We start from the raw sequence: 54,278 nt of genomic DNA on the forward strand, positions 1-54,278 counted from the left end.
CTGACGTAACCGGTTCGATCGAGCTGCCGGCTGGCACCGAAATGGTTATGCCGGGCGATAACGTTCAGATGACCGCAACTCTCATTGCACCGATCGCAATGGACGAAGGTCTGCGTTTCGCAATCCGTGAAGGCGGTCGTACCGTCGGCGCGGGCGTTGTTGCCAAGATCATCGAATAATTTTTTCTCTTGATCTTTGTGGAGCGGGCGGCTATGTAAGCCGCCCGCAACACTTTTGCGGCAATCGTCAACTCCAGTTGAGGGGCCGGTGTCCTTTTGAGGGCTCCGGTACATAATTACATGGATAGTCAGAACATTCGCATTCGCCTCAAGGCGTTTGACCATCGCGTGCTGGATCAGTCCACGCGTGAGATCGTCAATACGGCGAAGCGCACTGGCGCAGAGGTCCGCGGCCCGATTCCGCTGCCGACCCGCATCGAAAAGTACACTGTTCTGCGGTCTCCGCACGTGAACAAAAAGTCACGCGAACAGCTTGAAATCCGTACGCACAAGCGTCTTCTCGACATTGTCGACCCGACCCCGCAAACCGTCGATGCTCTTATGAAGCTCGACCTTGCGTCCGGTGTCGATGTCGAGATCAAACTTTAATCGGGAGTAAGCCGCAATGCGTAGTGGACTTATTACCCAGAAGGTCGGTATGACCCGCGTCTTCAACGACGACGGTTCCCACCTTCCTGTAACCGTTCTGAAGGTCGAAGATCTTCAGGTTGTCGCCAACCGTACCAACGACACCGACGGCTACGTCGCTGTTCAGCTTGGTTATGGCAAAGCGAAAGTGAAAAACGTATCCAAGCCGATGCGTGGCCACTTCGCCAAAGCCAAGGTTGAGCCGAAAGCCAAACTTGCTGAATTCCGCGTGAGCGAAGATGGCCTGATCGAAGTTGGTGCAGAACTTGCTGCAACCCATTTCGTCGAAGGCCAGTACGTTGACGTAATCGGCACGTCCATCGGTAAAGGTTTTGCCGGTGCGATGAAGCGTCACAACTTCGGTGGTCTGCGTGCGTCGCACGGTGTGTCTGTATCGCACCGTTCGCATGGTTCCACCGGTCAGTGCCAGGACCCGGGCCGCGTCTTCAAAGGTAAGAAGATGGCTGGTCACCTCGGTGCCGCACGTGTAACCGTTCAGTCCCTTAAAGTCGTGTCTTCGGACGCCGACAAAGGCCTGATCCTGGTGCATGGTGCCGTTCCGGGTCACAAGGGTGCCTATGTCCTTGTCAAGGATGCCGTGAAGCGTGCTGCACCGGAAGGTCTGCCGTTCCCGGCCGCGCTCAAGGGTGCTGCCCCGGCCGCTGAAGAAGCTGTCGCCGAGGATAAGGAATAAGCATCATGAAGCTCGACATTCTCAAACTTGACGCTTCCAAGTCCGGTAAGATTGATCTTGCAGAAGACATCTTTGGTCTGGAAGTACGTCGTGACGTCCTGCACCGCATGGTGAACTGGCAGCTGGCAAAACGCCGTGCCGGTACCCACAAGGTAAAGGAAAAGTCCGAAGTTTCCGCAACCACGAAAAAATTCGTGCGTCAGAAGGGTAGTGGCGGTGCACGTCACGGTTCCCGTAAAGCCGCACAGTTCCGTGGTGGTGGTACCGTGCACGGTCCGCGCGTTCGCGACCACGCACACGATCTGACCAAGAAGTTCCGTAAACTCGCGCTGAAAACCGCTCTGTCGGCTAAGGCAAAAGACGGTAAGCTTATCGTTCTTGATAATGCGGAATTCTCGGACGCCAAAACCAAGAATCTGGTCGCAGTTTTCAATAAACTCGGCTGGAAGTCTGCACTGATCATCGACGGTGCGCAGGTCAACGAAGGTTTTGCACGCGCAGCGCGCAACATCCCGCAGGTTGATGTGCTCCCGCAGATTGGTGCTAACGTCTATGACATCCTGCGCCGTGACACCCTGGTGCTGACCAAGGGTGCGGTCGAAGCGTTGGAGGCACGTCTCAAATGACGATCATCAGCAAAGAGCGGATGTACGAAGTCATCCGCGCCCCGCATATCACTGAAAAGTCGACGCTGATTTCTGAACACAACGCAGTTGCGTTCAAAGTTGCGATCGACGCCACCAAGCCGGAGATCAAGGCTGCTGTGGAAGGTCTGTTCGGGGTGAAGGTCAAGGCGGTCAATACCTCTGTGGTAAAAGGAAAGACCAAGCGTTTTCGCGGTATTTCCGGTCGTCGGAGCGATTTCAAGAAAGCGATGGTGACCCTCGAAGAGGGCCAGTCCATCGATGTGACTACGGGAATCTAAGACAATGGCTTTGAAGAAGTTTAAACCAACCTCTCCTGGTCGCCGTCAGCTGGTTCTCGTGGATCGTTCTGATCTCCACAAGGGCAAGCCGATCAAAGCGTTGACCGAAGGTCTTCGCAAGAAAGGTGGCCGTAACAACACTGGTCGTATCACCGCCCGCCGTATTGGTGGTGGTCACAAACGTCGTTACCGTCTCATCGACTTCAAACGTACCAAGTTTGACGTCGTCGGTACCGTCGAGCGTTTGGAATATGATCCGAACCGTACCGCGTTTATCGCACTGGTTCGCTATTCCGACGACGAGCTGGCCTACATCCTCGCACCGCAGCGTCTCGCTGTCGGCGACAACGTTGTTGCCGCTGAACGCGTAGACATTAAGCCGGGTAACGCCGCACCGCTGAAGAACATTCCGGTCGGTACCATTGTCCATAACGTCGAACTGAAAGCCGGTAAAGGTGGTCAGGTCGCACGTTCAGCAGGCTCGTATGTACAGCTTGTTGGTAAGGACCAGGGTTACGCCCAGCTTAAGCTGTCCTCCGGTGAGGTACGTTTGGTTCGTGGTGAATGCATGGCTACCATCGGTGCCGTGTCCAACCCGGACCATCAGAACTCGAACCTTGGTAAAGCCGGCCGTAATCGCTGGCTTGGCAAGCGTCCTTCGGTTCGTGGCGTTGCCATGAACCCGATCGATCACCCGCATGGTGGTGGTGAAGGTCGTACGTCGGGTGGTCGTCACCCGGTTACGCCGTGGGGCAAGCCTACCAAGGGCAAACGTACCCGCTCGAACAAAAAGACCGACGCGCTCATCATGCGCCGTCGTCACAAGAGCTAACGGAGGAGGCTAGACTATGGCGCGTTCCGTTTGGAAGGGTCCGTTTGTTGACGGATACCTTCTTAAGAAAGCCGATACTGTCCGTGCCTCAGGCCGGAATGAGGTAATTAAGACCTGGTCGCGGCGTTCGACGATTCTGCCGCAATTCGTAGGCCTCACCTTTGGGGTTTACAATGGCCAGAAATTCCTGCCGGTGCTCGTGACCGAAGATATGATTGGTCACAAGTTCGGTGAATTCTCGCCGACCCGTACCTACTATGGTCACGCGGCCGACAAAAAGGCGAAGAGGAAGTAACGATGGGTAAGAAAGCTGACATCCGTCGGCTGGCGGATAACGAGGCCGCGGCTTCGCTCCGGGCAGTACGCATTTCCCCGCGTAAGCTCAACCTCGTCGCCGAGTCGATTCGTGGTATGAAGGCAGAAGCTGCTTTGGCAGAACTGACCTTCTCCAATAAACGCATTTCGCAGGACGTCAAAAAGCTGCTGGAATCGGCAATTGCTAATGCCGAAAACAACCATCAGCTCGATGTTGACCGTCTCTATATTAAAGAGGCATCTGTTGGTAAGGCCTTCGTAATGAAGCGCTGGCGCGCCCGTGCACGCGGTCGTGTTGGCAAAATCATTAAGCCGTTCTCCAACATGCGCATCGTCGTTTGCGAACGTGAGGAGGCCGAGTAATGGGTCAGAAAATTAATCCGATCGGTCTGCGCGTTGGCATTAACCGTACCTGGGATTCCCGCTGGTACGCCAACAAGGCCGATTTCGCTGGTCTTCTTCACGAAGATCTCGCGATCCGCAATTTCATCTTCGACCGTCTGAAACAGGCGGGTGTATCGAAGGTGATTATCGAACGTCCGGCGAAGAAAGCCCGCATTTCGATCCACACCGCTCGTCCGGGCGTTGTGATCGGGAAAAAAGGCCAGGACATCGAGAAGCTCAAGAACGATCTGCAGAAACTGGCAAATGCCGAAGTGCAGGTTAACATCATCGAGATCCGCAAGCCGGAACTCGATGCCAAGCTGGTCGCTGACAACATCGCCCAGCAGCTTGAGCGCCGTGTTTCGTTCCGTCGCGCTATGAAGCGCTCGGTTCAGAACGCAATGCGTCTCGGTGCCGGTGGCATTCGTATTAATGCTGCTGGTCGTCTTGGTGGCGCTGAAATCGCCCGTACCGAATGGTACCGTGAAGGTCGCGTTCCGCTGCATACCCTGCGTGCGGACGTTGATTATGGCACTTCGGAAGCACACACCACCTACGGTGTTTGCGGTCTGAAGGTCTGGATCTTCAAGGGCGAAATCATGGCACATGATCCGTTGGCTTCTGAGCGTCGCGCTCTCGAGTCGGCTGGTTCCGGTCGTAAGTAAGGAGATCCCGATATGCTTTCTCCGAAACGTACAAAGTTCCGTAAAGCCCACAAAGGCCGCCTCAAAGGTGAAGCCAAGGGTGGTACCGAACTTAATTTCGGCGCTTATGGCTTGAAAGCCATGGAGCCGGAGCGTATAACGGCGCGTCAGATCGAAGCGGCTCGCCGCGCGATCACCCGCCACATGCGCCGTCAAGGCCGTGTGTGGATTCGCGTTTTCCCGGATCTCCCGGTCTCGCAGAAGCCTGCCGAAGTCCGTCAGGGTAAAGGTAAAGGCTCGCCTGAATATTGGGCGGCACGCGTTAAACCGGGTCGGATCATGTTTGAACTCGACGGTGTTCCGTTGGATCTTGCACGCCGAGCTTTCGAGCTGGCAGCGGCAAAATTGCCGATCAAGACCAAGTTTGTCACCCGTCTTGGTGAAGGGGAGTAATTAGTGATGAAAATTGCTGATCTCCGCGCTAAAAGCGCTGACGAACTGAAGCAGCTGCTTCTGGACCTGCGTAAGGAATCGTTCAATATGCGTTTCCAGCAGGCTTCGGGGCAGTTCGAGAACACTGCGCGGGTCCGCCAGGTCCGTCGTGATATTGCCCGCATTAAAACCCTTCTCGGTAACGAGAAGGGTGCAACCGCGGCCTAACTGGACACGCAGAGGAGTAGACACACATGCCGAGGCGTGTATTGCAGGGGACAGTCGTTTCGACCAAAAACGACAAGACCGTGGTGGTCCGAGTGGAGCGCCAGGTCATGCACCCGCTGTATAAAAAGTACGTGCGTAAGTCGAAGAAATTCCACGCGCACGATGAAGAGAACCGCTTCAAAACGGGTGACGTTGTTCGCATTCGCGAATGCAAACCGATCTCGAAGTTGAAGTCTTGGGAAGTAGTGGTCGAGGAGTGAGTCCTCAGCCCAATCATAGTCAAGGGGTAAACCCATGATCCAGATGCAGTCCAATCTGGACGTCGCCGACAACAGCGGCGCTCGCCGCGTCCAGTGCATCAAGGTGCTGGGCGGCTCGAAGCGCAAAACCGCCAACGTTGGTGATGTTATCGTGGTTTCCGTCAAGGAAGCCATTCCGCGCGGTCGCGTAAAGAAGGGTGCAGTTCACAAAGCTGTCATCGTTCGCACCGCAAAGGAAATTCGTCGTGCCGATGGCTCGGCGATCCGCTTTGACCGCAACGCTGCCGTTCTCATTAATGCGAACGGCGAGCCGATCGGCACGCGTATTTTTGGCCCGGTAACCCGTGAACTTCGTTCTAAAGGTTACATGAAGATCATTTCGCTCGCTCCGGAGGTGCTGTAATGGCTGCCAAGATTAAAAAGGGCGATCGCGTCGTTGTTCTGACGGGTAAAGACAAAGGGAAAACCGGCGAAGTTCTCGCCGCTTTCCCGACCGAGAACAAAGTTCTGGTTTCGGGCATTAACCTGGTGAAACGTCACCAGCGCCCGACCGGTGCTGATGCTGGTGGCATCGTCGAAAAGGAAGCAAAAATTGCTGTTTCCAACGTCGCGATTGTTGACCCGAAAGAAAACAAGCCGACCCGCGTCGGTTTCAAGACCCTCGATGATGGTCGCAAGGTTCGCGTAGCGAAGCTCAGCGGCGAAGTCATCGACAACTGAGGGACGGAAAAATGACGCGCCTGCGCGAACATTACAAAGAAGTGGTGCGTGACGCACTCCAGAAGGAGTTCTCCTACGAGAACACCATGGAGATTCCGCGCCTCGAGAAAATCGTGATCAACATGGGTGTCGGCGACGCCACCCAGGATCGTAAGAAGCTGGAAGGTGCTGCTGCGGATCTCGCTGCTATCACCGGTCAGAAGCCTGTCTTCACCAAGGCGAAAAAGTCCGTTGCGGCTTTCAAGCTGCGTGAAGGTATGAACATCGGTTGTAAAGTGACCTTGCGTCGCGACCGTATGTTTGAGTTCTTGGACCGCCTGGTCACCATCGCGCTGCCGCGCGTTCGTGACTTCCGCGGCCTGAACAAAAAATCTTTCGATGGTCGTGGCAACTTTGCCATGGGCTTGAAAGAACAGTTCGTCTTTCCTGAGGTAGAGTACGACAAAGTCGACTCTGTTCGCGGGATGGATATCATCATTTGTACCACGGCTAAGTCCGACGATGAAGCTCTCGCCCTTCTTAAGGGCTTTGATCTTCCGTTCGGAAACTAACGGAGGTTGGCCCATGGCCAAGAAAAGCGCTGTAGAGCGTGAACTCAAACGTGAACGCCTGGCAAAAAAATATGCTGCCAAGCGTGCCGCCCTTAAAGCGGTTATCGCAAATCGCGAGACGACCCCTGAGGATCGTATCGTTGCTGTGATGAAACTCGCCCAGCTGCCGCGTAACTCGGCTCGTATCCGTCAGCGTATTCGCTGCCAGATCACCGGTCGTCCACGTGGTGTCTATCGCAAATTCCGCCTGTCCCGTATCGCGCTTCGTGAACTTGCTTCACGTGGTCAGATCCCGGGCATGGTGAAGTCGAGCTGGTAAGGAGGACATCACATGTCGATGACTGATCCAGTCGGTGATATGCTCACGCGTATCCGTAACGGCCAGCGCGTTGGTAAATCCAGCGTCGTTTCGCCGGCTTCGAAACTGCGTACCGGTGTGCTGGATGTTCTCCAGCGCGAAGGTTATATCCGCGGTTACAATGTTAATGAAATTCGCAAGGGCGTCAGCGAAATCACCATCGAACTCAAATATTTTGAGGGTGATGGCGTGATTAAGCAGATCGACCGCGTCTCGACCCCGGGTCGTCGTGTATATTCGAAGATCAAAGATCTTCCGAAGGTATATAACGGTCTGGGCATCGCAGTCCTGTCCACTCCGCGAGGGGTTCTATCGGATCAGGAGGCTCGCGAGCAGAATGTCGGCGGCGAAATCCTCTGCAAGGTATTCTAAGGAGGGCCAACGATGTCGCGAGTAGGAAAAAACCCGGTGGTCGTGCCTAACGGCGTTACCATCACCTTGACCGAAGAGCAGATCAGCGCAAAAGGCAAGCTCGGTGAGCTTAACCTGGCTTTGACCTCGGACGTATCCGTCACTCAGGAAGATAACCAGATCTTCGTGAAACCTAAAAACGATAGCAAGCGCGCTCGTGCCCTTTGGGGTACCACCCGTGCCAATATCGCGAACCTCGTTACCGGGGTTTCGGAAGGGTTCACCAAGAAACTGGAAATCACCGGTGTTGGTTACCGTGCGCAGGTTCAGGGCAAAAACCTGGTTCTGCAGCTTGGCTTCTCACATGACGTAGAAATGGAGATCCCTGCGGGTCTTAACGTCGTTGCTGAAAAGCCGACCCTCGTCGCCATTTCTGGCGCAGATAAACAACTCGTTGGTCAGTTCGCTGCGAATGCACGCGGCTGGCGCGGTCCGGAGCCTTACAAAGGCAAGGGTGTCCGCTACGAAGGCGAGTATATCTTGCGCAAAGAAGGCAAGAAGAAGTAAGGACAGGCACGATGAAAAACGTGAGAAGCCTATTCGAACGCCGCAAGCGTCGCGTTCGTTTTGCGATCCGCCAGAAAGCGGCCGGTCGCCCGCGCCTCAGCGTGCACCGTTCGAACGCCCACATCTATGCTCAGATCATCGACGACGTCAAAGGCACCACCCTGGTGGCTGCCTCGACGATGGAGAAAGATCTGAAGGCGAAAGGCAGCAATGCCGACGCCGCTGCTCTGGTTGGCAAGGCAATTGCCGAGCGCGCAGTCAAAGCTGGTGTGAAAACGGTCGTTTTCGATCGTGGCGGGTATCTGTTCCATGGCCGGGTGAAAGCTCTGGCCGATGCCGCCCGTGAGGGCGGTCTGGACTTCTAAGGAGCACGACCATGGCACGTAACCAGAATCAACAGCAGCAGGCGCCGAAAGCCCGTGAAGAAAACGAACTCGTCGACAAGCTGGTTGGTATCAACCGCGTCGCGAAAGTCGTTAAGGGCGGCCGTCGCTTTGCTTTCTCCGCAATGGTAGTTGTCGGTGACCAGCGCGGTCGCGTCGGATACGGCACGGGTAAAGCCCGTGAAGTTCCGGAAGCGATCCGTAAGGCCACCGAAGCTGCTAAACGTAACATGATCCGCGTTCCGCTGCGTGAAGGCCGTACCCTTCACCATGATACGCAGGGCCATTTCGGCGCAGGCAAGGTTATCCTTCGCTCCGCTCCGGCTGGTACCGGTATCATCGCAGGCGGTGCGATGCGTGCGGTTTTCGAAACCATGGGCGTTCAGGACGTTGTGTCCAAATGCACCGGTTCGAACAACCCGCACAACGTGATCCGCGCAACCCTTGACGCTTTGGTCAACGGTGCTTCCCCGCGTCAGGTCGCTGCTAAGCGTGGCCTGAAAGTCGGTGACGTCGTTGCCCGTCGCGATAGCGGTTCGGCTGCTGCCGCCGTTCTCGAAAAGGAGTAATTCGATATGGCTGCTAAGAAAAAAGCGACCGTACGCGTTACCCAGACGGGTTCGCCGATCGGACGTCCGGCTGATCAGCGCCAGACCCTTGTTGGTCTTGGCCTGAACAAACTGCACCGGACTCGTGAGCTGGAAGATACTCCGGCTGTTCGCGGTATGATCGCAAAGGTCAAACACCTCGTCCGTGTGGACGAGGCTTGATTGACCCCAGATCGAAAAGGTGTTGAACGATGAAACTCAACGAACTCGCCGATAACCCGGGTGCCCGCAAGGCGCGCACCCGCGTCGGTCGCGGCATCGGTTCGGGCAAAGGCAAAACTTCTGGCGCAGGTCAGAAGGGTCAGAAGTCCCGTTCGGGTGTAGCCATCAATGGCTTCGAAGGTGGGCAGATGCCTATCTATCGCCGTCTTCCGAAACGCGGCTTCAAAAACCCGTTCAAGAAACAGTTCGGCGTTGTGAACCTTGGTACCCTTCAGACTGCTGTTGATAACGGCGTTCTTGAAGAAGGTGCAAATGTCACCGTCGCTGTTCTTGCGGAAAAAGGTCTGGCTCGTCCGCAGAAAGACGGTCTGCGTCTTCTTGCCAAAGGCGAACTGAAAGCGAAACTGAACATCGAAATCTCCGGTGCTTCCAAAGCAGCTGTTGAAGCTGTCGAGAAAGCTGGTGGTTCGGTCAAGGTTCTTGCTCCGGTCGCTGCTGCAGAATCCGCAGAATAAGCCTAAATTGACTTCGAGAGGGTCCGGTTCCAGTACACGGGACCGGACCCTCCAGTTTATGTGTATTGGGAGATGAGTGCATGGCATCGGCCGCCGAGCAGCTTGCCGCGAACCTGAATTGGTCCGCTTTTTCAAAGTCAACCGAGCTTAAAAAGCGTATCTGGTTCACTTTGGGCGCGCTTATTGTTTACCGTCTTGGAACCTATATTCCGGTTCCTGGTGTTGACCCGTCTATTCTTGCTGACATTTTCCGTCAGAATGCGGGTGGCGTTCTGGGCATGTTTGACATGTTCGCCGGTGGTGCGCTGGGTCGTATGACGATCTTCGCGCTGAATATCATGCCGTACATCTCGGCCTCGATTATTATTCAGTTGATGACGACTGTTTCGCCAACGCTTGAGCAACTCAAGAAGGAAGGCGAGCAGGGTCGTAAAAAGATTAATCAATATACCCGCTATCTGACGGTGCTGATTGCAACGGTGCAGGCATGGGGCATTGCTGTTGGTCTTGAAAGCATGACCGGTTCGACCGGTGCTGCTGTTGTGGATCCGGGCATGTTCTTCCGCATTACCGCTGTGATCACCCTTGTTGGTGGCACCATGTTCCTGATGTGGCTTGGTGAACAGATCACCCAGCGCGGCATTGGTAACGGTATTTCGCTGATCATCTTCACCGGTATTGTTGCCGGTCTGCCAAGCGCGATTGCAGGCACCCTTGAACTGGGTCGTACCGGTGCGATCTCTGCACTGGTTATCGTTGCAATCATCGTTCTGGCAATCGCAGTTATCGCCTTCATCGTCTTTGTTGAACGTGCACAGCGCCGCGTTCTGATCCAGTACCCGAAACGCCAGGTCGGCATGAAGGTCATGGAAGGTCAGAGCTCGCACCTGCCGCTCAAGATCAACACTGCCGGTGTTATTCCGCCGATTTTCGCAAGCTCGTTGCTGCTCATGCCGCTGTCGGTTGCCCAGTTCACCACCGGTGTTGATGCCCCGGCATGGTTGACGACTGCAACTGCACTGCTTGGCCGTGGTCAGCCGCTTTATATTGCGCTTTATATCGGTTTGATTGTCTTCTTTGCCTTCTTCTACACCGCGGTTGTTTTCAACCCGGAAGATACGGCAGACAACCTGAAGAAACATGGTGGCTTTATTCCGGGCATTCGTCCGGGTAAAAATACAGCCAACTATCTGGATTTCATTCTGACCCGTCTGACGGTGATCGGTGCAGCGTATCTCGCATTCGTCTGTATCCTGCCGGAACTTCTGATCGCGGAATGGTCTGTTCCCTTCTACTTTGGTGGGACTAGCCTCCTGATCGTTGTCACGGTAACCATGGATACCGTTGCGCAGATTCAGTCTCATATGCTGGCTCATCAGTATGAAGGCCTGATCAAGAAATCCAAACTGCGTGGTCGCCGCCGCTAACAAGCGACCACCGCATTCAGGGGGAAGACGATGAACATTATCCTTCTTGGCCCTCCCGGCGCAGGGAAAGGTACCCAGGCCAAGCGTCTTGAAACAGGACGCGGCATGATCCAGCTCTCGACGGGCGACATGCTCCGCGCGGCGGTTGCTGCTGGCACGGAACTGGGGCAGAAGGCAAAGGAAGTCATGGATGCGGGCCAGCTCGTATCCGACGATCTGATGATCGGTCTGATTTCCGAACGACTTGACCAGGATGATACCAAGGGTGGTTTCATTCTGGACGGGTTCCCACGCACGACCGCCCAGGCAGAAGCCCTGGACGAAATGCTGGAATCCAAGGGACTGGCACTTGATTATGTGATTGAACTGCGTGTTGACGATGCAGCACTGGTGGCCCGTATTGTTGGCCGCTATACCTGCGCGAAATGCGGGCAGGGCTATCACGACGAGTTCCAGAAACCTGCCAAGGAAGGTGTCTGTGACGTATGTGGCAGCACCGAATTTAAACGCCGTGCGGACGACAATGCCGAAACGGTCACTTCGCGACTGGAAGCTTATCACAAGCAGACAGCACCGATCATTCCTTACTATGAAAAGGTCGGTAAGCTGAAAACAGTTGACGGGATGGCTGAAATCGACCAAGTTACGCGCGAGATTGAAGCCATCCTGGGGTAATTTCCCGGGCAGGGCGTTTTTTTGCTGGCGGGTTGGCAGTAATGCTGGCCCGCTTTTGCAGCGTCCCACCCTACCGGATCTGCCCCTGGGTTTGTTAACAGGAAACAGGAGTTCACATAGTGGCTCGTATTGCTGGCGTAAACATCCCGACCGCTAAGCGTGTCGTGATTGCGCTTACCTACATCACCGGTATTGGCCCGGCTAAAGCCAAAGAAATTTGCGCAAAGGTTGGCATCGAATCCGCAACCCGCGTTCATCAGCTTTCTGATGACCAGGTTCTGAAGGTTCGTGAAGTCATCGACGCTGATTACACCGTCGAAGGCGACCTCCGTCGTGAAACCGCAATGAACATTAAACGTCTGATGGACCTGGGCAGCTATCGCGGCCTGCGTCATCGTCGCGGTCTCCCGGTACGCGGTCAGCGTACCCACACCAACGCTCGCACCCGTAAGGGCCCGGCTAAGCCGATTGCTGGCAAGAAGAAGTAAGGTAGGGGAACGACAATGGCGAAGACTCCTCAGACTCGCGTGCGTCGCCGCGAGCGCAAGAACATTACGAACGGTATCGCGCACGTAAACGCGACCTTCAACAACACCATGATCACCATCACCGACGTACAGGGAAATACCATTTCCTGGTCGACCGCTGGTGGTATGGGTTTCCGCGGTTCGCGTAAATCGACTCCGTATGCTGCACAGATGGCTGCCGAAGACGCAGGTAAAAAAGCTGCTGAACACGGTATGAAAACCCTCGAAGTACAGGTTAAAGGCCCGGGTTCGGGACGTGAATCTGCACTGCGTGCGCTTCAGGCTGTCGGTTTCACCATTACGTCGATCAAAGACGTAACGCCGATTCCGCACAACGGTTGCCGTCCGCGTAAACGTCGTCGCGTCTAATCGCGTCGATCCTTGCGGACGACCCCGCGTTTGGGCCCGGGATGACCGGGCCTCTTCGCGTTTCTCGTGGGGGCAAGTTTATTGCCCTCCTTTCCATAGGCTCCAGTTGCGAAGGTGGGTCTCGTGATTCAAAAGAACTGGCAGGAACTGATTAAGCCGACGAAGCTTGATGTTACTCCGGGTACTGATGCCAGCCGTATTGGTACGATCGTGGCAGAACCGCTGGAGCGCGGTTTTGGTCAGACTCTGGGTAACGCGCTGCGTCGCATTCTGCTGTCGTCGCTCCAGGGTTCGGCAGTTACCGCGATCCAGATCGACGGTGTATTGCACGAATTTTCGTCGATCCCGGGTGTGCGTGAAGATGTCACCGACATCATCCTGAACATCAAGACCATGGGCGTGCGCATGCATGCTGAAGGTCCGAAGAAAATGGCTCTGAAGGCGACCGGCCCTGGTGCCGTCACCGCAGGTCAGATCGAAACCGGTGCGGATATCGAAATCCTTAACCCGGATCTCGAGCTTTGCCATCTTGACGATGGTGCTACGCTCAACATCGAATTCACCGTTGATAACGGTAAAGGCTATGTTGCAGCCAGCTCGCACAGCTCGTCGGACGCGCCGATTGGTCTTATTCCGATCGATGCGATCTTCAGCCCGATCCGTAAAGTGGCCTACAAGGTGGAAAACACCCGTGTTGGTCAGGATACCGACTTTGACAAGCTGTCGCTGACCGTTGAAACCAACGGTGCACTGACCCCGGAAGATTCGGTTGCCCTTGCTGCCCGTATCCTTCAGGACCAGCTGTCGCTGTTCGTCAACTTCGAAGAGCCGGAAGCGGTTGTCGAAGAGAAGAAAGAAGACGAACTGCCGTTCAACCGTAACCTTCTTCGTAAGGTTGACGAGCTTGAGCTGTCGGTACGTTCGGCTAACTGCCTGAAGAACGACAACATCATCTATATCGGTGATCTTGTTCAGAAGACCGAAGCAGAAATGCTCCGTACGCCGAACTTCGGCCGTAAGTCGCTGAACGAAATCAAGGATGTTCTGGCTCAGATGGGTCTGCATCTTGGTATGGAAGTCGGCGGTTGGCCGCCGGAAAACATCGAAGAACTTGCGCGCAAGTTCGAAGATCCGTTCTAAGAACGGGTCTTCAGCCTTCGGGCCGAGATCGGAACATTCGTGTTCCAAACCGGGGACCCCAGTTGTTTGGGCATCCGGCGGGCTTGTTGCCCACACCGCACGTGCATAACCTGGCCTTTGTATAAAAGTGATCAGGGTGGCGGCGCGGTTTTACAATCGGTTTCGTGAGCGAAGCCAGGCTATTAAGGAGAGTTACCATGCGTCACGGTATGCAAGGCCGTAAGCTTAATCGTACTTCGTCCCATCGTAAGGCGATGTTTGCCAACATGGCAGTTTCGCTGCTCACCCACGAGCAGATCAAAACCACTCTTCCGAAGGCCAAGGATCTTCGCCCGTATGTCGAAAAACTGATTACGCTGGGCAAGCGGGGCGACCTGCATGCACGCCGTCAGGCCATTTCGATTCTGCGTGATGACAAAGTCGTTGCCAAGCTGTTCGGCGAAATCGCTGACCGCTACAAAGAGCGCGCTGGTGGTTACACCCGTGTTCTCAAGGCTGGCTTCCGTTATGGCGATGCGGCTCCGGTTGCTGTGATTGAACTTGTCGATCGCAACGCCGATGCAAAAGGCGCGGAAGACCGTGCTCGCCTCGAAGCAGAGGGCGAAGGCGAAGAAGCAGCTGCTGAATAAGCAACGCTTCGGCCTTTAAGAAACAGAAACGGGCGATGCCATCTGGTGTCGCCCGTTTTCTTTTTGCTAAATGACATAAAGTTCATATTTCCGACAAGGTTGCGCGTAAGGTCTAGTTTCCCTAATTGATGACAAGTCTTTGTCGGTCACAAGACCGCGAACAAGCAAACCAACAGAGAGAGTGTGACGTGCAGGCAAGATGGATTTCAAAGATTGTCGCCTTTGCAATAATCGGACTCGCGACGATTTCAAGCACAGGCAATCTGGCCCATGCCCAAAGCGATGAAGCCACCCTGGACCGGCGTTTGCCGTCCAGCCAGGCGGACATCAAGATGTCGCTTTCGCCATTGGTCAAACAAACCGCCCCGGCGGTTGTCAACATCTACACCAAGAAGGTCGTCGAACAACGCCAGCGCACGCCGTTCTTCAATGACCCGTTCTTCAAACAGTTCTTTGGCGATCGTTTCGGTGGTGCCTTCGGTGCCCCGCGCCAGCGTGTTGAACGTTCGCTCGGTTCTGGTGTGATTGTTTCGGGCAATGGCACGGTGGTCACCAACCATCACGTGATCGATGGCGCCAGCGAGATTCGCGTCGTCTTGCATGACAACCGCGAATTTGATGCCGATCTGGTCGGATCGGACGAACGGACCGATCTTGCCGTCCTCAAACTGCGCGATGTTGATAACGAACTCCCGGCCATTCCGTTTGGCGACTCTGATGCGGTCGAGGTTGGCGACCTTGTGCTTGCCATCGGCAACCCGTTTGGTGTCGGACAAACCGTGACCAGTGGCATTGTTTCGGCATTGGCGCGTGCCGGTGTCACCGGTCAGGATTATCAATCCTTTATCCAGACCGATGCCGCGATCAACCCGGGCAACTCCGGCGGGGCATTGGTCGATATTGATGGCAACCTGATCGGGGTCAACTCGGCGATCTTTACCAAGTCCGGTGGGTCGAACGGCATCGGCTTTGCGGTTCCGGCCAATATGGTCAAGGTCGTGATGCGCGGCCTGATCAGTGGCGATCTGCGTCGCCCCTGGCTGGGTGCAGCCGGGCAGTCGGTGACGGCCGATCTGGCGGCCTCTCTTGAACTTGATCGCCCGCATGGTGTCCTGATCAACAAGGTTCGCGCCGGAAGCCCGGCTGAACGCGGCGGCCTGCAATCAGGGGACGTTGTGATTGCGGTCAACGGCTTGGCCGTGGATAACCCGAACGAGCTTAAATTCCGTATCGCAACGCTTGAGCTGAACGGCGAGGCAAAGCTGTCAGTCCTGCGGCGCGGGGCTGAAACCATTCTTGCCATGCCGCTGGAAGTTGCACCGGAAATTCCCGCCCGTGACGAAAGCATCATTGATGGCCGCAATCCGTTCAGCGGCACCAAGATCGCCAATATGAACCCGGCACTGGCCGATGAACTGGGCATCGATACGCTTAGCGAAGGTGTGATGATCCTGGCCGTTGCCCGCGATAGCCTCGCACGCCGCACGCGTCTTCAGGCCGGTGACTATATTGTCGAGGTCAATGGACAACCGATTGATACGGTCGCGCGGTTCAAGGAAGTCGTTCGTGCCGGTGAACGCAGCCGGGACTGGAAGATTTCTGTCAAACGCGATGGCAAGGTCCTGACCGGTGATTTCACCCTGTAACTGTCAGGTCTGATACCCAAAACAAAGGCGCGTACCGCTGTGGTGCGCGCCTTTTTGTATCTTGGTCAGTCGGCATTACCAGACACGGGCCGATGACGCAGCATCATCAGCGCGGCAAAGGTCACAAGGCCAAGCACGATGGTCAACAAAATCGCATATTGCCCGTAATCATCGATCAAAAGCCCGAAGACAAACGGTGCCGCCGCCTGCGCAAAGCGCGATGGTGCCATGATATAGCCTTGCCGGGCGCCATATCCCACCGGACCAAAGATCGCCAGTGGCAAGGTGCCCTTGGCGATGGTCAGGATCCCGTTGCCGATCCCGTGCAGACTGGTAAACAGCATCCCGACCGGCCCGCCAAAGATCAAAAGCAACACCGCCCCCACCGGATGGGTCAGGGCCGAAAGCCGTGATGAAATCAGTGGATGCATCTTTTTCAGCAACCCGAACTCGGCCAACCGGCCCGCCACCTGTGCCGGCCCCACAAGCGACGCCGCGATCAGCGCACCGGCGGCATCCATCCCCGAAATTTGTAACAGGCGTGGCAAATGGGCCGCCATGGCCGTTGCGGTAAACCAGCTGGCGGCAAATACGATGGCCAGAAGGATCATCGGCATGTTGAAGATATCCGAACGCGATAGCTTGGCAGGGGCAGGGGCAGGGGCAGCGGCAGGGGATGCTTTGGCCGTATCCGCAGCAGGAGACGCGCGGTTGCCTGTCTTGGTGCGCGGGATCAGAAAAAGATTAAGCGGCAAGCCCAGCACGATATGCATCGCCGCCCAGAAATAGCAGGCCGTGCGCCAGTCAAACTCGGCCTCGATCCCGGCGGTAATCGGCCAGCAGATCGTGCTGGCAAATCCGGCAATCAGGGTAATGCCGGTGATCGGTCCGCGCGCATCATGGCCATAAATCCAGCTCAGCGTGGCAAAGGCCGACTCATAAAGCCCCATCGACATGCCAACACCAATGACGCACCACGCAATACACATCATGGTCAGACTATCGGCCGTACCCAGCATCGCAAGGCCGCACGCAAAGATCAGGCTGGACACTGCCAGCACCGTGCGCCCGCCAAACTGGTCAATCCGCGCCCCGGCCTTCGGACCCAGCAGGGCGGCAAACACCAGCGCAAGTGAAAAGGCGCCAAACGCCCAACCGGGTGGAATGCCAAGCTCATTCGCCATCGGCTCTGCCAGAATGGCCGGCAGATACAATGTGGTGCCAAATGCAAGGGTCTGTCCCGTGCCCAACCCGATCACGATTGGCAATTTGGCGGGCGTGCCATGCGAAGTCGACGTCATGGCAGGCACCGACAGTCAAGGTCGGGCAGGCAGGCAAAAACGAGCGTCACGAACGTGTTCTTTTTTGTTGCTTGGATGGAAACAAGCCTGAAAGCTATGCCGCACATATGCCAGCGTCAATCGACGATGTTTCGTCTGTCATCAATGTCATCTGCGTGTTACGTTTCGCCAAAGTCACCAACCCGCTCAACATCATGATGTCGCTGTATGGTTTCCCTGTTTGAAAGTCAGGTCACGCGCCCTTTGGCCGACAGACTGCGCCCCGCCAAACTCGATGAAGTGGTGGGCCAGGGGCATCTGTTTGGCGATGATGGCCCGATCACCCGCATGATCAAGACCGGCCGCGTGCCGTCGGTGATCCTTTGGGGGCCGCCGGGCTGTGGCAAAACGACATTGGCCCGGCTGATGGCCGATGTTGCCGATATGGCGTTTGAACCGCTCTCGGCGATCTTTTCTGGGGTGGCGGATTTGCGCAAGGTGTTTGAACGTGCCCGTGCGCGCCGTTCGACCGGTGGGGCGACGCTTTTGTTCATCGATGAAATACATCGTTTCAACAAGGCCCAGCAGGACAGCTTTCTGCCCTATGTCGAAGACGGCACCATCACCCTGATCGGCGCGACCACCGAAAACCCGTCCTTTGAACTCAACGCAGCACTTCTTTCGCGCTGTCAGGTGCTGGTGCTCAAGCGTCTTGATGATCAGGGCCTTGAAGAACTGCTGGTGCGCGCCGAAAAGGAAATGGGCTTTGAACTGCCTGTCACACCCGAGGCCCGCGAAACCCTGCGTGCCATGGCCGATGGCGACGGACGTTATTGCCTGAACCTGGCAGAGGAACTGTTTTCCCTGCCGCCCAGCGAAGATGATGGTCCGCTTGGTGTGGCGGAGCTTGCCCGCACCGTGCAAAAGCGCATGCCGATCTATGACAAGGGCGATGACAGTCACTACAACCTGATCAGTGCGCTGCATAAATCCATTCGTGGCTCGGACCCGGATGCAGCGTTGTATTGGTTTAACCGGATGCTGGCCGGGGGCGAGGATCCCAAATTCGTCGCCCGCCGACTGACCCGCATGGCGGTCGAGGATATCGGTCTTGCCGATCCGCAGGCCCAGCAATTCTGCATCGGTGCGTGGGAATCATACGAACGCCTTGGCAGTCCCGAAGGCGAACTGGCCCTGGCACAGGCGGTGATTTACTTGGCCCTCGCGCCAAAATCCAATGCCGGTTACGCGGCTTATAAAAAGTCACTCAAGATTGCGCGCGATACCGGGTCGCTGATGCCGCCCGCCCATATCCTTAATGCCCCGACCAAGCTGATGAAGGATATCGGCTATGGCACCGGCTACGCCTATGACCATGATCAGGAAGATGGCTTTTCCGGCCAGAACTACTTCCCCGAAGGCATGCGGCGGCAGAATTTCTACGAGCCGGTCGAACGCGGCTTTGAACGCGATCTTAAAAAACGCGTCGAATATTTCGATCGCCTGCGCGCGGAGCGTCAAAAGAAAGGCGACAATAAATAACCAACGGTTATTTAGGCTCCAAAATGGAAACAATCTGGTGAAGAGTCTCTGGCTAAACAGATCGGTTTGGCAGGCGTAAGTTCAGGGCAACAAACAAACCCGGACTCGGAGACTGAAAATGACTAAAGTTCTGCATGTTAGCGCATCTGTGAATGGTGAGAACTCGAACTCCCGCCAGATCGCCCTCAAACTGATCGACCGCATCAAGGCCGCTGATTCTTCGGCAACCGTTATCGAACGCGATACCAATGAAGCGCTCGTTTCAGCGATCACCGGCGAAACCGTCGGTGCTTTTTACACCCCGGCGGAAGACCGCTCGGACTCGCAGAAAGAAATCATCGCCGCATCTGACAAGATGGTGGCTGAAATTCTTGACGCGGACGTTCTTGTCATCGGTGCGCCGATGTACAACTTCTCGATCCCGTCGACCCTTAAGGCTTGGGTTGACCTGATTGCACGCGTTGGTGTGACCTTCAAATACACCGAAAACGGCGCGGTTGGTCTGGTCGAAGGCAAGAAAGCCTACATCGTTGCTGCAACTGGCGGCGTTCCGGTCAACAGCCCGGTTGATTTCGCGACCCCGTACCTCAAACAGGTTCTGGCCTTTATCGGCATCACCGATGTTGAAATCGTCGAAGCGTCTGGCTTCGCTGTGAACGCCGAAGAAGCCATGGCCAAGGCAATTGCCAATGTCGAAGCGGCCAAGCTTCCGGCCGCTGCCTAAGCATCCCGGTTCAAAAACTCCGATACATTCCCGCCGATCAGCGAATTTCCATATCCCCCCCCTTGGTTTGCTGATTGACGGGCGTGTTTCCCGAAATGCCCGACGGTTCCCTCCCGTTCGGGCATTTTGATTCTTAACCTTTTGTGTTTATGGTATCGGAGTTCGCAAAAGGGCAGGTGGTGTCATTGAAACGGCTGGCGATGGTTGCAATCTGGGGACTGCTGGTACTGGCAGGCATTTTCGTAACGGTCCGTTTTACCGGGCTGATGGATCATATGCTGCCTGCTGGCGATCCCCCCAATATGACCTTCGGGCGCGATGCCGACCTTCCGAATGTGCCGAATTTCTTCCTTGCCTGTCCGGTCGATCGTCTACCTGACAGTGACCGCGCGATGCAAAGTCCGTCTTTTGCGGCGTCGGTCGCGAGACTGACCGAGGTTTTGATCGAAACCGCCCCGGATCACGGCATGACGTTGATGACGGATGTTTCGGGTGGCAAGGCCGGTCGCCTTTATTTCCTGGCACGCTCGGCAGTATTTCGCTTTCCCGACTGGGTAGAGATCGAGCTGATCCTGCCGGAAACCGGCAATGATGTGGCTTTCTGTTTGTTCGCCCAATCGGTCTATGGCCGCGATGATTTCGGACAAAATGAAAAACGCACAAGTGCCTGGCTTGCCGATGTCGAAGCCCGGATGGGAAAAAATCAGTAAACCGGGATAAACCGCCAAGGCCAATGCGATTGATCATCCGTCGGCCATGGTGTTTGATACCCTTGGCTGGCATGGGCCCATGCCGTATTCACACGTGACATTTCAGGACTGAGGGAATAGGTTCCGCGCCATGCAATTTTCACCGTTGTTAATCGCATCCATTGCCTTGGGCGGTGCCATTGGTGCCGTTGCACGTCACAGTGTTTCCGTCATGATGGGCTCTGTGATGGGTACTGGATTTCCCTGGGGAACTTTGACGGTCAATGTCGTCGGTTCGTTCCTGATGGGGGTGCTGATCGAGGTTTCCGCCCTGAAACTATCCATGGGGCTTGAAACGCGCGCACTCCTTGTGACCGGTTTTCTGGGGGCGTTTACAACTTTTTCGACGTTCTCGCTGGATGTCGCGACCTTGTATGAACGGGGCAATATGGGGCTTTCCGCCCTTTATGTTGGTGTGTCCGTGGTGGTCGGTATTTCGGCATTGTTTGGCGCAATCGCGCTGGTAAGGGGTATTCTGCAATGAGTGGTGTCACTCTGCGCAAGGTCAAAGCAGACGAGGCCGACATTCGGCTCGATCGCTGGTTCAAGCGCAACTGTCCCGAATTCACATTTGGTCAGGTCCAGAAATTCCTGCGTGGCGGTCAGATCCGTGTCGATGGCAAACGTGCCAAGGCCAATCAGCGTGTTGAGCCGGGCCAGGAAATCCGTGTGCCGCCCGCACCGGTTATGTCCGGTGGTGGTACCGGCCCATGGGGCGAAGACGGTTCGGGTTATAACCCGTCTGAAGTCCAGCAACGCAAACACGCTGGCCCCGCCAAGTCCGATGCGACCGAGGCAGAGCTGCAGGCATTGCGCGATTCCGTTATTTTCTATGACGAGTTGGTTTTGGCGATCAACAAGCCCGCCGGCCTTGCCGTGCAGGGCGGGACCAACACCAATGTTCATGTCGATGGCATGCTTGATGCGCTGAAACTCGACAGCAAAGAACGCCCGAAACTGGTCCACCGTCTGGATAAGGACACCAGTGGTGTTTTGCTGCTGGCCCGTTCGGCCAGTGCGGCCCATGCGCTGACCAAGGCATTCAAGGATAAATCGACCCGCAAGCTTTACTGGGCGATTGTCACCGGTGCGCCTGCGGAACGCGAAGGCATGATTGATGCCCCGCTTGCCAAAATCGCTGGCAAGGGCGGGGAGAAAATGGTCATCGATGAAAAGCTCGGTAAATCGGCACAGTCTGTCTTCCGTCAGCTTCATCGCGCCGGGCGCAAGGCCGCATGGCTTGCCCTGTCACCGCTGACCGGTCGTACTCACCAGTTGCGTGTTCATTGCGAGGCCATAGAATGCCCGATCCTGGGCGATGGAAAATATGGTGGACCCAAGGCGTTTATTGATGGCCTGTCCAATCAGATGCATCTGCATGCGCGTGCGATTGATTTCCCGCACCCGGTCACCGGCCATCGCGTCGTGATCGAGGCACCTGTGCCGGAACATTTCGCAGAAACGCTCAAAAAGCTGAACTTCGATCCGAAAACGCCAACCAAATTCCTGACCCCGGAAATTCACCGCGAGAAGGAAGAAAAGCCCAAGCCAAAGGCAAAACCGTCGCGTGCACGCAAGAAATAGGGTGCTTTCCAAACAGCACCAGACACCGAAAAGCCGACGCATTGCGTCGGCTTTTTCGTCCTCCTGATCAAACGGCGTTGGGACACAGTCTGTACTAGGTATTTTTGCTGTCGAAACGTCTTATGAAGGCGTCATAGACCCGGTTCAGGTGTTGGGCATGAACCGTATTGCCCATGCGTTCACACATTTCGGCCTGGCCCTTGATCATCACGGCAAGCTGTTTGCGGCCGTTTTTGGTATGCACCATGCACTCACCCTCCTCAAGGGCGGTGACCAAAGGAATATGCTCGCACTCGGCAATAGCCAGCACTTCCTCCTCGGTGAGGTCGCTGAAGTCGATGCAGTCGCGAAGTGTAAGCATGGTCTGCCTCCTGTCGCAGAGAGCCTGCCTCTGTCGGGCAGGGCCCTGTAGGCCAGAATTCAATTGTAGCGCGCATTGCATCGCTTAGACAGTAATACAAAATTCACTTGTGGTTTCTGTTGCTTCCCGCACAGCACAAAAAATGCACGGCAATACAACCGCGGGAGACTCGATCTTTGAAACGCTTTCGATTAGTCTCCGCGTTCCCAAGGTCAGGAGCTACTAATTTGGTTAGAATGGTCGATCAGATTTGTGCGGATACGCGAAGCGAAACTGCAGGAAGATATACATCTTTCAAAGTTTTGCGACAAAGTAGGCCGTGCAAATCTGATCGATCCGTAGGACAGCGTTTATATTTGCAAACTCCAGCGTCAAATCCCTTGTGGGGGAAACCACCCCCCTCAGCGGGCTTTTCCTCGGATTTCACAAATATAAACGCTGCCATTCCAATCAAATTAGTAGCTCCTGACCTTCATCTGATGAAAGACCCCACATGACCACTGATCCGCTTAGACTTGTGATTTTTGATTGCGACGGCACCCTTGTTGACAGCCAGCACGCCATTGCGCATTGCATGGATCATGCCTTTGCGCAGCACGGTCTGGACTGTCCGGGGCTTGAAAACACGCGCACCATCATTGGTCTGAGCCTGCCCGAAGCCATCACAAAGCTGGCAAGCCCGGCACGGGTGGATGAGGACATCATCGCAGCGGTGACAGCGGCCTATAAAACCGCCTTCTTCACCCTGCGCCAGACTCCCGACTTCCACGAGCCGCTGTTCCCCGGTGTGCACGAAGTTCTGATGGAAATCGATGGTCGCAAATGGCTAAGCGGTGTGGCAACCGGCAAGGCCCGCCGGGGTCTTGATGCGGTGCTGGCGCGCAACGAACTTGAAGGCCGCTTTGTCACCCTTCAGACCTGTGACAATCACCCGTCAAAGCCAAATCCTGCGATGTTGATGGCTGCCCTTGAAGAAACCGGGGTCGATGCCCCCAATGCGGTGATCGTTGGCGATACCAGCTATGACATCGAAATGGGCCGGGCGGCTGGCATGATCGCCATCGGCGTTGATTGGGGCTATCATGATGTCGATACGCTGCATAAATCAGGTGCGCACGCTGTCATCAGCCACTTTGATGAACTGACCGCTGCCCTTGATACGATTTGGGAAATTGACCGTGACGCCGCTTAAGAATCCCGACCTTGCCCCGATCCGCTTTGAGCTGACCCTGGCCGTCGATCCCGATGACGCCTTTGACGCTTTCACATCGGGCTTTGGCGACTGGTGGCCGACCGATACCCATTCGATCTCTAAAAAGGACTGCGTTACGGTCGAATTCAATGACGGTGTCGGCGGCGAGATCGTTGAGCGCGCCAAGGGGCAGGATGATATCCCGTGGGGTCGGGTAAGAAGCTGGCAACCGGGTGAACATGTGTCCTTTACCTGGCATCCGGGCTGGAATGCCGGCGACTTTACGCTGGTCGAGGTGTCGTTTGACCTTAACGAGTTTGGTCGCTGTGTCATCCGGTTGGAGCACAAGGCATGGGAAAATGTCGGCGAAATCGCGCCAGCCCTTCGCGAAGGCTACCTCAAGGGTTGGGAATTTGCCTTTGGCGAATGCTTTGGCAATTACCTGCGCCAAAAACGCTGATCAGGACAGCTGATACTCGATCAATTCACGCTGCAATTTGACCGGATCGCGGAACCAGTGGGTGATAAAGCCCAGTTCGCGTGCCTGCTGAATATTGCGATCGCTATCATCGATAAACAGGGTTTCGCGCGGGTTAAGTTTGAAGCGTGAAATCGCCAGATCAAAAATGCGCGGATCGGGCTTGGCGAGCTTTTCCTGGCCAGACACCAGAATATCTTCGAAGTGATCAAGGAACTCAAAGCGCTCCAGTGCATGCGGCCATGTTTCTGCCGACCAGTTGGTCAGGGCAAACAACCGCACCTTTTTGCGTTTTTTCAGGTCTTCAAGAATCCCGACCGTGCGATCAATCGCCCCTTTTAGCATTTCCGGCCAGCGTTCCTGCCATGCGGCGATCTCGTCATGATGCTGCGGATAGCGGTGCTGAAGATCAGGGATGGAATTGGCAAAGCTCAGCATCCCCTGATCATGCAGATGGTTCCAGTGCGGATGGCAAACCTCGGCAAGAAAACGCTCCATCTCCGCATTGTTCTTGAACATCTTGCGATACAGATAGCGCGGATCCCAGTCGACAAGAACGCCGCCAAGGTCGAACAAAACCGTTTCAATATCGCGCATGTCTTCTCCATCTGGCGGGTTGTGGCTGTTGGGTGCCCCTTTTTAAGCAGGGGACGTCCATTGGTGCAAGCAGCAGTTAAGGGCCAAGCGCTGTGCTATCATGATCCTTGTTGCGATTGGCACCGTAAATAAACCTGAATGAAATGCGGTTGCGTCTGATTGATGGTTACTGATCTAATGACAAGAAATTCATTTGCCAATCGGGCGCGCCGTCGCAAATGATATTGATACGGGAAAACCCCGGAAAAACAGGAATCAGAGGAGGCTAGAATATGTGTACGCTTGACGGATGTGGCTCCCACGAACATCTCGGTCCGCCGCCCAAGGCAACCGATGAAGAACGCCGACTGTTTCTGAAAGGGGCTGTTGCCCTGCCTTTGGCTGTTATTCTTGCCGATCCGATGCTGGCTCATGCGGCGGGTTCGGGGCTTGATAAAGTGACCATCACCACGCCACAAGGTGATGAAATGGTTGCCGAAATCGCCATGCCGGCAACCTTGCCAGCCCCGACGGTCATTCTGATCCACGAATGGTGGGGCCTAAATGACCAAATCCGTAGTGTTGCTGCAGAATATGCCAAAAAGGGATACATTGCTCTTGCTGTTGATCTGTATGGCAAGCCTCCTGCTACGACGCCACAAGGTGCGAAAGCCCTGATGGCAAGCATGAAAGCTGACGTCGCCACGCGAAAACTCAAAGCGTCCTATGATTTCCTCAAAAATCACAAGGATTCAACCGGTAAGGTTGGATCAGTCGGATGGTGCTTTGGCGGTGGATGGTCGCTCAATACGGCCCTCGCGACCGACCTTGACGCAGCCGTGATCTATTATGGCAATGTTAAAAAATCAGCCGATCAATTGGCGAGCCTCAATGCACCCGTAATGGGGCATTTTGGAACGCTTGATAAGAATATAAACAAGGGTATGGTGAGTTACTTTGAAACGAGCCTGAAAAAAGCTGGTAAGACCGATTACCAGATTTTCTGGTATGATGCCGATCACGCCTTTGCCAACCCGACCGGTGGGCGCTATGACGGCGAAGATGCCATGCTTGCCTGGGAACGGACCATGGCCTTCTTTGACGAACATCTCAGCTAGTCATCTCATCGCCAATGGTACGATGAAAAAAGGCCGGGATTTTCCCGGCCTTTTTATTTGTCTGATGATTGGTCTAAATGGGGTTTAGTTCGTCGGATTTCCCCGGTTTGCCCATTTGGTCGACCGGCGTTCGATGACGTTAAATATCTCGTACATCGCAATGCCCATCACCGCGATCACCAGCAATCCCGCAAACACCAGCGGCATGTTGAATTTCGACGAAGCCGACAACATCAAATAGCCAACACCAACGTTTGATGCGACGGTTTCCGAAATCACCGAGCCGACAAAGGCCAGCGTGATCGCGACTTTAAGGGATGCAAAGAAATACGGCATCGCCCGCGGGAAGCCGACCTTGATCAGGATGTCACGCCGTGTCGCGCCAAGCGACCGCAACACATCGCGCAATTCCGGCTCAAGCGTCGCAAGGCCGGTGGCAACATTGACCACAATCGGGAAGAACGAAATCAAAAATGCCGTGATGATCGCCGGCACCGTACCGATGCCAAACCACATCACCAGAACCGGGACAAGGGCCACCTTGGGGACAGAGTTAAACCCGACCAGAAGCGGATTGGCCGCGTCATAGATCGCCCGGCTTGATCCGACCAGCGCACCCAGCACAACCCCGAACACCACGGCAATGGCAAAGCCCGCCAGCGTGGTATAAAGCGTGTGATAGGCATGCATCCAGATCGCTTCATGGAACTGCCAGCCGACAATGATGCTTTCAGACGGGGTCGGCAGGACATAGGGCGGAATGTTGAAAATCCGCACAATCAATTCCCACAGCACGAAAAGCCCGATGGCACTCAGCCACGGCGTTGCTTTGCGAAGGTTCAATTTCTTTTTCATGACTTTTCCCGCCCTTCCTTATGCTTCTCGCACGTCACGAATGTGACTGCGCAATTCGTGGACAAGATCGGTGAAAGGCTGGGTAAAGGTGGTTTCCTGATCGCGCGGGCGGGGCAGGGTGTTTTCACGCTCCACCAGGATCTTGCCCGGGCGTTTGGACATCACATAGATGGTATCGGCAAGGTAGGCCGCCTCACGCAAATCATGGGTGACCAGAATAACCGTGAACGGCTTGATCATCCAAAGGTTCTGCAAGATGTCCCAAAGCTCTTCACGGGTGAAGGCATCAAGCGCGCCAAACGGTTCATCCAGCATCAAAAGATCCGGCTCGTGGATCAGTGACCGGCAAAGCGATGCACGTTGCTGCATGCCACCCGACAATTCCCACGGATATTTGTCTTCGTGGCCTTCAAGCCCGACCGTCGCCAAAAGCTTGCGCGCGCGTTCTTCATATTCCGCGCGATGTTTGCGCAGGCGGTTGCGGTGCGGTTTGACGATTTCCATCGGCAACAGAACGTTATCAAGGGTCGTTCGCCACGGCAAAAGGGTCGGGTTCTGAAACGCCATGCCAACAATCTTGAGCGGCCCTGAAACCTCCTTGCCATCGACAATGACATTGCCCTCAGATGGCGGCATCAGGCCGGAAACCAGTTTCAGCAAGGATGACTTGCCACAGCCCGACGGGCCGACAACGGCGATAAATTCGCCCTTGTCGATCTTCATATCGGTGGTTTCAAGCGCCAGTTCATCGCCTTCGCTATAGCGAAGTTTGACGTCGTTGAGTTCGACGAAGCTTTTGGACACTGCAGTTATTCCCCCTGCTTGGCCTGTTCGTATTCTTGTTTCTCTTTCATGGAAAACGGGGCAGTCAGAAAATCCGACTGCCCCGCCTCATAAGATGATTACTTCAGCATGCGGTCTTCGGCAGACGGCATGAATTCATCGGTATAGATGTCATCAACAGACGGCTTGTTCTCGAAACCGAAAGCCAGGGCAACCTGATCGATGGCCTTGGCCATACGGTCGGCTTTGACAAGGCCCATGCCTTCTTCAAGGGTTGCCGGCGTAACGACGTTTTCATCAATCGCCATCTGCAGACGCTGCAGCTCAAGATCCGGGTTGATCAGCGGATCAACTTCCTTAAGGGCATCAATTGCAGATTGCGGATCGGCAATTGATGCCGCCCAGCCTTTGACCACACCACGCAGGAAGCCTTTAACTTCTTCCGGGTGGTTTTCCATCATGTCCGGCGAAGCCAGAATGCCGTTGCCATAGAAGTCCATGCCAAAGTCTTTGTACATAAAGACGGTCAGGTCATCCTTGGCGACACCCTGTGCCTGCAGGTTCAGGATCGAGGTGAAATAGTGACCGGAAATCGCATCCACATCGCCACGCACCAGCATCGGCTCACGCAACGGCGGGTCCATGCTTTCCCAGGTCACAGCGTCAAGATCGAGACCGGTGGCCGATGCAAATGCCGGATACAGTTTGCGCGACGCATCAAAGACCGGTGCGCCAAGGGTTTTGCCAACCAGATCTTCCGGCTTGGTAATGCCGGAGCTTTTCAGCATGAACAGCGCAAATGGCGGGCGATCATAAACCATGAAGATCGACTTCATGGCGCGATCCGGGTTGGATGCGTTGAATTCCACCAGCGAGTTGATGTCAGCAAGCGAAAGGTCATAAGCGCCGCTGGCAACACGGGTGATCGCACCGACCGAACCGTTGCCCGAGTCAATCGTGACATCAAGGCCTTCTTCCTCAAAATAGCCGTTCTTCTTGGCCAGAAGATACGGTGCCGCCGGGCCCTCGTATTTCCAGTCGAGCGAGAATTTAATCGCCATATCTGCAAGGGCCGCATGCGCGCCAAGGGCAACAGCCGCCCCGATAGCAGCCCCCAAAAGTCTGTTCGTAAACGTGGTCATGTCTAAAGAAGCCTCCTGAATGCGGATCGATGAAACAATCCAGCCACCTGATAAATCCAATGCGCACTTAGCAATGGTCATGCCATGTCGCCTGTGCGCCCGCTTTGTCGCGGTTTTGTAACCTTCGCCCAGCAGAGTAAGGGTGTTTATTATTTGGTCAATGGGGCAATTTGATCAAAAATTATACAGAAATTCTTGATAATCGCTCAATTGGCGCTCTTTATCTGGCAAATTATGTGGCAAATCACTTGCGCAATCCGCTGCTTTTGGGCATATGGCGGTCATGCTTACACAATCGATCAAACGTTTCTATAAAAAGGCCGATGCGAGCGCCGATGAAACCGGGGCTGGCTGGCGCGTGCTTCTTGATGGTCGTGCGGTGAAAACCCCGGCCAAGGCCGATTTCCTGCTGCCATCCGAAGTGTTGGCGCGTGAAATTGCGGCGGAATGGGACGCGCAGGGTGAAAAGGTCCAGCCTTCCACCATGCCGATCATGCAGCTTGCCGCGACCGCGATTGACCGGGTGCGTCCGAACCGTGATGCGGTGATTGCTGAGCTGACCGGCTATGGCCGATCGGATTTGCTGTGCTATCGCGCATCGTTCCCCGAAGACCTCATCGAACGTCAGGCCAAGACATGGCAGCCGCTTCTCGATTGGTCAAAAGACCATCTGGGGGTGGTGCTGACGGTCACCGAAGGTGTGATGCCGATCACTCAGGATGACCATGCATTGCTGCGTTTGCAGGAACATGTCGAAGGGTTCGATGACTATTACCTGACAGCCTTGCACAGTCTGACGACGATTTCGGGCTCCGTGATCATCGGTCTTGCGGTGATGAAACGCCAGATGGACACCACAACGGCATTCGAAGCATCTATGCTTGACGAAGGCTACGCGATGGAAAAGTGGGGCGACGATGCCGAGGCCATCGCCCGTCTCGACCGTCATCGCGCAGAGTTCTTGGCCGCCGGACGTTATCTGGAGTTGCTGGGCTAGCCCGCAACTGGCCGCGCAAACAGGGATACCCATACAAAGGAGCAGGTAACTGCTCCTTTTTTTATGCCTGTTTCCTGTGCATACCAGCGCCTTGTTTATCGGTGTTCTACTTTTGAAGGGATTGTCGATCCGGGGCTTCAGTTCAATAAGTTAGCTCGTTCGGGGAAACGATTTCGCGTCTTCGCTGCAGAATCTGCTTTGCATCAATTTTCAATAGGTATAAAAAGATACCTATACATTAGTATCGGTTATTTTGGTTTCCTGAAGGAGACGCCAGTACGGCGACGGGATGAATTTGTCGGTAAACTTGACTAAACAGACAGGAACTGACGCTTGCGCTGCCGGTGCGGTGCCGGTTCTCTATGAGTTTTTCCGCAACACCCCGTCACGGAACTATTTCGGCGCGGGCGTTTTTGAACTGCTTGGCTACGATCCGGTCGACAGCGACTTTGATCGCACACAGGGTTGGGCGTCCTTGCTTCATCCCGATGATGCCGCGATGTTTGCGCAGCACCGCAATCAACAGACGACAAATGATGCCAACCGGCGGCTAACCTTCCGCTTGCGCCATAAGGATGGCAATTGGATCACGGTCGAAGATTGCGCGACGATCCACGAATTGGCCAGTGGCGATGTTGTGACGTCGGGATGCTTGACCCGTCGTGACCCGACGCAAACCTTATCGTCATCGGATGGCACCAGTCACACGCTGCAAAAGGGCGGCAATCTGCACAAGCGCCTTCTTAACTCCCTGGCCGAGGGGGTGGTTGTGCATGACGCCGCCGGTACAGTGGTCGAATTCAATAATACTGCGCTTGAGATTCTTGGTCTTACGGGCGACGAACTTTGCCAAAAGACCGTGCCCGAAACACCATGCACCTTTGTACGTGAAGATGGTGTGCCGCTGACCCGTGATGAGCTTCCCGGCAAAAGGGTGCTTGCAACCGGTGAACGCGAATATGGTGTTGTGCTGGGGGTCAATCGCCCCAATGGCGAATTTGCCTGGATCCGGGTTAATGCAGAACCCCTGCATAATGAACAGACTGGCACCTTTGACGGCGTCATCGTTTCATTTGCCGATATTAACGATGTCAAACAGGCCGAGGTCGCCTTCCGCGAACGTGAACTGCTGTATCGCCAGATGTTTAGCAACACAACCGCGGTCAACATTCTGGTCGATCCGGCAGATGGCCGGATTGTTGATGCCAGCCGCGCAGCAGAAGAACTTTATGGTTTTGCCGATGGCGGTCTTGTTGGTCGGACGATCCCGGAACTTGATGTCGATGGCGCACCATCCTTGCACAGGCATGTCAGTGCGGTTCTCGAACATGGCGCGTTGTCATTTGTCGTTCAGCATCGCCTGGGGAATGGCGAAATCCGCAAGATGCAGGTGCATGCCGGCCTGATAGAGCTGCACGAACGCAAATACATTCACACCACCAATGTCGATATTACCGAGCGCGAACATTACGAACGCATGCTCAAGGATGCCAACCGCAAACTGGCCGAGGAACGCCAGCGTCTTGATGAAATCATCTGGGGCACCAGTGCGGGCACATGGGAATGGAACGTTCAGACCGGCGAAACCCGGTTTAACGAACGCTGGGCCGAAATCATTGGCTACACGCTCGAAGAACTTGGTCCCGTAAGCATCGACACATGGTTGGCATATTGCCATCCCGAAGACCTCGAAAAGTCCGAGGCCGCCTTGCAAAGCACCTTCCGGGGTGAGACCGATCACTATCAGTGCGAATGCCGGATGCGCCACAAGGATGGCAGTTGGGTATGGGTTCTTGATCGCGGCAAGGTCGTGGAATGGGATGCGGATGGCAATCCGCTGCGCATGTCGGGCACCCATGCCGATATCACGCCGACCAAGGCGGTCGAAGCCGAAATTCGCAGGCTTGCCCAGACCGATCAACTGACCGGTCTTTCCAACCGCTATCAGTTCAATTCAATGCTGTCGCAGATCATTCAGATCAACCGGCGCTTTGAAAAAAACATCGTTTTGCTGCTGCTCGATCTTGATCGCTTCAAACAAGTCAATGACACGTTTGGTCATCCGGTCGGGGACAAGCTTCTGGTCGAAGTTGCCGAAATCATCAAACGCAATTGCCGCGAAGCCGATGTCGTTGCCCGTCTTGGCGGCGATGAATTCGCCGTGGTCCTGCCATTGATGGATGATGTCCGCGATGCGGCCATTCCGGCCCAACGGATTATAGAGGAAGTGTCACGTCCCCTGATCATTGATGGCAACGAAGTCCATGTTGGCATCAGTATCGGCATCTCGACCTGTGCCGATCATAACGGAACGCCGGACTCAATCTATCGCGATGCCGACAAGGCGCTTTATCGCGCCAAGAATTGCGGGCGTAACCGTTTTTGCTTCTATGTCGAAGGTGGCTGCAACGAATGCGGCGCGCTTGATCGGGAACTGTGCGGCCGATACGCCCTGAACCCGCAAAATCAGGACTGCTAGGTAAGATTGGCAGTCGTTGGCAGCCCTACTGCATCCACTTCGCGATCATCTTGTGTTGCACGGCTGCCTGTGCCGCCACCCGGTAATAGGACAGCAATTCACGCATCGGCGATGACATCCGATCAAAACCGGAAATAAACGCCACGATGATACCGACCGATGTCTGGCCCTGAATCACAAGGTAACCGCCGACAAACAGCACGCAAATCGGTGCCAGCGCATTCAAAAGATTGATCAGCGACTTCATGCCGAACTTCAGAACAAAAAGCTGCATGCGGTTGTCAAACAATGCGGTGATGCCCTTATTGATCGGGCGAAGCTGTTCGTCATCATCCTTGTCGGTCGACATTTCCGAAAGTTCGTCACTGACATCGCGCATCTTCTCAACCCGTGCTTCAATAAGCGCATTGATGCGTTTCTGAATGACCGGGACAAGGGCAACCTGCGGCATCAGGGCGATCACGCCAATAAGTCCAATCATCGGCTCGACACTGATCATATAGCCAAGACCAAAGATCAGCATGCCGCTATTGACGACCGGCTGTGACAGGCCATCGCCCACAAACCCGCCAAGCTTTTCGATCTCGGATCCGATAATCGAAACCGCACGCCCGTTGCTTTCATCTTGGCTGCCGGCTTCGTTATGGGCATGCAGGCGCGTTAAGTGCTTGCGGTTATACTGGATCGCACTTTCACTCAGCCACCCTTCGTAAATCCGAAGCACAAACTTGATCCCGCCATGGACGACAATCAGGCCGAGATAAAGGGCGGCCAGCGTGATCAAAAGATCAAAGTCCTGTGGCGTGATGGCGTTATCGACAATCCGGCGTTGCAGCTCAATCGGTGCAATACCAAGCGCGGCCACAAGCACAGCAAGGCTGCATACCACAACCTGATGCCAGCCACTCATGCGCCAGACATACCCCCATAGGGAGTCAGCAGGGCGGTCGTCGCCGGTTTTCTCCGGATTGCGCGGGCTGAATTTAAACATGGGCTCAATCGATTGTGGTGACGAGGGCGATAAAGGTATGCTTGGTGTACGTGTTCTGGGTGCCCCGGATCAGGGGCGATAACAGTGTGCACCATAATGCCAACGTCTTGCGCATCAAAATGATCCAGCGGCGGGGGCGGGTGGATCTGCTGCTCTAGACTTTAGTTCAGCCCGCGCGGATATATCGAAATGACGTTAGGGAAATCAGGCGTTTAGGGACTATTCTGGAGCTCTGTCAGAACAGCAAAAATAATTGGCATTCCAGTACCGAATAATGCTATTTCATTCTCGAGACGCGCACATTGGCCCGAAATGTGCCCAATGGCCGATCACAGCAAGGAAAACGCAACATGCAGGATATTGTCGCCAAACTCGAAGCGAAGCGCGCCGAAGCTGCCATGGGCGGCGGCCAGCGCCGCATTGATAATCAGCACAAGAAAGGCAAGCTCACCGCGCGTGAACGCCTTGATGTGTTGCTTGACGAAGGCTCCTTCGAAGAATGGGACATGTTTGTCGAACATGATTGCGTCGATTTCGGCATGACCGAAAACCGCATTCCCGGCGACGGTGTTGTCACCGGGCATGGCACGATCAACGGCCGTCTGGTGTTTGTATTCTCACAGGATTTCACCGTTTTCGGCGGCGCCCTTTCGGGTGCCCATGCACGCAAGATCGCCAAGATCATGGATCAGGCGATGAAGGTCGGCGCACCGGTGATTGGCCTTAATGATTCGGGCGGCGCGCGTATTCAGGAAGGTGTTGAAAGCCTGGCGGGCTATGCCGATGTCTTCCAGCGCAATGTCGAGGCGTCCGGCGTCATCCCGCAAATTTCCCTGATTATGGGGCCATGCGCCGGGGGTGCTGTTTACAGCCCGGCCATGACCGACTTCATCTTCATGGTCAAGGACAGCTCCTATATGTTCGTGACCGGTCCTGACGTGGTCAAAACCGTGACCCACGAAGAAGTCACCCACGAACAGTTGGGCGGCGCATCGACCCACACCAGTGTGTCGGGTGTTGCCGATCTCGCCTTTGACAATGATGTCGATCTGCTCCTTCAGACCCGCCGCTTCATGGACTTCCTGCCACTGTGTAACAAGGAAGACCCGCCAGCGCGTCTCTGCGAAGATCCGATCAACCGTGATGATTTCTCGCTCGATACCCTGGTGCCAGAAAACCCCAACATGCCTTATGACATGAAGGAACTGATCACCAAGATCGTCGATGAGGGCGACTTCTTTGAAATTCAGGCCGACTACGCCAAAAACATCATTATCGGCATGGCGCGCATGGATGGCCGCACGGTTGGTGTGGTCGCCAATCAGCCGATGGTGCTTGCCGGTTGCCTTGATATCGACAGCTCCAAAAAGGCCGCGCGCTTCGTGCGCTTCTGCGATGCCTACAACATTCCGATTGTCACCTTTGTTGATGTGCCGGGTTTCATGCCGGGCACCGCACAGGAATATGGCGGCATCATCAAACATGGTGCGAAACTGCTTTATGCCTATGCCGAGGCCACCGTGCCCAAGGTCACCGTCATTACCCGTAAGGCCTATGGCGGCGCCTATGACGTGATGTCATCAAAACACCTGCGTGGGGACGTCAACTATGCCTGGCCGACCGCCGAGATCGCGGTGATGGGGCCAAAAGGGGCGGTGGAAATCATCTTTAGGGCGGATATGGACAATCCGGCAAAGATCGAAGCCCGCACCGAAGAATACCGCGAAAAATTCGCCAACCCGTTTGTCGCGGGCCGCAAGGGGTTCATTGATGATGTCATCATGCCGCATGGCACACGTCGCCGCGTCTGCAAGGCGCTTGGCATGCTGCGCAACAAGGACATCAAGAACCCTGAAAAGAAACACGGCAACATTCCGCTGTAAGACAAATTGGGAGACAGAAAAATGTTCAGCAAGATCCTGATTGCCAACCGCGGTGAAATCGCCTGCCGTGTGATCAAATCAGCCCGCAAAATGGGCATCAAAACCGTTGCGGTTTATTCCGATGCCGACAAGGCCGCCCTTCATGTCCAGATGGCCGACGAGGCCGTCCGTATTGGCCCGGCACCATCAAACCAGTCCTATCTGATTATCGAAAACATCATCGAGGCCTGCAAATCCACAGGGGCCGAGGCCGTCCATCCCGGTTATGGATTCCTCTCGGAAAATCAGGCCTTCGCCAAGGCGCTTGATGCCGCCGGTATTGCCTTCATCGGCCCGCCGAATGGTGCGATTGCCGCCATGGGCGACAAGATCACGTCCAAGAAAATCGCGGCTGACGCCGGTGTTTCGACCGTGCCGGGCTATATGGGGGTGATCAAGGACACTGCAGAGGCGGTCAAGATCGCCAATGATATCGGCTATCCGGTGATGCTCAAGGCATCTGCTGGCGGTGGCGGCAAGGGCATGCGTATTGCGCGCAACGATGCCGAATGCCGCGAAGGGTTCGAACGTGCAACGTCAGAGGCCGCAAGCTCTTTCGGCGATGACCGTGTCTTTGTCGAAAAATTCGTCGAGGAACCGCGCCACATCGAAATTCAGGTGCTGGCGGATAAACACGGCAACGCGATCTACCTTGGCGAGCGCGAATGCTCCATCCAGCGCCGCCACCAGAAGGTCGTCGAAGAAGCCCCGTCACCCTTCATTGATCCTGCCACGCGCAAGGCGATGGGTGAACAGGCCGTGGCACTGGCACGTGCGGTGGATTACTGCTCTGCCGGCACGGTGGAATTCATCGTTGATAAGGACAAGAACTTCTACTTCCTTGAAATGAACACCCGCCTTCAGGTCGAACATCCGGTGACCGAACTTGTCACCGGTCAGGACCTTGTCGAATGGATGATCAAGATCGCCGATGGTGAGAAGCTGACGCTCAAACAGGATGACGTCAAACTCACCGGCTGGGCGATGGAAACCCGCGTCTATGCCGAGGATCCCTTCCGTGAATTCCTGCCCTCGACCGGGCGTCTGGTGCGCTATCAACCGCCTGCGGAATCAGACACCGTGCGTGTCGATACCGGCGTCTATGAAGGCGGCGAGATTTCGATGTTCTATGACCCGATGGTCGCGAAACTGATCACCTATGGTGAAAACCGCGATCAGGCGATTGGCGAAATGCGCCGCGCGCTTGACGCCTATTACATCCGTGGCATCTCGCACAACATCCCGTTCTTGGCCGCCGTCATGGCCAACAAACGCTTCCAGGATGGCAACATCACCACCAACTTCATCGCCGAAGAATACCCGGATGGTTTCTCGGCCGATGATCTGCCCAATGATGATCCGGCAACCCTGATCGTGGTGGCCGCCTACATCAATCAGCGCCACGCCGAACGCAATGCCGGCATCACCGGTCAGGTCAGTGACCATCCGCTTGAAATCGCCGAAAGCTGGGTCGCGGTTTGCGGGGATGACCATACACCGTTCGATATCGAGTTCGATGGTGTTAACGGCGATTACATCGTCGCCATTGGCGACCGCAGCTATGGCGTGGTTTCGGACTGGAAGATCGGTGATCCGCTGTTCGTTGGCGAGATTGATGGTGCCCCGGTCTGCGTGCAGATCGACATCGAAGGGGTGGGTTACAAACTCGCCGCCAACGGCATACAGCGCCACTTCAAGGTCATGCTGCCACGCGTCGCGGAATTGCAAAAACTGATGCCGTTCAAGGCCCCGCCAGACATGTCGAACTTCCTGCTCTCGCCAATGCCGGGCTTGCTGGTCAAGGTCTCGGTCGAGGAAGGCCAGACCGTCCAGCCGGGCGAGGAGCTCTGCATCCTTGAGGCCATGAAAATGGAAAACGTCCTGAAGTGCGAAAGCAAAGGCGTGGTCAAAAAGATCCACGCCGAACAGGGTGCTAACCTCTCTGTCGATGCGATTATCATCGAGTTTGAAAAAGACGAATAAGCCACCCGATCCCTCTGGGGTGATGCTTGATCATGGCGCTGTCCGGAAACGGTCAGCGCCTTTTTTTGGGTCCAGACTCATCCACATGATCGCCCCGGCAACCGATATGAGAGAAAAAGCTAGGAAAAGCCCGCAGATCGGGGTGATCCCCGATCAAGGGTTTTGACGCAGAGGCTTTCTCTCATATCGGTTGTCCTTCGGATCACCCGGATTTGCACGGGCTATTTTGTCGCAAAATCTTGAAAGATATAGATCTTCCGGCGATTTCGCTCCGCATATCCGCACAAATCCGGGTGACCGGGACGATTATGTGAATGAGTCTGAACCCTAACCTGTTCAAACACTTGTGTTTTCAAGGCCTTTCCGATCCGTTTCACGCATATTAAATACAGATAACGGGGCTTTACGAGGCGTTTGCACTGCCATATGGTCGTGAATTGAGGCCGTAATACCCTGTGAACATCGAGGTTGACTGCCAACGCATTGAACGTGCCTGCGGCCATCCAATAACAAGAAACGAGGCTTAAGAATGTACAAGCTGATTGCTTTTGATGGCGACGATACCCTGTGGCACAACGAGCCACTTTTCCGCCAAGCCCATGTGCAGCTTCGCGAAATGCTGGGACATTATGTTGATCCCGAGCTGGTTGATGATCGTCTCTATCAGGCCGAGTTGGCCAACCTTTCCATCTATGGCTATGGCGTGACGGGCTTTACCCTGTCGATGATTGAAACGGCGATCGAATTGTCTGATCGCAAAATCAGCGCCGAGGACATCCACAAACTGGCCGAAACCGGCAAATCCATGCTGCGTGCGCCCACCCGGATCATTGACGGGGCCGAGGACGTACTGAAACAGTATGCCAAGCACCCGAATTACAAGGTGGTCCTGATCACCAAGGGCGATCTGATCGCCCAGCAGCTCAAGATTGACCGCTCCGGGTTCGAGGACCTGTTTGACGGGATCGAGATCGTCTCGGAAAAGGATCCGCTGACCTATCGCAATATCTTTGGCCGCTATGGCGTCGATCCCGAAGAGGCGATCATGATCGGCAATTCGATGAAATCCGATATTCTGCCGGTCCTTGCGTGCGGGGCGACGGCGATCCACATTCCCTATGAAATCACCTGGGTCCATGAAATGGTCGATCAGACCGAGATCGATAACGACAAGGTTATCACGGCCGAAAGCATTGCCCATGTGCCCGGGATTATCGAGAAACTCGAAAACCAAAAGACCAGCGGGAGTATGGAACATGTCTGATTGCGCCGGTTCTGAAATGTCCACCGAGGCCGTTTTGGCCAACGGCCCGGCGGCCGATCTTGATCCGCAAACCAAGCTCGAACTCGAAGCTGCTGCCTTTCGTGGCCTTGTGATGCACCTTCAAGATCGCAAGGATGTTCAGAATATCGATCTGATGAACCTTGCTGGCTTCTGCCGCAATTGCCTCGCCAAATGGTATCTGGCAGCCGCCCGCGAACGCGGTGTTGCGATGGATTATGATGGGGCGCGCGAAGTCGTCTATGGCATGACCTATGACGCCTGGAAGGATAACCATCAGGCGCCGGCATCTGATGAACAGAAACAGAAGTTTCAGGACACCGCCCATCTCCATGCCAAGATCCCCGGCGCGAAATAAGCCGCGGATAAAACCATCGACAAGGGAGGAGGCCCGATCATGACCGATACAAGCCCCGACCCGTCAACGGGGGATGGCAACATCGCCGTCCATGCCCGGATCGAAGGCCGGGTGCAGGGTGTGTGGTATCGCGCCTGGACCGTCGAAGAAGCCCGCAAACGTGATCTGACCGGCTGGGTGCGCAATCGTAATGATGGCTCGGTCGAGGCGGTCTTTTGCGGCCCGGCCAAGGTGGTGCAATCCATGATCACCGCTTGCCACGATGGCCCGACACATGCGTGCGTTGATCGCATCCATGAAGAACCAGCACTCGAAGACGGGTTTGCCACGTTCGAGAAGCGCCCAACCGCCTGAAACAAGGGTTTCGTCAAGGCGTTGGCGGCTTTGTTAAACCGATTGCAAAAGCCTTTTTCCAATTGATTCTGGAAAAAGGCTTTTTCTTTATCGCACTGCGGTGGCATGGTTATGAAATCCTGACTGCATGGTCAGACGCAATGCGTCGGGAAATCAACAGGGAGACTACACATGACCTTTATCGCAAAATCATTTGGCGTTGCTGCCATTGTTGCGACCAGTGCGCTTTGCGCATTCGGCGCGCAGGCAGAGCCGGAACAGAATGACGGCCTGAACGGCACACTGTGGCTGCAGACCTCGGTCGAATACAAAACGACCGCCATGTCGGTCTATGCCGGTGCGACCCGTTTGCTGGATGCCGCCATTGGCGATCACAGCTGGACCGCTGCACTCGAGCAGGACGGCAACTATATGACCAAGCCGCCGGCAGTCATTCTGGACGTTGATGAAACGGTTCTGGATAACTCGGCCTATCAGGCATGGGTTGTTACCGACAAAACCCATTACAGCTCCAAAACCTGGGCTGCCTTTGTGCATGACATGATTTCCATCCCGACCCCGGGCGCGCTGGAATTCACCAAGGCCGCTGCCGCACGCGGTGTTGAAGTCTTCTATGTCTCGAACCGCAAGGCACCGGAAGAAGAACCCACCATCGAAAACCTCAAGAAATATGGCTTCCCATACGCAGACGAAAAGCATGTCATGCTGCGTGGTGAAGTCGAAGAATGGGGTTCGAACAAGACCCCGCGCCGGGCGGCTGTGGCCGAAGACTACCGTGTGATCATGCAGTTTGGTGACAATTTCGGTGACTTCACCGACGAGATTGATGGCTCGATCACTGAGCGTCTCGAAGTCATGGAAAAATACGGCAATTACTGGGGCGAACGCTGGTTCATGCTTCCGAACCCGAGCTACGGCTCATGGGAAGAAGCAGCCTTCGGTGGCGACTGGGGCAAGTCTGGCGATGAGCGCCGTCAGGACAAACTCAATGCCATGTCCCCGTGGGCAGGCCCGGCCGAGTAATCCTTGCCGCGTAATTACCTTAAAGGGCGTCCCGACCGGGGCGCCTTTTTTATATCTCACTTTCTGCGCGACCTCCGGGGTTCATCTTTGCCGCGCAATGGTGTTAGGGTCATGTATCGGGCTTTAACCGCTTTGCGCGCGCCACCACGCGCCACCCACGCAGGATGTTATGAAAGCGACTGCCAACGCCGCCACCCCGCACCGTGATCGTGTCCCGCTGGCTGTCGGGACGATCATATTTACCGTTTTCGCACTGTCACTGGGCGATGCGTTGATCAAGCAATCCAGCAGCCAGTTCGTCATCTGGCAAATATTCGTTATCAGATCGGCAATCGCCATTCCCTTTCTGGTGGGCTATCTGGCAATTCGTGCCCCGTCGGCCTTGCGTCTTGGCCATGCTTTTGGCTGGACCACGTTGCGCAGCCTTTTACTGGTGGTGATGTGGGTCTGCTATTATCTGTCCCTGCCACATCTGACCCTGTCTGTGGCGGCGGCAACCTATTATACCCTGCCGATTTTTATCACACTGTTCAGTGCCATCACGACCCGCACCAAAATCAGCAAAACCGGCTGGTTTGCCGTCATCATCGGCTTTGCGGGTGTGCTGTTTATTCTGCGTCCGGATGCCGAAAACTTTAATGGTTATGCATTGCTGCCGCTGTTTGCGGCAATGCTGTATGCGGTGGCGATGATCTTGACCCGCACCAAATGCCGGGACGAACATCCGATCAAGCTCTCGCTTGCGCTGAACATTGACTTTGTCGCGGTCGGGGCGATTGCTGCGCTGGTGATCAGCATGCTGTCTGATGACATGCGCGATGGCTTCCTTCTTGCCCCTTGGAGCACCATGACCCTGACCGGCCTGGGCACGATGGCGATCCTGGCGGCCTCCATCCTGATTGGCAGCATCGGGGCGGCCATTGCCTATCAAAACGGGCCGCCCGCCATGATCGGGACGTTTGATTTTGCCTATGTCGGGTTTTCGTTTGTCTGGGGTCTGGTCTTCTTCGCCGAAACCCCTGATGCCATGTCACTGATCGGGATTGTCCTGATTGTCGGGGCAGGGGTGATGGCGCTTCGCCAGTAACCGGGATATCGCCAGTTACTTCAAAACCCATGCAAAGGCGCGTTTAAGTTCCGCCACGGCATTGGCATCATAACACCGCCCATGCGCCAGAACGATATAGTCCGGTTTCCAGTCGATCATGGTTTGAACCGCCTTGCGCACGCCATCCTTGTATCCGGCAAAGGTCAGGCGCATGTCGCGTGGCATGCTGCCATGCGGGTCCATGGTGCCAAACAGCCTGACCATAAACCGCCAGATCGGGCTTTTGATTTTAGGTGCTTCGAAGTTTTCGATCAGGTCGGTCAGGATCAGGGTTTTGGACGGGGGATGAAAAAACACCGCCTCGTTCAAATAGCTGCCGCGCACCAGAACTTGCTCAATCTCATCGGCCCATTCTGGTTCTGGCGTATCGGCAAGCTCCGCATCAAAATTAACCGCAATCCCGACCGACTTGGCGCGTTTGATCACACCGGGCGCACAGAACGCCTTTGCATCCGGATAGGCCTTTTGCCAATCTGGCACACCGGCATAGTGGATGGTGTTGGGCGCAATCAGATAGGCAACTTCGCCCAGCGCATCGACCTCGGCCTTAAGCGTTTCATTGAGCCGGATCGGCGAATGGACAAACAGTTTGCCGCTTTGAAGTCGGATAACCGTCATCCGGGTCGGGAAGGGCAGCTTAAGCCCGGCATACTGAAACCCGATCACCGGACCATCAAAAATCCAGACATTCTCGGCAATCGGTTTGGCGTGATCAAGCGGGGCATAGGTCTCGACAGAGAACATGGGGCGGTCTCTCAAGTCCTGTATTTACCGGATCCGGCAGGTCGTAGAACCGGAAATTCGGAGGGATCCTGTTCTAATCTGGTGCGATAAGTTTTGCGGGCATTTTTTTTACAAGCACGACACGTGTTTAATAAGGGCGGCGCTGTTTTATGCCTTGCAATAAGAAGTGTTTATAGGGGTCCGCACCTGATTCCAGCACATCGGGATTCAAACGAGCATAACGATAAGCAGAGAATGGCAGTTTGATCACATTATTTCCGAGCGCAGTTCGGATAAGCGCAGAGGTAAGTGCTTCACGTTCTTCGCTGGTTGCAAAGTTTGAAAAATCTTTGCAAACGGGCCGTTCCTGATAATGACGATCCGAAAGATATTTTTCCGAAAATACAGCTTCCATGGCTGGATCTTCTGCAATCATTTTTTTTGCGATTTTGGTGCTCGACTCAATTGTTTCATCAAGGATGTATTTGCGCAGGTCAGGATCAAGGACGAATGGAGCCTTTCTTTTGGGAAGGTCTAGCAAATTGTTCAGGCGAAACTCTATGAAGCCATTGTGCTCCCCGCGTCCAAATTCTTTCTGATATTTGATCAGATGTTCAAGGAGTGCCGGGTGCGTCGTAACATTTAAATGGGGTGCGCTGATGCTGTCCAATCCAAGTATCTCTTGAAGACGTTTGAAAGGGTTTTGCTCCAGCTCAATCAGGTGAAGTTTTGATACATTGGGCAAGTTTCCCCATCTTTCTGCCAGTTCGGCAAATTTGACCATACCGATCCTGTTCTTGGTATCCTCTTTAAGCGTTTTGCCTGTCCATACGCCCCATTGCCACCAGGCACTATTAAGCAAATCAAACGGAGAACGTATGACAAAAATGACCTCAACTTCGATCTCGGCTTCCTTGAAAACATGAGAAAGATCAAATGATCGTATTTCTTCTGCCCATGCCTCAAAGCTTAAGACCGCCACCTCATTTTCAGCCAAACTATCTCTTATGTTCTTAAATGTTTGAACTGCGTTGTTGTAAAAACCTTGAATCGCGCAGCTGCAAACATATCCTGCTAGATTACTTTGGTGAGCCAAAAGCAAATCCTCACCTGACAGGAAATCACCGCCTGGACGAATACAAAAATACCTGTATTGGGGGCCTAATGAGCTTGTTTTTTCAGAAGTGACAGAAAAGTTTTGCCCAAAATATGCTTGAATGCTTGAGCTCGCGCATTTTCCAGAACCAATATGAATGATAAATTTTTTCATCTACAGAGTTCTCGTAAAACATAAACAACGGCAAACGTTACTTTTGAAAATATCCTAGTGATCTGGGTGCTTAAATGAAACGACTTTATCCGGGTTTAAGCGGTTTTGCACGTCAAGCGCCTTCTTTATTTCCTTAAGAAGACGCATTTTTACGGGGTCAGCACGTAACGCAAGTTCGTCGCGCTTAAGCTGCCCGATGCCATGCTCCGCACTGATCGATCCGCCAAGCTCGGCAACAATGTCGTGAATGACGCTGTTCAGGCTTTCCCACTGCGCAAGATAGGCTTGCTTGTCCATGGTCGCGGGCTGGGAAAAGTTGAAATGGATATTGCCATCACCCACATGGCCAAACGGGCAGGGACGAATGCCGGGTATCAGCGCATCCGCACGCACCATGCCGCGTTTCAAAAGCTCGGCAACCTTTGAAACCGGCACGGATACATCATGCTTAATCGATCCGCCTTCATAGCCTTGTGCCTCGGGGATGCCTTCGCGGATCGCCCACAGGTTTTTACGCTGTGCCTCGGACTGGGCAAGGGTGGCATCTGTCGCAAGCCCGATCTCAACCGCCTGCGCCAACAGATCGACCAGAAGTACTTCCAGATCATCCTTCGGGCGCGACGATGTCAGCTCGATCAAGACATGCCAGTTCGTCTTGGTCGCAAGCGGCCGCGTCAGGCCCTTAAGATACGTCACCGACAGATCATGGGCAAAACTGCTGATCAACTCAAACGCCGCAATCGCGTCCCCGGTATGACGGCGCGCCAGCGCCAAAAGATCAATCGCGCATTCCGGCGACGGCACGGCAATCCAGGCGGTGGCAACGTGTTTTGGCTGGGCAAAAAGTTTTAGCGTCGCCTTGGTGATAATGCCAAGCGTGCCTTCCGCACCGATAAACAGATCGCGCAGGTCATAGCCGGTATTGTCCTTGCGAAGCTTGGACAACCCGTTCCAAACCGTGCCATCGGGCAACACGACCTCAAGCCCAAGGCAAAGATCGCGCGCATTGCCGTATCGAATAACGTTCAATCCCCCGGCATTGGTCGCAAGATTGCCACCGATCTGACATGTGCCCTCGGCGCCCAGCGACAGCGGGAAAAGCAAATCCTGCTCCTCGGCGGCTTCCTGAATGTTTTGCAGGATCGCACCGGCTTCGACAGTCGCGGTAAAATCACGCCCATCAATCTCGATGACGCGGTTCATGCGTTTGAGGTTGATCAGGACCTGTTTGCTATCGGCAACCGCCCCGCCGCACCGCCCGGTATTGCCACCCTGTGGCACAATCGCGATGTCATGTGCGGCACATATGGCAACCGCCTTGGCGACTTCCTCGGTGCTTGCGGGAAACAGAATGATCTCGGCATGGCCTTCAAACTTGCCACGTGCTTCGGCATTGTGGGCGGCCAGAACGTCGCTGTCCATGCTGAAACCTTTGGGTCCCAGCAGGTCCTTTAATTCATCAAGTGCGGCTTCTGGCAGGAACGACATGGCGGCTGTTCCTTTACGTGGCATCATGTGGCGCGCGCGGGGCGCTCGCGCGTTTCAGGCGGTCATTGATCGCAATGCCCAGTCCCTTATCGGGAATCGGTGCAATCGCAATCCCGGCAAAGTGGCTCTGATCGGCTTCATGCAGTTTGGCAAAAAGATTGGCGGCGGCCTCGATATCATCGCCTGATTTGGATAACCAAAGCACCGCATCAAATCCCTTGGTATTGCAATCGCCAAAGCCGAGCAGGACCTCATGGCCATATTTCGCCGGATCGGCGGTGGTGGCGTCAAGTCGCACGGGCAGGCCCGGCGCATAATGGCTGGTCATCATGCCGGGGCTTTTCGGTGCGGTGTCGTCGCTTTCCGCCATGACAACATCCGTACCCAGCAGTTCCGAAACCTGATCGGCGGTCACCCCGCCGGGGCGGAGCATCACCACCCGATCGGTGGTCAGGTCAATCACCGTGCTTTCAAGCCCAACCCCACACGGCCCACCATCGAGGATCATGCCAATCGCATTACCCAGCGACTGCGCAACATGGGCGGCTGTGGTCGGGCTGATCTTGCCAGACCGGTTGGCAGACGGGGCCGCAACCGGGCGGCCCACCGCGCGCAACAATTCACGCGCCATAGGATGGGCCGGAACCCGCACGGCAATGCTGGGAAGACCGGCTGTCACCAGATCACAAACATCACTATCTGCTTGGCGCGGCAGAACCAGTGTCAACGCACCCGGCCAGAATGCCGCGGCCAGCTTATCGGCGCGCGCATCAAACACCGCATGCTTGGCCGCCGCGTCGCGATCGGGAAAATGGCTAATCAGCGGATTAAAGCTTGGCCGTTTCTTGGCGGCATAAATCCCCGCCACAGCATCGGCATTGGTTGCATCCGCGCCCAGCCCGTAAACCGTCTCGGTCGGAAAGGCCACCAGCTCACCGGCGCGCAGCTTCGCTGCCGCCTGACTAAGGGCACCTTCGGAATAGGGACGGATCGTCAAAGCCGGGGACATCAAGCATTCCATGAAAAATATAGCGCTATGAGATACCTAGCGATGATGACCCCGAATGACAAGCTGCAACATCGACAACCGCAAATTGCGCGAATGTGGATTGAAAGCTCTGCTGCTTCGAATTAACGTGGCCACCGACAGGAAGAACTGCGACAAAAACGCGGTTCGCACTTGGTGAGTGTCAAGGCCTGCAAATCCGATTTTCGACCTGTCGCCAGACACCCGTGTCAGGTCCCCGAACGGTGCCATGCATCGCAAGGAGGGCCTTTCATGCCAGCCAGACTGTTTTTAAAATCAACATCAATCCCGCCTGCAACGGCGATGTCGCTGGGTTTGGTCAATCTTGCCTCCTTTGTGTCGCAAGTGATCCAGATCGGGGTGATTGATACCTTGTTGCCGCTGGCGCTGACCAATGCGGGGCTGGGCGAACAACATGGCGGCATGATGCTGTCGCTGTACTGGATTGCCGATCTGGTTGGCGGATTTTTTGTCGCCGCCATCCTGCGCAAAACCCATCCGGTGATCCCGCTTTTGATCAGCAGCGCGTCATTCTGTCTTTTGGTTGCGGTTGTGATGTATGCGCCGCAATCGGTTTGGGTTCTGCCGGCAACACTGTTTGCCGGCGTCGGCCTGATCCTGCGCTGGGTAATCTGTGACGGGCTGATTGTGCAACTGGCACCCCGCGACAAGGTCGGTCGTGTTGTCGGTTTTCACGAAACCCTGATGGGGCTGGGGATCGTTCTTGGCCCCATCCTGATCGGCTGGTTGGGTGATGATGCCTTTGCCATGTCAGGTCTGGCGGTGTTGGCAGGCGTGATTGCGCTTGTCTGTGCGTTTTTCCTGCCGACCATCGAAATGGCGTCCACAGGCAAGGGAGCCGGGGCCGCACTGCGGCGCTGGATGGATAACTGGGATCTGGTGGTCATCGCGCTGGTCGCAGGCTTCGTTGAAATCTGCTTTTTGTCGGTTTTACCGCTTCAGGCCCAACGCGATACCGGGCTTGCCGATGCCGGTTTGTGGATGGCAGCTGTATTTGTCTTCGGTGGAACCGTTTGTCAGCCGCTGGTGGGTTATATCTCGGACAAGGCCGGGCCAACCAAACTGGCCTCTCTGTGTTTCTGGCTGCTTTTGATCGGGGCTGTGCCAATGGCATTGGCCGGATATGGCGTGATCGCCGCGTCCATCCAGTTCATGTTGGGCGTTGCTGTTGCCGGGCTATACACCGCGGCTGTCCTGATTGCCGCCAGCGGGCGCGGGCAGGGATATCAGGTCGGCGTGCTGGTGATTGTTTCGCAAAGCTATACCCTGGGCGCAATTGTCGGCCCGTCGGCGGGGACATCGCTTTTGGTGATGGTCGGAAGCTGGGCCTTGCCTGTTTTGGTGTTGGGTGCTGCGGGGCTGTCTATCGGGCTTTTGATGCTGCGCCGTCAGAGCTAGCTACAGGGCTTCGGCAATTAAACACCACCCCAAAAAGCGCAGAGCCGCCATGAAAATGGCGGCTCCAATTTACGCTCTAGCCCGGTTTCGCCCCGCGGTGGTGAAATCGGACCGCGTCGCCGTGATTCCGGCGGCTATTTACGTCACCTACACTCTGTGTGGCGATAAGGAATGGATAACGCAAAACGTCCTGAAAGTCAAGAAAACTGCGGGGTGGAGCAGTTTCAAACTTTCCCGAAGAATGCCGGTCTGATCGGTATTGCAGCGCGGGATCGGCAAGCTTTTGATGCGGCTTTGTAATTCGCTTTTGATCCCGCTTTGCGAAGGATCAGTTCTCGTACTTGACCGGCACAGATGGGCTGCGCGCGATGAAGAACGGGTTGCGGAAATCGGCCTTGCCATAAACGAATCCTGATCCGTCCATATTTTCAACCACACCGCCGGCAGCAAGCAGAACCGCATGACCGGCGCCGATATCCCATTCCATGGTCGGGCCAAGGCGGGGATAAAGATCGGCTTCACCGGCCGCAACCAGACAAAGCTTGAGCGAACTTCCCGCCGGGCGCAGTTCCTTGACAGCCAGATCGCCCAGAAAGGCTTTCATCGCCTCGGGATCGCCGTGTGATCGCGATCCGACAACGACAACGCCGTCTTCGGGCATCTCGCGCACCGAAATCGCGGTGGTTTTGGGGGCAACTTCGCCTTCGATCAGCTTCGCACCATCCGGGCCGCCATAATAAAGCTTGTCTATTGCCGGGGCATAAACCACGCCCAGAACCGGTTTTCCTTTGGCAATCAAGGCCACATTGACCGTGAATTCGCCATTGCGTTTGATGAATTCCTTGGTGCCATCCAGCGGATCAACCAGCCAGAAGAAATCGGTATCGCCGTTTACGTCAGGCACATCGCCCTTGGCGGCACTTTCTTCGGACACGATTTTGATATCGGGGGTAAGCGCGCGAAGACCCGGCAGGATCACGGCCTCTGCCGCTTCATCGGCCTCGGTCACCGGGCTGGCGTCATCCTTGGACCGGACTTCGAAATCGGTCTGATAGATTGCCATCATCGCAGCACCCGCCTTGCGGGCGATTTCAATCAGTCCGTTTTCAAGGGCATCGGCATTGGCGGGCAGGGCAACGGTCATGGCAATCTCGTTTCAAGGGATAAAACTAACTATCCCACGGGAATAGGGAATTTTGCCCGTAACGTCCAGTCCGGCCTTAAAACGCTTACGTGTTTTCAGCTTTGCGTGCCAAACCGTTCGTCCATGACGTCCTTAAGGGCTGCCATGATATCATCGCTCAGCTGATCAAGTGTGACGACGATGGCGGGTTTGGCCGGGGTCGGGCAGATGCCGGCCATGACCTCTTCGGCGCGCCATTGCATCATCACGCTTTCGGTCAGTTCCACCAGCGTGATCGCACTTGGCACATGGTCGCTCTGGATGCTGGCGGCAAAGCTTTGTGCCTCTTCGCGGGTGGCAAAGATCGGACAGTATTTCTCGCCGGTCGCGGTTGTTTGCAGCAACCAGCCATTATGATAAAGCGCCCAAACGCCTTCCCATTCGGCGACTTCGTGAATGAAGTCGGCGTAGCGCGTGTCAATCTGTGTGCTGCTTGCCATCATCTTTAATCCTGTTGGTTCCAAAAGCCGTGCGGGCGGATGTTCTTTGATAAAGCCCCACACGGGACAAACCGCTTTGCGCGCATATGTGGGGACGTGTGATCCATTGCAAGGCCTGCTTTACGTTTCAGGCGGGGCAGCGACCCTTCTTTTTATGATATTGCGATCAAGCCGATTGTCGCAGCTTGAAACGGTTGCGATAGCTCGCCGGCGGCGTTCCGGCGATATCGCGAAAGGCGATGCGAAATGTCTCAAGCGATTGAAACCCGCATTGCTCGGCAATGTCGACCAGCGCAAGGTCGGTTTCCTCGAGCAGTTTCATCGACCGGATAATACGTTCCCGGCGCAACCATTTCAGTGGCGACAGGCCGGTGCCATCGCGGAACCGGCGTAGAAATGTGCGCTGGCTCAAACCCGATTGGCGCGAAAGGTCATTGATTTCAATCGGCTGATCAAGGTTCTCCCGCGCCCAATCCAGAACCGCCGCAATCGATCTGCCGGGCCGTTCCTGAATAGGGGCCTCGACATATTGCGCCTGTCCGCCATCACGATGCGGCGGCATGACAAGCCGTCTGGCCACGGTATTGGTCACCTGCGCGCCATGGTCGGACCGGATAACATGCAGGCAGGCATCAATCCCCGCACTGCTGCCAGCAGACGTAATAATGTTGTCGTGATCAACATAAAGCACATCATCGACAATTTCGGTTTCCGGGAACATCGCACGGAATTTATCGATATAGCGCCAGTGCGTCGTCGCCCGGCCATTTTGCAAAATCCCGGCATGGGCCAGAACAAACACACCCGAACAGATCGTAACGATCCGGCATCCGCGCGCATGTGCCTTTAAAATGGCGTCGCGCAATGCCGGTTCGGGCACCGCATCCGCCCCGCGCCAGCCCGGAATGATGATGGTGTCCGCCTCATCCAAAAGCTCCATCCCGGCATCAACCGCGACAGAAAAGCCCCCCATGGCCCGAATTTGCGGATCGACCCCGGCAATGGAGCACCGATACCACGGGAAATCAAATTCCGGCCGCGGCAGGGAAAAGATCTCAAGCGCGATGCCGAACTCAAAGGTACAAAGCCCGTCATAGGCCAGAACCACCACATGATGATTGGGCACATGATGATTGGGTTCGTGCGGCTGGGTGCCGGCATGTTGGGCGCTTTGGGGCATCAATCGTCACTTTGGCGAAAAATTACTGAATAATGGCATTTTGGTCACTTTTGCAAAATCGGGCAAGGCCTAATATCGGCGTCATCAATTTGATGGAGAACGAACATGACCAGCTACATTAACGAAGTCCCGCCAGCCCCGTCCCACATTGCGCGTGCGCATTTCGACGCCTTGTTGGCGTTTGAAACCGATTGCTGGGATACCCATGCATCGCTTCAGGCGGGTGTGGATGATTTCATTCTCCTCGATGTACGCTCGCCCGCCCTTTATGAAAGCGGCCATATCGAAGGTGCCTTGAACCTGCCGCATGGCAAGATGACCGAACGCCGCATGGCAGAATATCCGACCGGCAAGACCTTTGTTGTTTGTTGCGCAGGCCCGCATTGCAATGGTGCTAACAAGGCGGCCTGTCGTCTGTCGGCCCTTGGTCTTCCGGTCAAACTGATGATCGGCGGGATCACCGGCTGGATCGATGAAGGCTTCAGCCTTGTGACCGGCAAGGATTGATGATGATGCCCCGCCGGTGATCCCATCCGGCGGGGTATTTCCCTTTTGCAGATGGACGGAAAGGTAAACCCGCGTGCCACACGACACTGTCATAAGGCCGGTTCAGCCCGGCGATCTGGACGCGCTGATCAATCTGATCGCCGATCATGCGGCCTATGAACGCGCAACCGTTGACCGTGCACACCTGCGTTCCGCATTGCCAAAGCATATCTTTGGCGATGCTGCGCGGGCCCTCATCCTTGTTGCCGATCGGGCGGGCGACATGATCGGTTATCTGTCTGCCGCGCGCGAGTTCTCGACATGGAACGCCGCGGACTATCTGCATATGGATTGTTTGTATCTGGCGCCATCGTGCCGCGGGGACGGGATCGGGGGCCTGCTGATGAAGGCTGCTGCGCGCTATGCTGCGGATCATGACCTTGGCTGGATGGAATGGCAAACACCGGATTGGAACACGGGGGCCATCCGGTTTTATGAACGCCTTGGCGCGGTGGCGAAATCAAAATTCCGTTTTTCCGTGGCGGTCAAAGACCTCTCAACGGGCGAACCAGAACCCGCTTGCCTGGATATCGCGTGACGATATCCCGCGCGTGATAAACCGCTCGGCCCGCATATTGGCCGACCAGTGATCCATCGGAAGTCCCGCCTTGCGCTTAAGCTGCGTCAGAAAATCTTTCGGATCGGGCAACTGATCCCAAACTTGCGGCAGGAACAATCCCCGCCGATTGCCATCAGACAAAATAATCCCGTCCTCAAACGGTGTTAGTTTGGCAACAAAGTCCGCCTCATCCTGAAAGGCAAACGGGGCAGGCGGCGACAGGACAGAAATCGAAAGCTCCAGATCATCATTGATCTCATCGCGGCCGAGCCCGGCAAAGCGCGGATCGCGAAAGGCTGCCTTGAACGCATTCTCGCACAAATCGGTGGCAAGTGGCGCATGGGCCATGATTGATCCGATGCAGCCGCGCAATTGCCCGGCTTTCTTGAGCGTGACAAAACAGGCTCCCGGTGCGGAAAGCTCCGGGCCAAACTCATTTGGGGAAACCTGCAACGGCGCCCCGGTCTCGATCCCATGCAGGATCGATTGCCGACAGAGACCCAGCATCTCCGCCCCATGCGTCTTGATCAGGGTCTCGGTCGCCTTGGTAAAGTCATCCACGCCGTTATCCTGCATATTCGCGGCCTTCGCGTTATAAACCGCCCAGGCACCATAGCCTACCACACGCGACTTATCGCCCGTCACATCGCCGGAATTGCGCATGCCAAGCGTCTTGATCTTCATGCCGCGATTGCGTGCCACCATCAGCATCCCGGCCACCGGCAACGCGCCACAGGCATCGGTTGTATCAATATTCTCGGCATCGAAATTCTCGATCATCGTCCGTGTGCGGTTATCCATGCGTTGGGCGGTGTCATAATCATGGAAATGCGAGAGATCCGATGAAATCACGATCAGGGTTTCCGGCCCGCCCCAAAGCTTCTCGATCACCTCATGCACCTGACGCGGGCTGCACCGGCTGACCAGAAGCGGCACAATGCCGATATCAGCATCCTCGCCAAACAGGCGCTGGATAAACGGCAATTCGATCTCAAGCCCGTGCTCAAGTGTGTGTGCGTCATCCAGCATCTGAACATGGGGCAACGCCAACGCCTTTTGAAGTGCTGGCAGGTCGCAGCGCATATTCCCAAGCGGGGTGGCAAACTGATCGGCGCGCGCCAGCGCAATCCCCTGAAACGCCATGCGATGCGCCGGGCCAATGATCACAATGCGTTTGATGGTATCCTTCAGCGCGCGCACCGTGGCAAAGCCAAGGGCGGCCAGACTGCCCGAAAACATCAATCCTGCATGCGGCACAATGATCGCCTTGGGCGACGCATCCCCCGACACGGCATCCGAATGCAAGGCCGCATCCATCAACCCGTCAATCTCGCTGCGCAAGAGATCGGCATCGGCCGGATAAAACGTCCCGGCAACGGCAGGCGGGCGGATGATGGTCATTGGCGCTCCAATCGCATGACTTCCTTTGAAAAAGATAGCGATCAGGACTAGATTTTCAAAGAGGAAGCTTTGCATTTGGAAAACGCCGATGACTGATCGCGCATCCCTGACCGACACCGTCCCCGGACGTTACTGGCACCATCTCGACGATGGCCGCATTCAGTGCGATGTCTGTCCGCGCTTTTGCAAGCTCAAGGACGGGCAGCGGGGCTTGTGTTTTGTCCGCGCCCGCCAAGGCGATCAGATGGTGCTGACGACGTGGGGCCGATCATCGGGTTTTTGCATCGACCCGATCGAAAAAAAGCCGCTCAATCACTTTCTGCCCGGGACACCGATCCTGTCGTTCGGCACGGCAGGCTGTAATCTGACCTGCAAGTTCTGCCAGAATTACGAAATCTCCAAAGCGCGCGAGATGGACAAGCTTTCCTCGCTCGCTACCCCGGAAATGATCGCCAAAACCGCCAAGGCGCATGGCTGCTCGGCAGTCGCCTTTACCTATAATGATCCGGTGATCTTTCTGGAATATGCCGTTGATGTCGCCATTGCCTGCCGCGAAATGGGCCTGCGCACCGTGGCGGTCACGGCGGGTTACATTGGCGACAAGGCGCGCGAGGAATTCTTCCGCCACATGGATGCCGCCAATGTCGATTTGAAGGGCTTTACGGATCGCTTTTATCATCAGTTGTGCTCCGCCCATCTGGGTGACGTGCTGGAAACGCTTAAATATCTGCGCCATGAAACCGGGGTCTGGATGGAGCTGACCAACCTTGTGATCCCCGGCGAAAATGATGGCGACGCGGAATTTCACGAAATGACTCAGTGGGTGCAGAGTGAACTCGGCCCTGATGTGCCGATGCATTTTTCGGCCTTTCATCCTGACTGGAAAATGATGGATACGCCGCGCACCCCGCCTGAAACCTTGGTGCGTGCGCGCAAGATCGCCATGGAAAATGGCATTCGCTATGCCTATGTCGGCAATGTTCATGACAAAACCCACAGCAGCACCTTCTGCCATGCCTGCGGGGATATCCTGATTGGCCGTGACTGGTATCAGTTGTCTGACTGGAACCTTGATGCCCATGGCGCGTGTAAAAGCTGTGGCACCCATTGCGCCGGTGTGTTTCAGGCCAAACCCGGAACATGGGGCCCGAAACGCCAACCGGTCCGCTTGATGACCGGCAACTAAGCAGTCAAATCCAACAAGACTTCAGCCATAATTCCACAGGGAGAACGTCATGGAAATCAAACGCGCCGGATCGCAGGCCTCAACCGTCGGATCCCCGGAATATTTCACCGGACGGGTCCGGATTGAACCGATCATCAGTGCCGCTGATCCCGCCCGTGTGGCCGCCGCCAATGTGACGTTCGAGCCGGGCGCACGCACCACATGGCATACCCATCCGCTGGGCCAGACCATCATCGTCACCGCCGGTTTTGGCCGGGCGCAACGCGAAGGCGGCCCGATTGAGGAAATCCGTCCCGGCGATATCGTCTGGTTTGAACCGGGCGAAAAACACTGGCACGGGGCCGGTCCCGAAACCGCCATGACCCATATCGCCATTCAGGAAAAGCTCAATGGCTCCCCGGTCGATTGGTTGGAGCCCGTGACCGATGCGGATTATCTCGGACAATAAGTGTGCGGTTGGATGTTTTTGCTGGCATTTTTTACTGGCACTGGGGCGTCATATCGCTAAATTGCCGCAAAGTTTGACGCGGTTGGAAAGAAAGCACACACAGTGGCCGGGATGAAAATTCGCAAAGCCCGTTTGGGTGATGTCGGGGCAATTTTTGCTATCCGAAGCCGCGTGCGTGAAAACCACCTTTCCGCGTCTGAGCTGGCCGAACGCGGCATCACCAAACCCGCCTTTGGCAAATGGCTCGATCAGGGATACGGCATCTGGCTTGCCGATCTCGATGGCTCTGCCGCAGGCTTCGCCATCGCCATCCCGAATGAGGCCACCCTGTGGGCGCTGTTTGTCGATCCGGAATTTGAAGGGCGCGGGGTCGGCGCGGCATTGCTGCGCACCGCCGAAGACTGGCTGTTTGCCAAGGGATGTAATGACATCTCGCTAACCACCGGGGCCAATCCGGAAAACCGCGCGCACGGCTTTTATGAAAGCCACGGCTGGCATTCCACGGGTGATGTCGAAAACGACGAAGTCGAATACATCA

General features: G+C 55.4%; 68 protein-coding genes. 53 read left to right on the plus strand and 15 right to left on the minus strand.

The features are described 5' to 3' along the window. The 29 genes from TH2_RS20840 to TH2_RS19640 all read left to right on the plus strand — a co-directional run. Window positions 1–179, plus strand: a 179-nt coding sequence (locus TH2_RS20840) for an EF-Tu C-terminal domain-related protein (protein ID WP_008892172.1), incomplete at its 5' end; no start/stop codon positions are given. Between the two features lie 120 nt (window positions 180–299). Then, on the plus strand, window positions 300–608 hold the full coding sequence (rpsJ, locus tag TH2_RS19505; protein WP_008892173.1) for a 30S ribosomal protein S10: 309 nt from the start codon (window positions 300–302) through the stop codon (window positions 606–608). A 16-nt stretch (window positions 609–624) separates the two neighbouring features. Further along, window positions 625–1,341, plus strand: coding sequence for a 50S ribosomal protein L3 (rplC, locus tag TH2_RS19510; RefSeq protein WP_008892174.1), 717 nt, complete (start codon window positions 625–627; stop codon window positions 1,339–1,341). A gap of 5 nt (window positions 1,342–1,346) precedes the next feature. Beyond that, window positions 1,347–1,967, plus strand: coding sequence for a 50S ribosomal protein L4 (rplD, locus tag TH2_RS19515; protein WP_008892175.1), 621 nt, complete (start codon window positions 1,347–1,349; stop codon window positions 1,965–1,967). Further along, a complete protein-coding gene (locus TH2_RS19520) occupies window positions 1,964–2,266 on the plus strand; it encodes a 50S ribosomal protein L23 (RefSeq protein ID WP_008892176.1) in 303 nt (100 codons plus the stop codon). The genes rplD and TH2_RS19520 overlap by 4 nt, the downstream gene beginning before the upstream one ends. A gap of 4 nt (window positions 2,267–2,270) precedes the next feature. Then, entirely contained in the window at window positions 2,271–3,098 is an 828-nt protein-coding gene (gene rplB, locus TH2_RS19525; protein WP_008892177.1) for a 50S ribosomal protein L2, read from the plus strand. Between the two features lie 16 nt (window positions 3,099–3,114). Next, window positions 3,115–3,393 (plus strand): 30S ribosomal protein S19, encoded by a 279-nt coding sequence (gene rpsS / locus TH2_RS19530; RefSeq protein WP_008892178.1) that lies wholly within the window; start codon window positions 3,115–3,117, stop codon window positions 3,391–3,393. A 2-nt stretch (window positions 3,394–3,395) separates the two neighbouring features. Next, window positions 3,396–3,776: a 50S ribosomal protein L22 gene (gene rplV, locus TH2_RS19535; protein ID WP_008892179.1), complete on the plus strand. Its 381-nt coding sequence runs from the start codon at window positions 3,396–3,398 to the stop codon at window positions 3,774–3,776. After that, window positions 3,776–4,462, plus strand: a complete 687-nt coding sequence (rpsC, locus tag TH2_RS19540; protein ID WP_008892180.1) for a 30S ribosomal protein S3 — start codon at window positions 3,776–3,778, stop codon at window positions 4,460–4,462. Before rplV ends, rpsC begins: the two co-directional genes overlap by 1 nt. A gap of 12 nt (window positions 4,463–4,474) precedes the next feature. Then, window positions 4,475–4,894 carry a 50S ribosomal protein L16 gene (gene rplP, locus TH2_RS19545; RefSeq protein ID WP_008892181.1) on the plus strand — a complete coding sequence of 140 codons (420 nt, stop codon included), beginning with the start codon at window positions 4,475–4,477 and terminating at the stop codon, window positions 4,892–4,894. A gap of 6 nt (window positions 4,895–4,900) precedes the next feature. Beyond that, on the plus strand, window positions 4,901–5,101 hold the full coding sequence (gene rpmC, locus TH2_RS19550) for a 50S ribosomal protein L29 (RefSeq protein WP_008892182.1): 201 nt from the start codon (window positions 4,901–4,903) through the stop codon (window positions 5,099–5,101). Between the two features lie 26 nt (window positions 5,102–5,127). After that, window positions 5,128–5,361 carry a 30S ribosomal protein S17 gene (gene rpsQ / locus TH2_RS19555; protein ID WP_008892183.1) on the plus strand — a complete coding sequence of 78 codons (234 nt, stop codon included), beginning with the start codon at window positions 5,128–5,130 and terminating at the stop codon, window positions 5,359–5,361. Window positions 5,362–5,395: 34 nt separating this feature from the next. Next, window positions 5,396–5,764: a 50S ribosomal protein L14 gene (rplN, locus tag TH2_RS19560; protein WP_008892184.1), complete on the plus strand. Its 369-nt coding sequence runs from the start codon at window positions 5,396–5,398 to the stop codon at window positions 5,762–5,764. Then, window positions 5,764–6,081, plus strand: coding sequence for a 50S ribosomal protein L24 (gene rplX / locus TH2_RS19565; protein ID WP_008892185.1), 318 nt, complete (start codon window positions 5,764–5,766; stop codon window positions 6,079–6,081). Before rplN ends, rplX begins: the two co-directional genes overlap by 1 nt. A gap of 11 nt (window positions 6,082–6,092) precedes the next feature. Beyond that, window positions 6,093–6,632: a 50S ribosomal protein L5 gene (gene rplE / locus TH2_RS19570; protein WP_008892186.1), complete on the plus strand. Its 540-nt coding sequence runs from the start codon at window positions 6,093–6,095 to the stop codon at window positions 6,630–6,632. A 13-nt stretch (window positions 6,633–6,645) separates the two neighbouring features. Continuing rightward, window positions 6,646–6,951 carry a 30S ribosomal protein S14 gene (rpsN, locus tag TH2_RS19575; RefSeq protein WP_008892187.1) on the plus strand — a complete coding sequence of 102 codons (306 nt, stop codon included), beginning with the start codon at window positions 6,646–6,648 and terminating at the stop codon, window positions 6,949–6,951. 12 nt (window positions 6,952–6,963) lie between these two features. Then, window positions 6,964–7,362: a 30S ribosomal protein S8 gene (gene rpsH, locus TH2_RS19580; RefSeq protein WP_008892188.1), complete on the plus strand. Its 399-nt coding sequence runs from the start codon at window positions 6,964–6,966 to the stop codon at window positions 7,360–7,362. A 12-nt stretch (window positions 7,363–7,374) separates the two neighbouring features. After that, window positions 7,375–7,908, plus strand: a complete 534-nt coding sequence (rplF, locus tag TH2_RS19585; protein ID WP_008892189.1) for a 50S ribosomal protein L6 — start codon at window positions 7,375–7,377, stop codon at window positions 7,906–7,908. An 11-nt stretch (window positions 7,909–7,919) separates the two neighbouring features. Then, window positions 7,920–8,273 carry a 50S ribosomal protein L18 gene (rplR, locus tag TH2_RS19590; RefSeq protein WP_008892190.1) on the plus strand — a complete coding sequence of 118 codons (354 nt, stop codon included), beginning with the start codon at window positions 7,920–7,922 and terminating at the stop codon, window positions 8,271–8,273. An 11-nt stretch (window positions 8,274–8,284) separates the two neighbouring features. Then, on the plus strand, window positions 8,285–8,860 hold the full coding sequence (gene rpsE / locus TH2_RS19595) for a 30S ribosomal protein S5 (RefSeq protein WP_008892191.1): 576 nt from the start codon (window positions 8,285–8,287) through the stop codon (window positions 8,858–8,860). 6 nt (window positions 8,861–8,866) lie between these two features. Further along, window positions 8,867–9,061: a 50S ribosomal protein L30 gene (rpmD, locus tag TH2_RS19600; RefSeq protein ID WP_007091489.1), complete on the plus strand. Its 195-nt coding sequence runs from the start codon at window positions 8,867–8,869 to the stop codon at window positions 9,059–9,061. 29 nt (window positions 9,062–9,090) lie between these two features. Beyond that, window positions 9,091–9,576: a 50S ribosomal protein L15 gene (gene rplO, locus TH2_RS19605; protein ID WP_008892192.1), complete on the plus strand. Its 486-nt coding sequence runs from the start codon at window positions 9,091–9,093 to the stop codon at window positions 9,574–9,576. An 80-nt stretch (window positions 9,577–9,656) separates the two neighbouring features. Further along, a complete protein-coding gene (gene secY, locus TH2_RS19610) occupies window positions 9,657–11,003 on the plus strand; it encodes a preprotein translocase subunit SecY (RefSeq protein ID WP_008892193.1) in 1,347 nt (448 codons plus the stop codon). 30 nt (window positions 11,004–11,033) lie between these two features. Continuing rightward, window positions 11,034–11,678: an adenylate kinase gene (locus TH2_RS19615; RefSeq protein ID WP_008892194.1), complete on the plus strand. Its 645-nt coding sequence runs from the start codon at window positions 11,034–11,036 to the stop codon at window positions 11,676–11,678. 119 nt (window positions 11,679–11,797) lie between these two features. Continuing rightward, window positions 11,798–12,166, plus strand: coding sequence for a 30S ribosomal protein S13 (gene rpsM / locus TH2_RS19620; RefSeq protein WP_008892195.1), 369 nt, complete (start codon window positions 11,798–11,800; stop codon window positions 12,164–12,166). 15 nt (window positions 12,167–12,181) lie between these two features. Further along, the gene (rpsK, locus tag TH2_RS19625; protein ID WP_008892196.1) at window positions 12,182–12,574 is read left to right on the plus strand and encodes a 30S ribosomal protein S11; all 393 of its coding nucleotides are present in this window, start codon (window positions 12,182–12,184) and stop codon (window positions 12,572–12,574) included. 123 nt (window positions 12,575–12,697) lie between these two features. Further along, window positions 12,698–13,714: a DNA-directed RNA polymerase subunit alpha gene (locus TH2_RS19630; protein ID WP_008892197.1), complete on the plus strand. Its 1,017-nt coding sequence runs from the start codon at window positions 12,698–12,700 to the stop codon at window positions 13,712–13,714. 197 nt (window positions 13,715–13,911) lie between these two features. Further along, window positions 13,912–14,343 carry a 50S ribosomal protein L17 gene (gene rplQ / locus TH2_RS19635; RefSeq protein WP_008892198.1) on the plus strand — a complete coding sequence of 144 codons (432 nt, stop codon included), beginning with the start codon at window positions 13,912–13,914 and terminating at the stop codon, window positions 14,341–14,343. A gap of 188 nt (window positions 14,344–14,531) precedes the next feature. After that, window positions 14,532–15,989, plus strand: coding sequence for a DegQ family serine endoprotease (locus TH2_RS19640; RefSeq protein ID WP_008892199.1), 1,458 nt, complete (start codon window positions 14,532–14,534; stop codon window positions 15,987–15,989). A gap of 65 nt (window positions 15,990–16,054) precedes the next feature. On the opposite strand, the gene TH2_RS19645 is transcribed toward TH2_RS19640, so the two are convergent. Then, window positions 16,055–17,290: an MFS transporter gene (locus TH2_RS19645; protein ID WP_040824765.1), complete on the minus strand. Its 1,236-nt coding sequence runs from the start codon at window positions 17,288–17,290 to the stop codon at window positions 16,055–16,057. Between the two features lie 207 nt (window positions 17,291–17,497). On the opposite strand from TH2_RS19645, the gene TH2_RS19650 reads away from it, so the two are divergent. The 5 genes from TH2_RS19650 (at window position 17,498) to TH2_RS19670 (ending at window position 21,868) form a co-directional block, all read left to right on the plus strand. Beyond that, the gene (locus TH2_RS19650) at window positions 17,498–18,811 is read left to right on the plus strand and encodes a replication-associated recombination protein A (RefSeq protein WP_008892202.1); all 1,314 of its coding nucleotides are present in this window, start codon (window positions 17,498–17,500) and stop codon (window positions 18,809–18,811) included. Window positions 18,812–18,929: 118 nt separating this feature from the next. Next, complete coding sequence (locus TH2_RS19655; protein ID WP_008892203.1) at window positions 18,930–19,535, plus strand: FMN-dependent NADH-azoreductase; 606 nt, start codon at window positions 18,930–18,932, stop codon at window positions 19,533–19,535. 179 nt (window positions 19,536–19,714) lie between these two features. After that, complete coding sequence (locus TH2_RS19660) at window positions 19,715–20,245, plus strand: DUF1499 domain-containing protein (protein ID WP_157194272.1); 531 nt, start codon at window positions 19,715–19,717, stop codon at window positions 20,243–20,245. A 130-nt stretch (window positions 20,246–20,375) separates the two neighbouring features. After that, complete coding sequence (crcB, locus tag TH2_RS19665; protein ID WP_008892205.1) at window positions 20,376–20,768, plus strand: fluoride efflux transporter CrcB; 393 nt, start codon at window positions 20,376–20,378, stop codon at window positions 20,766–20,768. Continuing rightward, a complete protein-coding gene (locus TH2_RS19670; RefSeq protein WP_008892206.1) occupies window positions 20,765–21,868 on the plus strand; it encodes an RluA family pseudouridine synthase in 1,104 nt (367 codons plus the stop codon). Before crcB ends, TH2_RS19670 begins: the two co-directional genes overlap by 4 nt. Window positions 21,869–21,962: 94 nt before the next feature. Here the strand turns inward: TH2_RS19670 and TH2_RS19675 are convergent, their stop codons facing one another. After that, entirely contained in the window at window positions 21,963–22,229 is a 267-nt protein-coding gene (locus TH2_RS19675) for a hypothetical protein (RefSeq protein WP_008892207.1), read from the minus strand. 493 nt (window positions 22,230–22,722) lie between these two features. Between TH2_RS19675 and TH2_RS19680 the strand changes: the two genes are divergently transcribed. Beyond that, window positions 22,723–23,421, plus strand: a complete 699-nt coding sequence (locus TH2_RS19680) for an HAD-IA family hydrolase (protein WP_008892208.1) — start codon at window positions 22,723–22,725, stop codon at window positions 23,419–23,421. Beyond that, window positions 23,408–23,881, plus strand: a complete 474-nt coding sequence (locus tag TH2_RS19685) for an SRPBCC domain-containing protein (protein WP_008892209.1) — start codon at window positions 23,408–23,410, stop codon at window positions 23,879–23,881. The genes TH2_RS19680 and TH2_RS19685 overlap by 14 nt, the downstream gene beginning before the upstream one ends. Here the strand turns inward: TH2_RS19685 and TH2_RS19690 are convergent, their stop codons facing one another. Beyond that, a complete protein-coding gene (locus TH2_RS19690; protein ID WP_008892210.1) occupies window positions 23,882–24,496 on the minus strand; it encodes an HAD family hydrolase in 615 nt (204 codons plus the stop codon). 272 nt (window positions 24,497–24,768) lie between these two features. On the opposite strand from TH2_RS19690, the gene TH2_RS19695 reads away from it, so the two are divergent. After that, window positions 24,769–25,593, plus strand: coding sequence for a dienelactone hydrolase family protein (locus TH2_RS19695; RefSeq protein WP_008892211.1), 825 nt, complete (start codon window positions 24,769–24,771; stop codon window positions 25,591–25,593). Window positions 25,594–25,677: 84 nt separating this feature from the next. Here TH2_RS19695 and TH2_RS19700 read toward each other — a convergent pair whose 3' ends face one another. From TH2_RS19700 to TH2_RS19710, 3 genes are all read right to left on the minus strand, one after another. Then, on the minus strand, window positions 25,678–26,448 hold the full coding sequence (locus TH2_RS19700) for an ABC transporter permease (protein ID WP_008892212.1): 771 nt from the start codon (window positions 26,446–26,448) through the stop codon (window positions 25,678–25,680). An 18-nt stretch (window positions 26,449–26,466) separates the two neighbouring features. Then, window positions 26,467–27,252, minus strand: a complete 786-nt coding sequence (locus TH2_RS19705; RefSeq protein WP_008892213.1) for an ABC transporter ATP-binding protein — start codon at window positions 27,250–27,252, stop codon at window positions 26,467–26,469. 98 nt (window positions 27,253–27,350) lie between these two features. Beyond that, the gene (locus TH2_RS19710; RefSeq protein ID WP_008892214.1) at window positions 27,351–28,373 is read right to left on the minus strand and encodes an ABC transporter substrate-binding protein; all 1,023 of its coding nucleotides are present in this window, start codon (window positions 28,371–28,373) and stop codon (window positions 27,351–27,353) included. Window positions 28,374–28,656: 283 nt separating this feature from the next. Here TH2_RS19710 and TH2_RS19715 point away from each other — a divergent pair, with 283 nt between their 5' ends. Both TH2_RS19715 and TH2_RS20635 read left to right on the plus strand, forming a co-directional pair. Continuing rightward, on the plus strand, window positions 28,657–29,370 hold the full coding sequence (locus TH2_RS19715; protein ID WP_238538737.1) for an ATP12 family chaperone protein: 714 nt from the start codon (window positions 28,657–28,659) through the stop codon (window positions 29,368–29,370). A gap of 307 nt (window positions 29,371–29,677) precedes the next feature. Beyond that, a complete protein-coding gene (locus TH2_RS20635; protein ID WP_167549081.1) occupies window positions 29,678–31,849 on the plus strand; it encodes a diguanylate cyclase domain-containing protein in 2,172 nt (723 codons plus the stop codon). A 25-nt stretch (window positions 31,850–31,874) separates the two neighbouring features. Here the strand turns inward: TH2_RS20635 and TH2_RS19725 are convergent, their stop codons facing one another. Then, complete coding sequence (locus TH2_RS19725; RefSeq protein ID WP_008892217.1) at window positions 31,875–32,840, minus strand: ABC transporter ATP-binding protein; 966 nt, start codon at window positions 32,838–32,840, stop codon at window positions 31,875–31,877. Between the two features lie 350 nt (window positions 32,841–33,190). Between TH2_RS19725 and TH2_RS19730 the strand changes: the two genes are divergently transcribed. From TH2_RS19730 to TH2_RS19760, 7 genes are all read left to right on the plus strand, one after another. After that, window positions 33,191–34,723, plus strand: coding sequence for an acyl-CoA carboxylase subunit beta (locus TH2_RS19730; RefSeq protein ID WP_008892218.1), 1,533 nt, complete (start codon window positions 33,191–33,193; stop codon window positions 34,721–34,723). 21 nt (window positions 34,724–34,744) lie between these two features. Then, window positions 34,745–36,745 (plus strand): acetyl-CoA carboxylase biotin carboxylase subunit, encoded by a 2,001-nt coding sequence (gene accC / locus TH2_RS19735; RefSeq protein ID WP_008892219.1) that lies wholly within the window; start codon window positions 34,745–34,747, stop codon window positions 36,743–36,745. 529 nt (window positions 36,746–37,274) lie between these two features. Continuing rightward, window positions 37,275–38,009, plus strand: coding sequence for an HAD family hydrolase (locus tag TH2_RS19740; RefSeq protein WP_008892220.1), 735 nt, complete (start codon window positions 37,275–37,277; stop codon window positions 38,007–38,009). After that, window positions 38,002–38,385 (plus strand): DUF1244 domain-containing protein, encoded by a 384-nt coding sequence (locus TH2_RS19745; RefSeq protein WP_008892221.1) that lies wholly within the window; start codon window positions 38,002–38,004, stop codon window positions 38,383–38,385. Before TH2_RS19740 ends, TH2_RS19745 begins: the two co-directional genes overlap by 8 nt. Before the next feature lie 39 nt (window positions 38,386–38,424). Next, window positions 38,425–38,739 (plus strand): acylphosphatase, encoded by a 315-nt coding sequence (locus TH2_RS19750; protein ID WP_008892222.1) that lies wholly within the window; start codon window positions 38,425–38,427, stop codon window positions 38,737–38,739. A gap of 171 nt (window positions 38,740–38,910) precedes the next feature. Further along, window positions 38,911–39,762, plus strand: a complete 852-nt coding sequence (locus tag TH2_RS19755; RefSeq protein ID WP_008892223.1) for a 5'-nucleotidase, lipoprotein e(P4) family — start codon at window positions 38,911–38,913, stop codon at window positions 39,760–39,762. 169 nt (window positions 39,763–39,931) lie between these two features. Beyond that, complete coding sequence (locus TH2_RS19760) at window positions 39,932–40,849, plus strand: DMT family transporter (protein ID WP_008892224.1); 918 nt, start codon at window positions 39,932–39,934, stop codon at window positions 40,847–40,849. 15 nt (window positions 40,850–40,864) lie between these two features. Here the strand turns inward: TH2_RS19760 and TH2_RS19765 are convergent, their stop codons facing one another. The 4 genes from TH2_RS19765 to TH2_RS19780 form a co-directional block, all read right to left on the minus strand. After that, window positions 40,865–41,614, minus strand: coding sequence for a DUF4336 domain-containing protein (locus TH2_RS19765; protein ID WP_008892225.1), 750 nt, complete (start codon window positions 41,612–41,614; stop codon window positions 40,865–40,867). A gap of 127 nt (window positions 41,615–41,741) precedes the next feature. Further along, on the minus strand, window positions 41,742–42,863 hold the full coding sequence (locus TH2_RS19770; RefSeq protein ID WP_157194276.1) for a hypothetical protein: 1,122 nt from the start codon (window positions 42,861–42,863) through the stop codon (window positions 41,742–41,744). Between the two features lie 54 nt (window positions 42,864–42,917). Next, the gene (locus TH2_RS19775; RefSeq protein WP_008892227.1) at window positions 42,918–44,351 is read right to left on the minus strand and encodes an FAD-binding oxidoreductase; all 1,434 of its coding nucleotides are present in this window, start codon (window positions 44,349–44,351) and stop codon (window positions 42,918–42,920) included. Between the two features lie 13 nt (window positions 44,352–44,364). Then, window positions 44,365–45,360 carry an L-threonylcarbamoyladenylate synthase gene (locus TH2_RS19780; protein WP_008892228.1) on the minus strand — a complete coding sequence of 332 codons (996 nt, stop codon included), beginning with the start codon at window positions 45,358–45,360 and terminating at the stop codon, window positions 44,365–44,367. 270 nt (window positions 45,361–45,630) lie between these two features. Between TH2_RS19780 and TH2_RS19785 the strand changes: the two genes are divergently transcribed. Continuing rightward, window positions 45,631–46,797 carry an MFS transporter gene (locus tag TH2_RS19785; protein WP_008892229.1) on the plus strand — a complete coding sequence of 389 codons (1,167 nt, stop codon included), beginning with the start codon at window positions 45,631–45,633 and terminating at the stop codon, window positions 46,795–46,797. Between the two features lie 171 nt (window positions 46,798–46,968). Continuing rightward, entirely contained in the window at window positions 46,969–47,097 is a 129-nt protein-coding gene (locus TH2_RS21915) for a hypothetical protein (RefSeq protein WP_274517105.1), read from the plus strand. 28 nt (window positions 47,098–47,125) lie between these two features. Here the strand turns inward: TH2_RS21915 and cysQ are convergent, their stop codons facing one another. The 3 genes from cysQ to ftrA form a co-directional block, all read right to left on the minus strand. Continuing rightward, complete coding sequence (gene cysQ / locus TH2_RS19795; RefSeq protein WP_008892231.1) at window positions 47,126–47,941, minus strand: 3'(2'),5'-bisphosphate nucleotidase CysQ; 816 nt, start codon at window positions 47,939–47,941, stop codon at window positions 47,126–47,128. Between the two features lie 95 nt (window positions 47,942–48,036). After that, window positions 48,037–48,420 (minus strand): DUF2750 domain-containing protein, encoded by a 384-nt coding sequence (locus TH2_RS19800; protein ID WP_008892232.1) that lies wholly within the window; start codon window positions 48,418–48,420, stop codon window positions 48,037–48,039. 166 nt (window positions 48,421–48,586) lie between these two features. After that, on the minus strand, window positions 48,587–49,600 hold the full coding sequence (gene ftrA, locus TH2_RS19805) for a transcriptional regulator FtrA (RefSeq protein ID WP_008892233.1): 1,014 nt from the start codon (window positions 49,598–49,600) through the stop codon (window positions 48,587–48,589). 105 nt (window positions 49,601–49,705) lie between these two features. Here ftrA and TH2_RS19810 point away from each other — a divergent pair, with 105 nt between their 5' ends. Both TH2_RS19810 and TH2_RS19815 read left to right on the plus strand, forming a co-directional pair. Next, window positions 49,706–50,107 carry a rhodanese-like domain-containing protein gene (locus TH2_RS19810; protein WP_008892234.1) on the plus strand — a complete coding sequence of 134 codons (402 nt, stop codon included), beginning with the start codon at window positions 49,706–49,708 and terminating at the stop codon, window positions 50,105–50,107. Between the two features lie 73 nt (window positions 50,108–50,180). Beyond that, the gene (locus TH2_RS19815) at window positions 50,181–50,684 is read left to right on the plus strand and encodes a GNAT family N-acetyltransferase (protein WP_008892235.1); all 504 of its coding nucleotides are present in this window, start codon (window positions 50,181–50,183) and stop codon (window positions 50,682–50,684) included. On the opposite strand, the gene amrB is transcribed toward TH2_RS19815, so the two are convergent. Further along, window positions 50,643–52,106: an AmmeMemoRadiSam system protein B gene (gene amrB / locus TH2_RS19820; RefSeq protein WP_008892236.1), complete on the minus strand. Its 1,464-nt coding sequence runs from the start codon at window positions 52,104–52,106 to the stop codon at window positions 50,643–50,645. The two genes, TH2_RS19815 and amrB, sit on opposite strands and share 42 nt — an antisense overlap. Before the next feature lie 88 nt (window positions 52,107–52,194). On the opposite strand from amrB, the gene amrS reads away from it, so the two are divergent. The 3 genes from amrS to TH2_RS19835 form a co-directional block, all read left to right on the plus strand. Then, window positions 52,195–53,292: an AmmeMemoRadiSam system radical SAM enzyme gene (gene amrS / locus TH2_RS19825; protein WP_008892237.1), complete on the plus strand. Its 1,098-nt coding sequence runs from the start codon at window positions 52,195–52,197 to the stop codon at window positions 53,290–53,292. Window positions 53,293–53,341: 49 nt separating this feature from the next. Continuing rightward, a complete protein-coding gene (locus tag TH2_RS19830; protein WP_008892238.1) occupies window positions 53,342–53,740 on the plus strand; it encodes a (R)-mandelonitrile lyase in 399 nt (132 codons plus the stop codon). Between the two features lie 111 nt (window positions 53,741–53,851). Continuing rightward, window positions 53,852–54,278: GNAT family N-acetyltransferase (locus TH2_RS19835; RefSeq protein ID WP_008892239.1), on the plus strand; the 427-nt coding region annotated here is incomplete at its 3' end.

The organism is Thalassospira profundimaris WP0211 (genome assembly GCF_000300275.1).
GTDB classification, from domain to species: Bacteria; Pseudomonadota; Alphaproteobacteria; order Rhodospirillales; family Thalassospiraceae; genus Thalassospira; species Thalassospira profundimaris.

Coding starts and splice junctions, on each gene's coding strand:
- rpsJ (WP_008892173.1), top strand. CDS start 300: ATGGATAGTCAGAACATTCGCATTCGCCTCAAGGCGTTTGACCATCGC.
- rplC (WP_008892174.1), top strand. CDS start 625: ATGCGTAGTGGACTTATTACCCAGAAGGTCGGTATGACCCGCGTCTTC.
- rplD (WP_008892175.1), top strand. CDS start 1,347: ATGAAGCTCGACATTCTCAAACTTGACGCTTCCAAGTCCGGTAAGATT.
- TH2_RS19520 (WP_008892176.1), top strand. CDS start 1,964: ATGACGATCATCAGCAAAGAGCGGATGTACGAAGTCATCCGCGCCCCG.
- rplB (WP_008892177.1), top strand. CDS start 2,271: ATGGCTTTGAAGAAGTTTAAACCAACCTCTCCTGGTCGCCGTCAGCTG.
- rpsS (WP_008892178.1), top strand. CDS start 3,115: ATGGCGCGTTCCGTTTGGAAGGGTCCGTTTGTTGACGGATACCTTCTT.
- rplV (WP_008892179.1), top strand. CDS start 3,396: ATGGGTAAGAAAGCTGACATCCGTCGGCTGGCGGATAACGAGGCCGCG.
- rpsC (WP_008892180.1), top strand. CDS start 3,776: ATGGGTCAGAAAATTAATCCGATCGGTCTGCGCGTTGGCATTAACCGT.
- rplP (WP_008892181.1), top strand. CDS start 4,475: ATGCTTTCTCCGAAACGTACAAAGTTCCGTAAAGCCCACAAAGGCCGC.
- rpmC (WP_008892182.1), top strand. CDS start 4,901: ATGAAAATTGCTGATCTCCGCGCTAAAAGCGCTGACGAACTGAAGCAG.
- rpsQ (WP_008892183.1), top strand. CDS start 5,128: ATGCCGAGGCGTGTATTGCAGGGGACAGTCGTTTCGACCAAAAACGAC.
- rplN (WP_008892184.1), top strand. CDS start 5,396: ATGATCCAGATGCAGTCCAATCTGGACGTCGCCGACAACAGCGGCGCT.
- rplX (WP_008892185.1), top strand. CDS start 5,764: ATGGCTGCCAAGATTAAAAAGGGCGATCGCGTCGTTGTTCTGACGGGT.
- rplE (WP_008892186.1), top strand. CDS start 6,093: ATGACGCGCCTGCGCGAACATTACAAAGAAGTGGTGCGTGACGCACTC.
- rpsN (WP_008892187.1), top strand. CDS start 6,646: ATGGCCAAGAAAAGCGCTGTAGAGCGTGAACTCAAACGTGAACGCCTG.
- rpsH (WP_008892188.1), top strand. CDS start 6,964: ATGTCGATGACTGATCCAGTCGGTGATATGCTCACGCGTATCCGTAAC.
- rplF (WP_008892189.1), top strand. CDS start 7,375: ATGTCGCGAGTAGGAAAAAACCCGGTGGTCGTGCCTAACGGCGTTACC.
- rplR (WP_008892190.1), top strand. CDS start 7,920: ATGAAAAACGTGAGAAGCCTATTCGAACGCCGCAAGCGTCGCGTTCGT.
- rpsE (WP_008892191.1), top strand. CDS start 8,285: ATGGCACGTAACCAGAATCAACAGCAGCAGGCGCCGAAAGCCCGTGAA.
- rpmD (WP_007091489.1), top strand. CDS start 8,867: ATGGCTGCTAAGAAAAAAGCGACCGTACGCGTTACCCAGACGGGTTCG.
- rplO (WP_008892192.1), top strand. CDS start 9,091: ATGAAACTCAACGAACTCGCCGATAACCCGGGTGCCCGCAAGGCGCGC.
- secY (WP_008892193.1), top strand. CDS start 9,657: ATGGCATCGGCCGCCGAGCAGCTTGCCGCGAACCTGAATTGGTCCGCT.
- TH2_RS19615 (WP_008892194.1), top strand. CDS start 11,034: ATGAACATTATCCTTCTTGGCCCTCCCGGCGCAGGGAAAGGTACCCAG.
- rpsK (WP_008892196.1), top strand. CDS start 12,182: ATGGCGAAGACTCCTCAGACTCGCGTGCGTCGCCGCGAGCGCAAGAAC.
- rplQ (WP_008892198.1), top strand. CDS start 13,912: ATGCGTCACGGTATGCAAGGCCGTAAGCTTAATCGTACTTCGTCCCAT.
- TH2_RS19645 (WP_040824765.1), bottom strand. CDS start 17,290: ATGACGTCGACTTCGCATGGCACGCCCGCCAAATTGCCAATCGTGATC.
- TH2_RS19650 (WP_008892202.1), top strand. CDS start 17,498: ATGGTTTCCCTGTTTGAAAGTCAGGTCACGCGCCCTTTGGCCGACAGA.
- TH2_RS19655 (WP_008892203.1), top strand. CDS start 18,930: ATGACTAAAGTTCTGCATGTTAGCGCATCTGTGAATGGTGAGAACTCG.
- crcB (WP_008892205.1), top strand. CDS start 20,376: ATGCAATTTTCACCGTTGTTAATCGCATCCATTGCCTTGGGCGGTGCC.
- TH2_RS19670 (WP_008892206.1), top strand. CDS start 20,765: ATGAGTGGTGTCACTCTGCGCAAGGTCAAAGCAGACGAGGCCGACATT.
- TH2_RS19675 (WP_008892207.1), bottom strand. CDS start 22,229: ATGCTTACACTTCGCGACTGCATCGACTTCAGCGACCTCACCGAGGAG.
- TH2_RS19680 (WP_008892208.1), top strand. CDS start 22,723: ATGACCACTGATCCGCTTAGACTTGTGATTTTTGATTGCGACGGCACC.
- TH2_RS19690 (WP_008892210.1), bottom strand. CDS start 24,496: ATGCGCGATATTGAAACGGTTTTGTTCGACCTTGGCGGCGTTCTTGTC.
- TH2_RS19695 (WP_008892211.1), top strand. CDS start 24,769: ATGTGTACGCTTGACGGATGTGGCTCCCACGAACATCTCGGTCCGCCG.
- TH2_RS19700 (WP_008892212.1), bottom strand. CDS start 26,448: ATGAAAAAGAAATTGAACCTTCGCAAAGCAACGCCGTGGCTGAGTGCC.
- TH2_RS19710 (WP_008892214.1), bottom strand. CDS start 28,373: ATGACCACGTTTACGAACAGACTTTTGGGGGCTGCTATCGGGGCGGCT.
- TH2_RS19715 (WP_238538737.1), top strand. CDS start 28,657: ATGCTTACACAATCGATCAAACGTTTCTATAAAAAGGCCGATGCGAGC.
- TH2_RS19725 (WP_008892217.1), bottom strand. CDS start 32,840: ATGTTTAAATTCAGCCCGCGCAATCCGGAGAAAACCGGCGACGACCGC.
- TH2_RS19730 (WP_008892218.1), top strand. CDS start 33,191: ATGCAGGATATTGTCGCCAAACTCGAAGCGAAGCGCGCCGAAGCTGCC.
- accC (WP_008892219.1), top strand. CDS start 34,745: ATGTTCAGCAAGATCCTGATTGCCAACCGCGGTGAAATCGCCTGCCGT.
- TH2_RS19740 (WP_008892220.1), top strand. CDS start 37,275: ATGTACAAGCTGATTGCTTTTGATGGCGACGATACCCTGTGGCACAAC.
- TH2_RS19745 (WP_008892221.1), top strand. CDS start 38,002: ATGTCTGATTGCGCCGGTTCTGAAATGTCCACCGAGGCCGTTTTGGCC.
- TH2_RS19750 (WP_008892222.1), top strand. CDS start 38,425: ATGACCGATACAAGCCCCGACCCGTCAACGGGGGATGGCAACATCGCC.
- TH2_RS19755 (WP_008892223.1), top strand. CDS start 38,911: ATGACCTTTATCGCAAAATCATTTGGCGTTGCTGCCATTGTTGCGACC.
- TH2_RS19760 (WP_008892224.1), top strand. CDS start 39,932: ATGAAAGCGACTGCCAACGCCGCCACCCCGCACCGTGATCGTGTCCCG.
- TH2_RS19765 (WP_008892225.1), bottom strand. CDS start 41,614: ATGTTCTCTGTCGAGACCTATGCCCCGCTTGATCACGCCAAACCGATT.
- TH2_RS19770 (WP_157194276.1), bottom strand. CDS start 42,863: ATGAAAAAATTTATCATTCATATTGGTTCTGGAAAATGCGCGAGCTCA.
- TH2_RS19775 (WP_008892227.1), bottom strand. CDS start 44,351: ATGTCGTTCCTGCCAGAAGCCGCACTTGATGAATTAAAGGACCTGCTG.
- TH2_RS19780 (WP_008892228.1), bottom strand. CDS start 45,360: ATGTCCCCGGCTTTGACGATCCGTCCCTATTCCGAAGGTGCCCTTAGT.
- TH2_RS19785 (WP_008892229.1), top strand. CDS start 45,631: ATGCCAGCCAGACTGTTTTTAAAATCAACATCAATCCCGCCTGCAACG.
- TH2_RS21915 (WP_274517105.1), top strand. CDS start 46,969: ATGGATAACGCAAAACGTCCTGAAAGTCAAGAAAACTGCGGGGTGGAG.
- cysQ (WP_008892231.1), bottom strand. CDS start 47,941: ATGACCGTTGCCCTGCCCGCCAATGCCGATGCCCTTGAAAACGGACTG.
- TH2_RS19800 (WP_008892232.1), bottom strand. CDS start 48,420: ATGGCAAGCAGCACACAGATTGACACGCGCTACGCCGACTTCATTCAC.
- ftrA (WP_008892233.1), bottom strand. CDS start 49,600: ATGCCCCAAAGCGCCCAACATGCCGGCACCCAGCCGCACGAACCCAAT.
- TH2_RS19810 (WP_008892234.1), top strand. CDS start 49,706: ATGACCAGCTACATTAACGAAGTCCCGCCAGCCCCGTCCCACATTGCG.
- amrB (WP_008892236.1), bottom strand. CDS start 52,106: ATGACCATCATCCGCCCGCCTGCCGTTGCCGGGACGTTTTATCCGGCC.
- amrS (WP_008892237.1), top strand. CDS start 52,195: ATGACTGATCGCGCATCCCTGACCGACACCGTCCCCGGACGTTACTGG.
- TH2_RS19830 (WP_008892238.1), top strand. CDS start 53,342: ATGGAAATCAAACGCGCCGGATCGCAGGCCTCAACCGTCGGATCCCCG.